This window comes from Nocardia neocaledoniensis (assembly GCF_003182135.1).
Lineage (GTDB): Bacteria > Actinomycetota > Actinomycetes > Mycobacteriales > Mycobacteriaceae > Nocardia > Nocardia neocaledoniensis.
In genome coordinates this window covers 115,343-169,711 of sequence record NZ_QGTL01000002.1, presented here as the reverse complement: position 1 = coordinate 169,711, position 54,369 = coordinate 115,343, and the positions used below count along the sequence as shown (strand labels likewise).

The 54,369-nt window shown below is 69.9% G+C and carries 58 protein-coding genes and 1 tRNA gene (2 of these 59 only partly in view); 35 read left to right on the top strand and 24 right to left on the bottom strand.

The genetic code is table 11. The features are described 5' to 3' along the window. On the top strand, positions 1-17 hold the 3' end of the coding sequence (locus DFR69_RS05115; RefSeq protein ID WP_110036280.1) for a RidA family protein. It extends 391 nt beyond the left edge of the window; only the last 17 of its 408 coding nucleotides appear in the window; the start codon falls outside the window, past its left edge; its stop codon occupies positions 15-17. Between the two features lie 3 nt (positions 18-20). Here the strand turns inward: DFR69_RS05115 and DFR69_RS05110 are convergent, their stop codons facing one another. Next, entirely contained in the window at positions 21-935 is a 915-nt protein-coding gene (locus tag DFR69_RS05110) for an AraC family transcriptional regulator (protein WP_110036279.1), read from the bottom strand. A gap of 117 nt (positions 936-1,052) precedes the next feature. Between DFR69_RS05110 and DFR69_RS05105 the strand changes: the two genes are divergently transcribed. From DFR69_RS05105 to DFR69_RS05070, 8 genes are all read left to right on the top strand, one after another. Beyond that, positions 1,053-2,051, top strand: a complete 999-nt coding sequence (locus tag DFR69_RS05105; protein WP_110036278.1) for a saccharopine dehydrogenase NADP-binding domain-containing protein — start codon at positions 1,053-1,055, stop codon at positions 2,049-2,051. Continuing rightward, positions 2,048-3,283, top strand: a complete 1,236-nt coding sequence (locus DFR69_RS05100) for an SGNH/GDSL hydrolase family protein (protein WP_110036277.1) — start codon at positions 2,048-2,050, stop codon at positions 3,281-3,283. The genes DFR69_RS05105 and DFR69_RS05100 overlap by 4 nt, the downstream gene beginning before the upstream one ends. Before the next feature lie 173 nt (positions 3,284-3,456). After that, positions 3,457-4,848 (top strand): sensor histidine kinase, encoded by a 1,392-nt coding sequence (locus tag DFR69_RS05095; RefSeq protein ID WP_244198098.1) that lies wholly within the window; start codon positions 3,457-3,459, stop codon positions 4,846-4,848. Beyond that, the gene (locus tag DFR69_RS05090; protein ID WP_110036275.1) at positions 4,845-5,255 is read left to right on the top strand and encodes a roadblock/LC7 domain-containing protein; all 411 of its coding nucleotides are present in this window, start codon (positions 4,845-4,847) and stop codon (positions 5,253-5,255) included. The genes DFR69_RS05095 and DFR69_RS05090 overlap by 4 nt, the downstream gene beginning before the upstream one ends. Then, positions 5,252-5,596, top strand: a complete 345-nt coding sequence (locus tag DFR69_RS05085; protein WP_110036274.1) for a DUF742 domain-containing protein — start codon at positions 5,252-5,254, stop codon at positions 5,594-5,596. Before DFR69_RS05090 ends, DFR69_RS05085 begins: the two co-directional genes overlap by 4 nt. Further along, complete coding sequence (locus DFR69_RS05080; RefSeq protein WP_425271595.1) at positions 5,577-6,188, top strand: GTP-binding protein; 612 nt, start codon at positions 5,577-5,579, stop codon at positions 6,186-6,188. Before DFR69_RS05085 ends, DFR69_RS05080 begins: the two co-directional genes overlap by 20 nt. Then, a complete protein-coding gene (locus DFR69_RS05075; protein ID WP_110036272.1) occupies positions 6,188-7,441 on the top strand; it encodes a cytochrome P450 family protein in 1,254 nt (417 codons plus the stop codon). The genes DFR69_RS05080 and DFR69_RS05075 overlap by 1 nt, the downstream gene beginning before the upstream one ends. After that, entirely contained in the window at positions 7,438-8,658 is a 1,221-nt protein-coding gene (locus DFR69_RS05070) for a cytochrome P450 family protein (RefSeq protein ID WP_110036271.1), read from the top strand. The genes DFR69_RS05075 and DFR69_RS05070 overlap by 4 nt, the downstream gene beginning before the upstream one ends. 51 nt (positions 8,659-8,709) lie before the next feature. On the opposite strand, the gene DFR69_RS05065 is transcribed toward DFR69_RS05070, so the two are convergent. The 3 genes from DFR69_RS05065 to DFR69_RS05055 form a co-directional block, all read right to left on the bottom strand. Further along, on the bottom strand, positions 8,710-9,855 hold the full coding sequence (locus DFR69_RS05065) for an acyl-CoA dehydrogenase family protein (protein ID WP_110036270.1): 1,146 nt from the start codon (positions 9,853-9,855) through the stop codon (positions 8,710-8,712). A 17-nt stretch (positions 9,856-9,872) separates the two neighbouring features. Beyond that, a complete protein-coding gene (locus DFR69_RS05060) occupies positions 9,873-10,478 on the bottom strand; it encodes a QsdR family transcriptional regulator (protein WP_110036269.1) in 606 nt (201 codons plus the stop codon). 116 nt (positions 10,479-10,594) lie between these two features. Next, positions 10,595-10,667: transfer RNA gene (locus tag DFR69_RS05055), tRNA-Glu, on the bottom strand. Positions 10,668-10,831: 164 nt separating this feature from the next. On the opposite strand from DFR69_RS05055, the gene DFR69_RS05050 reads away from it, so the two are divergent. The 5 genes from DFR69_RS05050 to DFR69_RS05030 all read left to right on the top strand — a co-directional run bounded on the left by DFR69_RS05050 (position 10,832) and on the right by DFR69_RS05030 (position 15,341). Continuing rightward, positions 10,832-11,503 (top strand): TetR/AcrR family transcriptional regulator, encoded by a 672-nt coding sequence (locus tag DFR69_RS05050; RefSeq protein ID WP_244198097.1) that lies wholly within the window; start codon positions 10,832-10,834, stop codon positions 11,501-11,503. Next, positions 11,469-12,632, top strand: coding sequence for a hemerythrin domain-containing protein (locus DFR69_RS05045; RefSeq protein WP_110036267.1), 1,164 nt, complete (start codon positions 11,469-11,471; stop codon positions 12,630-12,632). Before DFR69_RS05050 ends, DFR69_RS05045 begins: the two co-directional genes overlap by 35 nt. Next, positions 12,629-13,798 carry an LLM class flavin-dependent oxidoreductase gene (locus DFR69_RS05040; RefSeq protein WP_208643911.1) on the top strand — a complete coding sequence of 390 codons (1,170 nt, stop codon included), beginning with the start codon at positions 12,629-12,631 and terminating at the stop codon, positions 13,796-13,798. The genes DFR69_RS05045 and DFR69_RS05040 overlap by 4 nt, the downstream gene beginning before the upstream one ends. Before the next feature lie 148 nt (positions 13,799-13,946). Next, positions 13,947-14,903 (top strand): DNA polymerase domain-containing protein, encoded by a 957-nt coding sequence (locus DFR69_RS05035; RefSeq protein WP_110036266.1) that lies wholly within the window; start codon positions 13,947-13,949, stop codon positions 14,901-14,903. Between the two features lie 159 nt (positions 14,904-15,062). Beyond that, positions 15,063-15,341, top strand: coding sequence for a hypothetical protein (locus DFR69_RS05030; protein ID WP_110036265.1), 279 nt, complete (start codon positions 15,063-15,065; stop codon positions 15,339-15,341). Between the two features lie 64 nt (positions 15,342-15,405). On the opposite strand, the gene DFR69_RS05025 is transcribed toward DFR69_RS05030, so the two are convergent. The 4 genes from DFR69_RS05025 to DFR69_RS05010 form a co-directional block, all read right to left on the bottom strand. After that, positions 15,406-15,810: a DUF302 domain-containing protein gene (locus DFR69_RS05025; RefSeq protein WP_110036264.1), complete on the bottom strand. Its 405-nt coding sequence runs from the start codon at positions 15,808-15,810 to the stop codon at positions 15,406-15,408. Between the two features lie 20 nt (positions 15,811-15,830). Beyond that, a complete protein-coding gene (locus tag DFR69_RS05020) occupies positions 15,831-16,100 on the bottom strand; it encodes a metal-sensitive transcriptional regulator (protein ID WP_110036263.1) in 270 nt (89 codons plus the stop codon). A gap of 64 nt (positions 16,101-16,164) precedes the next feature. After that, entirely contained in the window at positions 16,165-18,303 is a 2,139-nt protein-coding gene (locus DFR69_RS05015) for an MMPL family transporter (protein ID WP_110036262.1), read from the bottom strand. A 158-nt stretch (positions 18,304-18,461) separates the two neighbouring features. Beyond that, on the bottom strand, positions 18,462-19,019 hold the full coding sequence (locus tag DFR69_RS05010; protein WP_110036261.1) for a GlcG/HbpS family heme-binding protein: 558 nt from the start codon (positions 19,017-19,019) through the stop codon (positions 18,462-18,464). Positions 19,020-19,235: 216 nt separating this feature from the next. Here DFR69_RS05010 and DFR69_RS05005 point away from each other — a divergent pair, with 216 nt between their 5' ends. The 3 genes from DFR69_RS05005 to DFR69_RS04995 all read left to right on the top strand — a co-directional run bounded on the left by DFR69_RS05005 (position 19,236) and on the right by DFR69_RS04995 (position 21,401). After that, complete coding sequence (locus DFR69_RS05005) at positions 19,236-20,417, top strand: sensor histidine kinase (RefSeq protein ID WP_110036822.1); 1,182 nt, start codon at positions 19,236-19,238, stop codon at positions 20,415-20,417. Between the two features lie 37 nt (positions 20,418-20,454). Next, positions 20,455-21,087 carry a response regulator gene (locus DFR69_RS05000; protein ID WP_110036260.1) on the top strand — a complete coding sequence of 211 codons (633 nt, stop codon included), beginning with the start codon at positions 20,455-20,457 and terminating at the stop codon, positions 21,085-21,087. 80 nt (positions 21,088-21,167) lie between these two features. After that, a complete protein-coding gene (locus tag DFR69_RS04995) occupies positions 21,168-21,401 on the top strand; it encodes an anti-sigma factor family protein (protein WP_110036259.1) in 234 nt (77 codons plus the stop codon). A 5-nt stretch (positions 21,402-21,406) separates the two neighbouring features. Here DFR69_RS04995 and DFR69_RS04990 read toward each other — a convergent pair whose 3' ends face one another. Then, positions 21,407-21,913 (bottom strand): DM13 domain-containing protein, encoded by a 507-nt coding sequence (locus tag DFR69_RS04990; protein WP_244198096.1) that lies wholly within the window; start codon positions 21,911-21,913, stop codon positions 21,407-21,409. Positions 21,914-22,330: 417 nt separating this feature from the next. Between DFR69_RS04990 and DFR69_RS04985 the strand changes: the two genes are divergently transcribed. Beyond that, the gene (locus tag DFR69_RS04985) at positions 22,331-22,657 is read left to right on the top strand and encodes a transglycosylase family protein (protein WP_110036257.1); all 327 of its coding nucleotides are present in this window, start codon (positions 22,331-22,333) and stop codon (positions 22,655-22,657) included. An 89-nt stretch (positions 22,658-22,746) separates the two neighbouring features. On the opposite strand, the gene DFR69_RS04980 is transcribed toward DFR69_RS04985, so the two are convergent. Next, a complete protein-coding gene (locus DFR69_RS04980) occupies positions 22,747-23,241 on the bottom strand; it encodes a DoxX family protein (protein ID WP_110036256.1) in 495 nt (164 codons plus the stop codon). Between the two features lie 24 nt (positions 23,242-23,265). Then, a complete protein-coding gene (locus DFR69_RS04975) occupies positions 23,266-24,018 on the bottom strand; it encodes a dioxygenase family protein (RefSeq protein WP_186817415.1) in 753 nt (250 codons plus the stop codon). A gap of 104 nt (positions 24,019-24,122) precedes the next feature. On the opposite strand from DFR69_RS04975, the gene DFR69_RS04970 reads away from it, so the two are divergent. Next, positions 24,123-24,575, top strand: a complete 453-nt coding sequence (locus DFR69_RS04970; protein WP_110036820.1) for a MarR family winged helix-turn-helix transcriptional regulator — start codon at positions 24,123-24,125, stop codon at positions 24,573-24,575. On the opposite strand, the gene DFR69_RS04965 is transcribed toward DFR69_RS04970, so the two are convergent. After that, positions 24,572-25,813: a PucR family transcriptional regulator gene (locus DFR69_RS04965; protein WP_110036255.1), complete on the bottom strand. Its 1,242-nt coding sequence runs from the start codon at positions 25,811-25,813 to the stop codon at positions 24,572-24,574. The genes DFR69_RS04970 and DFR69_RS04965 overlap by 4 nt on opposite strands. Before the next feature lie 191 nt (positions 25,814-26,004). Between DFR69_RS04965 and DFR69_RS04960 the strand changes: the two genes are divergently transcribed. Continuing rightward, a complete protein-coding gene (locus tag DFR69_RS04960) occupies positions 26,005-27,165 on the top strand; it encodes an esterase/lipase family protein (protein WP_110036254.1) in 1,161 nt (386 codons plus the stop codon). Next, entirely contained in the window at positions 27,162-28,484 is a 1,323-nt protein-coding gene (locus DFR69_RS04955; protein WP_110036253.1) for a lipase family protein, read from the top strand. The genes DFR69_RS04960 and DFR69_RS04955 overlap by 4 nt, the downstream gene beginning before the upstream one ends. A gap of 471 nt (positions 28,485-28,955) precedes the next feature. On the opposite strand, the gene DFR69_RS04950 is transcribed toward DFR69_RS04955, so the two are convergent. Further along, the gene (locus DFR69_RS04950) at positions 28,956-29,933 is read right to left on the bottom strand and encodes a cation diffusion facilitator family transporter (RefSeq protein ID WP_110036252.1); all 978 of its coding nucleotides are present in this window, start codon (positions 29,931-29,933) and stop codon (positions 28,956-28,958) included. A 186-nt stretch (positions 29,934-30,119) separates the two neighbouring features. Beyond that, the gene (locus tag DFR69_RS04945; RefSeq protein ID WP_110036251.1) at positions 30,120-30,452 is read right to left on the bottom strand and encodes a hypothetical protein; all 333 of its coding nucleotides are present in this window, start codon (positions 30,450-30,452) and stop codon (positions 30,120-30,122) included. A 219-nt stretch (positions 30,453-30,671) separates the two neighbouring features. Between DFR69_RS04945 and DFR69_RS04940 the strand changes: the two genes are divergently transcribed. The 3 genes from DFR69_RS04940 (at position 30,672) to DFR69_RS04930 (ending at position 34,636) form a co-directional block, all read left to right on the top strand. Next, entirely contained in the window at positions 30,672-31,199 is a 528-nt protein-coding gene (locus DFR69_RS04940) for a sigma-70 family RNA polymerase sigma factor (RefSeq protein ID WP_110036250.1), read from the top strand. Positions 31,200-31,375: 176 nt separating this feature from the next. Next, positions 31,376-33,502, top strand: coding sequence for an N-acetylmuramoyl-L-alanine amidase (locus tag DFR69_RS35735; protein ID WP_425271594.1), 2,127 nt, complete (start codon positions 31,376-31,378; stop codon positions 33,500-33,502). A gap of 102 nt (positions 33,503-33,604) precedes the next feature. Beyond that, on the top strand, positions 33,605-34,636 hold the full coding sequence (locus DFR69_RS04930) for a CobW family GTP-binding protein (protein ID WP_110036248.1): 1,032 nt from the start codon (positions 33,605-33,607) through the stop codon (positions 34,634-34,636). Positions 34,637-34,640: 4 nt separating this feature from the next. On the opposite strand, the gene DFR69_RS04925 is transcribed toward DFR69_RS04930, so the two are convergent. Genes DFR69_RS04925 through DFR69_RS04915 form a run of 3 tightly spaced genes read right to left on the bottom strand, consistent with a single transcriptional unit; the run spans position 34,641 to position 37,373 of the window. Continuing rightward, on the bottom strand, positions 34,641-35,072 hold the full coding sequence (locus DFR69_RS04925) for a molybdenum cofactor biosynthesis protein MoaE (protein WP_110036247.1): 432 nt from the start codon (positions 35,070-35,072) through the stop codon (positions 34,641-34,643). Continuing rightward, on the bottom strand, positions 35,065-36,171 hold the full coding sequence (gene moaCB, locus DFR69_RS04920) for a bifunctional molybdenum cofactor biosynthesis protein MoaC/MoaB (protein ID WP_110036246.1): 1,107 nt from the start codon (positions 36,169-36,171) through the stop codon (positions 35,065-35,067). Before moaCB ends, DFR69_RS04925 begins: the two co-directional genes overlap by 8 nt. Then, positions 36,168-37,373, bottom strand: coding sequence for a molybdopterin molybdotransferase MoeA (locus DFR69_RS04915; protein WP_110036245.1), 1,206 nt, complete (start codon positions 37,371-37,373; stop codon positions 36,168-36,170). Before DFR69_RS04915 ends, moaCB begins: the two co-directional genes overlap by 4 nt. Positions 37,374-37,513: 140 nt before the next feature. On the opposite strand from DFR69_RS04915, the gene moaA reads away from it, so the two are divergent. Then, positions 37,514-38,572, top strand: a complete 1,059-nt coding sequence (gene moaA, locus DFR69_RS04910; RefSeq protein WP_110036244.1) for a GTP 3',8-cyclase MoaA — start codon at positions 37,514-37,516, stop codon at positions 38,570-38,572. After that, positions 38,565-38,807, top strand: a complete 243-nt coding sequence (locus DFR69_RS04905; protein ID WP_110036243.1) for a MoaD/ThiS family protein — start codon at positions 38,565-38,567, stop codon at positions 38,805-38,807. The genes moaA and DFR69_RS04905 overlap by 8 nt, the downstream gene beginning before the upstream one ends. 1 nt (position 38,808) lies before the next feature. Here DFR69_RS04905 and nadE read toward each other — a convergent pair whose 3' ends face one another. Together nadE and DFR69_RS04895 are read right to left on the bottom strand one after the other, a co-directional pair. Beyond that, on the bottom strand, positions 38,809-39,633 hold the full coding sequence (gene nadE / locus DFR69_RS04900; protein WP_110036242.1) for an ammonia-dependent NAD(+) synthetase: 825 nt from the start codon (positions 39,631-39,633) through the stop codon (positions 38,809-38,811). Positions 39,634-39,639: 6 nt separating this feature from the next. Continuing rightward, entirely contained in the window at positions 39,640-40,296 is a 657-nt protein-coding gene (locus tag DFR69_RS04895) for a TetR/AcrR family transcriptional regulator (RefSeq protein ID WP_110036241.1), read from the bottom strand. A gap of 86 nt (positions 40,297-40,382) precedes the next feature. Here DFR69_RS04895 and DFR69_RS04890 point away from each other — a divergent pair, with 86 nt between their 5' ends. From DFR69_RS04890 to nrdE, 4 genes are all read left to right on the top strand, one after another. After that, complete coding sequence (locus tag DFR69_RS04890) at positions 40,383-40,952, top strand: NAD(P)H-dependent oxidoreductase (RefSeq protein WP_110036240.1); 570 nt, start codon at positions 40,383-40,385, stop codon at positions 40,950-40,952. Positions 40,953-41,338: 386 nt separating this feature from the next. Beyond that, positions 41,339-41,572, top strand: coding sequence for a glutaredoxin-like protein NrdH (gene nrdH / locus DFR69_RS04885; protein ID WP_110036239.1), 234 nt, complete (start codon positions 41,339-41,341; stop codon positions 41,570-41,572). Positions 41,573-41,594: 22 nt separating this feature from the next. Continuing rightward, positions 41,595-42,065, top strand: a complete 471-nt coding sequence (gene nrdI / locus DFR69_RS04880; protein ID WP_186817447.1) for a class Ib ribonucleoside-diphosphate reductase assembly flavoprotein NrdI — start codon at positions 41,595-41,597, stop codon at positions 42,063-42,065. 59 nt (positions 42,066-42,124) lie between these two features. Beyond that, positions 42,125-44,206: a class 1b ribonucleoside-diphosphate reductase subunit alpha gene (gene nrdE / locus DFR69_RS04875; protein WP_244198151.1), complete on the top strand. Its 2,082-nt coding sequence runs from the start codon at positions 42,125-42,127 to the stop codon at positions 44,204-44,206. A 51-nt stretch (positions 44,207-44,257) separates the two neighbouring features. Here the strand turns inward: nrdE and DFR69_RS04870 are convergent, their stop codons facing one another. After that, positions 44,258-44,710: an RDD family protein gene (locus tag DFR69_RS04870; RefSeq protein WP_110036237.1), complete on the bottom strand. Its 453-nt coding sequence runs from the start codon at positions 44,708-44,710 to the stop codon at positions 44,258-44,260. Between the two features lie 121 nt (positions 44,711-44,831). Between DFR69_RS04870 and pnuC the strand changes: the two genes are divergently transcribed. Together pnuC and DFR69_RS04860 are read left to right on the top strand one after the other, a co-directional pair. Next, positions 44,832-45,467, top strand: coding sequence for a nicotinamide riboside transporter PnuC (gene pnuC / locus DFR69_RS04865; protein ID WP_208643910.1), 636 nt, complete (start codon positions 44,832-44,834; stop codon positions 45,465-45,467). Beyond that, positions 45,464-46,507 carry an AAA family ATPase gene (locus tag DFR69_RS04860; protein ID WP_110036236.1) on the top strand — a complete coding sequence of 348 codons (1,044 nt, stop codon included), beginning with the start codon at positions 45,464-45,466 and terminating at the stop codon, positions 46,505-46,507. The genes pnuC and DFR69_RS04860 overlap by 4 nt, the downstream gene beginning before the upstream one ends. A gap of 51 nt (positions 46,508-46,558) precedes the next feature. On the opposite strand, the gene DFR69_RS04855 is transcribed toward DFR69_RS04860, so the two are convergent. The 3 genes from DFR69_RS04855 to DFR69_RS04845 all read right to left on the bottom strand — a co-directional run bounded on the left by DFR69_RS04855 (position 46,559) and on the right by DFR69_RS04845 (position 50,077). Further along, on the bottom strand, positions 46,559-48,109 hold the full coding sequence (locus DFR69_RS04855) for an endoglycoceramidase I (protein ID WP_110036235.1): 1,551 nt from the start codon (positions 48,107-48,109) through the stop codon (positions 46,559-46,561). A gap of 138 nt (positions 48,110-48,247) precedes the next feature. Further along, positions 48,248-49,240 carry an LLM class F420-dependent oxidoreductase gene (locus DFR69_RS04850; protein ID WP_110036234.1) on the bottom strand — a complete coding sequence of 331 codons (993 nt, stop codon included), beginning with the start codon at positions 49,238-49,240 and terminating at the stop codon, positions 48,248-48,250. A gap of 150 nt (positions 49,241-49,390) precedes the next feature. After that, positions 49,391-50,077, bottom strand: coding sequence for a DUF899 family protein (locus DFR69_RS04845; RefSeq protein WP_110036233.1), 687 nt, complete (start codon positions 50,075-50,077; stop codon positions 49,391-49,393). 80 nt (positions 50,078-50,157) lie between these two features. On the opposite strand from DFR69_RS04845, the gene DFR69_RS04840 reads away from it, so the two are divergent. The 3 genes from DFR69_RS04840 to DFR69_RS04830 all read left to right on the top strand — a co-directional run bounded on the left by DFR69_RS04840 (position 50,158) and on the right by DFR69_RS04830 (position 53,777). Beyond that, entirely contained in the window at positions 50,158-50,739 is a 582-nt protein-coding gene (locus DFR69_RS04840) for a TetR/AcrR family transcriptional regulator (protein ID WP_110036232.1), read from the top strand. Between the two features lie 353 nt (positions 50,740-51,092). Continuing rightward, positions 51,093-52,538, top strand: a complete 1,446-nt coding sequence (gene mgtE / locus DFR69_RS04835; RefSeq protein ID WP_244198095.1) for a magnesium transporter — start codon at positions 51,093-51,095, stop codon at positions 52,536-52,538. Positions 52,539-52,619: 81 nt separating this feature from the next. Beyond that, entirely contained in the window at positions 52,620-53,777 is a 1,158-nt protein-coding gene (locus tag DFR69_RS04830; RefSeq protein WP_110036231.1) for a DUF3089 domain-containing protein, read from the top strand. 9 nt (positions 53,778-53,786) lie between these two features. Here the strand turns inward: DFR69_RS04830 and DFR69_RS04825 are convergent, their stop codons facing one another. After that, a protein-coding gene (locus DFR69_RS04825; RefSeq protein WP_110036816.1) for a peptidase crosses the window boundary here: on the bottom strand, positions 53,787-54,369 show its 3' portion. 389 nt of this gene lie beyond the right edge of the window; 583 of the gene's 972 nt are visible here — the last part of the coding sequence; its start codon lies beyond the right edge, outside the window; its stop codon occupies positions 53,787-53,789.

The window sequence follows — 54,369 nt, the reverse complement described above, 5'->3', positions numbered from 1 at the left end:
CTGCCGTCCTGTCCTGAGCGTCAGCGCGTTCCGGCCAGCAGTACGTCGGCGCCGAGCGCGCGGTATCGGCCCGGCGCCGTGCCGAATTCGCGTTTGAACGCCTTGCTGAAGGCATATTCGGAGCTGTATCCGGTGCGCTCGGCCACGCTGGACAGCGGGCGGTCGGAGTCGCGGAGCAGGCGGGCGGCGGTCAGCATGCGCCAGCGGGTGAGATAGGTGAGCGGGGGTTCCCCGACCAGCGTCGCGAAGCGTTTGGCGAAGGCCGCTCGGCTGAGACCCGCTCGGGTGCCGAGGGATTCGACGGTCCACGGGTGTGCCGGGTCGTCGTGGACGGCGCGCAGCGCGCGGGAGATGTCGGGATCGCCGACGGCCGCCGCCCACCCCGTCGGCTCGTGGTTCTCCGCGAGCCACGCGCGCAGCAGGTAGAGCAGGAGAAGATCCAGCAAGGGAGGGATCGCGGCGTCGGCGCCCGGGTGGGAGTCGGTGAGTTCCTCGGCGAGCAGGCCGACGGCGGCGCGTAACGCCGCGTGGGTGCCGAGCCGGGCCGGAATGTGCACGACCTCCGGCAATTCCGTCAGCAGGGGATGGGTGCGGTCGGTGGCGAGTTGATACGAGCCGCACAGCAGGGTCGATGGCGCTCCCGGTCCTTCGACGAGCCGGATGTCCTCGGGGCCCGCGGTTTCGGTGATCGGGCTGTCCAGCTGGTCGAGCAGGTCGTGGGCGACGCCGCGGGGCATGAACACCGCGTCGCCGGCGCCCAGCGCCACGGGTTCCGCGCCGGCGCGGACCAACCAGCACGAGCCCTGCAGGACCACATGGAATCCGGCGCTCTCGATGCGTGGATACCGGCGCCCCCACGGTGCGTGCCGCACGAACATGCCGGAGGCCGGGCTGCCGGTTCGCGCGGTGGCCAGGACGTCGCTGAGAAGATCCATATCTGTAAACATACCCATGCAGACGATTGGATATCCAGTTGAGACTATGGATGATTTTCTGTCTCCCACATCGCTCCTACGCTGAGTACATCAGCCAGGACGAACAAGGAGTGGGACATGAAGATCGCCGTCTACGGAGCCAGCGGCCACGTCGGGACATTCGCGGTGCGGGAACTGCGCGAGCGCGGCATCGACACGGTGGTGGTCGGCCGCGACGCCGCCCGCCTGGCCGGATTCGACACGGAGATCAGGGTCGCCGCCGCCGACGATCACGCCGCCCTCGTCGCCGCCTTCGGCGATGTCGACGCCGTGATCAGCACGCTGCCCGATTACACCGGCACCGGCGAAGGAGTGCTGCGTGCCGCAATCGCGGCGGGCGCGCACTATGTGGATGTCGCGGGCGAACAGCTCTTCGTGCGCAAGGTGTTCGACGAGTACGGCCCGCTCGCCGAGGCAGCGGGCGTCACCCTCGCCACCGCGACCACCGAGGCCGGCATCTTCGGTGACCTGCTCGCCCATGTCGGCGCGGCGCGGCTCGGCGGCGCCGACGAGATCGTCCTCAGTCATGTGGCACTGCCCGGCGGGGAAGGCTCGCGCGGCAGCATGCGTACCGTGCTCCGCAATCTCGATGTGTTCGCCGGTGGCGGGTTGTCCTGGTCGGAGGATCGCTTCCAGACCGGCCCGACTCCGCGCCGCGGTGAATTCCTGTTGCCCGACGCGACCGAACCCATCGCCGTGCGCAAGTTCCCGCAGCCCTCGGTGGTGACGATTCCGCGGCACACGAGGGCGGCCTCGGTGGAAGGCGTACTGGCCGAATCGATCTTCGAGGTCATCGGCACCATCACGGAGGCCGACCTGGCCGCCGCACCGGAGACGCCGTCGGCGCCCGCCGCCTACTCGATGGTCGTCGACATCCGCCACGACGGACAGCTCCTGCGCGGCATCGGCAGCGGACCCGACGCCTACCGCAACAGCGCCCAGCTGGCCGTGGAGGTCGCCGCCAGGATCGTCGCAGGCGCGGGCACGCCGGGCGCGCAGTCGCCCGCCGAGCTGTTCGAACCGGTCGATTTCCTCGACGCCCTGGCCCGATTCGGCATGTCCTGGACCCTGGCATGAAGATGCTCGCCCGGGCGGCCGCCGTCCTGCTCGCCGCCCTCGCCCTGGTCGCCTGCGGTGACACCGCCGCGACGCGGGAATGGTCAGGGGCGTGGGCGGCCGCCGCCCAGCATCCGGCCACGGCCGTGATGCCGAACTGGTCGATGACGGGGTTCGCCGACCAGACCGTCCGCCAGGTGGTGCGGCTGTCCGAAGGCGGCCCCGCGGTCCGGATCCGGCTGTCCAACCAGTACGGCGCGGCGCCCCTCGCCGTCACGGGCGCGACCCTCGCCCGCAGCGCGGGCGGCGCGGCCGTGGTGGCGGACTCGGTACGTCACCTCGCGTTCGCGGGATCCGGAGCGTTCGAGATCGCCCCGGGCGCCGAGGTTTCCAGCGACGCCGTGGACCTGCCCGTCAGCGCGGGAGAGGCCGTCACCGTGACGCTGTACTTCGCCGGGCCCACCGGCCCGGCCACCCAGCACGCCCAGGCCGCCGCGACGAGCTACCGCGCGCAGGGCGATCGCGCCGCCGATCCGTCCGCCGCGGCCTTCACCGAGACCTCTCAGTCCTGGTACTACCTGACCGGTGTCGACGCGGTCGAGACCGATCGGACCGGCGATGTCGTCGTCGCGTTCGGCGACTCGATCACCGACGGCTATCGCTCCGACGTCGACGCCGACCAGCGCTACCCCGACCACCTCGCGCGCCGCCTCGCCGCGGCGGGCAGAACCGGCGCGGTCGTCAACGCGGGGATCAGTGGCAACCGGTTGCTCACCGATTCGACCGTCCTCGGGGACAGCGCGCTCACCCGCTTCCGGCGCGATGTCCTCACGCAGCCCGGCGTGGACACGGTGGTCGTGCTGATCGGCATCAACGACATCGGGCTCGGTGGAGCGACCGGTCCGGATGGTGTCTTCTCGCCGGAGGTTTCGGCCGAACAGCTCGTCGCCGGATATCGGCACCTGATCGACGCGGCGCACGCTGCCGGGATCCGCGTCGTCGGCGCCACCCTGCTCCCGTTCGCGGGCTCGCCCTATTACTCGGCCGCGAAGGACCGGGTGCGCGAGGAGGTGAACAGCTGGATCCGGACGGCGGGATCGTTCGACGCGGTGGTCGATCTGGCTCGCGCCATGGCGGATCCGGCCGACGGCACGCGGTTGGCTCCCGCCTTCGACAGCGGAGATCACCTGCACCCCAATAACTCCGGTTATGGCGCTATGGCGAGCGTGACAGGCGAGACGCTTTCCGCATAACCGCAGGTGGGGGCTCGCCGCGCATGCCAATTCGGTAACGAATCGCATACGAACAGATGATGAACCCTCGCCGCTCGAGTGGCAGGCGTGGCGAGGGCTCGTTATGCTCCCATCGATATCGAAACGGGCTGCCGTGCTGCGTGTTTGGTTTGACGATTGGTGGTTGGGGGCCTGTGAGTACTGCGGAAGTCGAGCCGATGGCGCAGGCGGCGACGGGCGAGGAGGCCACCGGCGCGACCACGGGTTACGTGGTACTGGGAGCCGGCATCGCCGTGGCCGCCATCGCGGGCGTCACCGCGTTCTTCGCGCCACCCGCCATCGGCATCCCGGTGCTCGCCGCCGCGCTCACGCTGGCCCTGGTCGGCTGTCCCGCGATCTTCGCCGCGTTGCGTCAGCGCGGGAAGGCAAGGGCCGCGCAGGAACTCGCCCGCCGCGCCGAGGAACAGCGCACCGCGACCATCGCCGAGGCGAGTCAGCGGATCGCCCAGGCCGAGGAACACGCCACCCACTACGCGTGGGAAGCCCAGGAGAACAGTCGCCGCGGGGCCGCCGCGCTGGCCGCCTTCGCCGGCGCCGCCGGTCGCATCCAGGCGATGACCACCAGCATGCTGGCCGAACTGCGCGAGATGGAGCACCGGCACGCCGACCCGCGCGTGCTCACCGACCTGCTCCACATCGACCACCGCACCGCCCAGACCGGTCGGCTCGCCGACAGCATCGCGGTTCTCAGCGGGGCGCGGACCGGGCGCCGCTGGGCGAAACCCATCGCGATGGAATCGATTCTGCGTGGCGCGATGGGCCGTGTCGCCGGCTATCAGCGGGTGCGTCTGCGCGCGGTGGCCGAGGTCGGCGTCGCCGGGCACGCCGCCGAAGGCGTCATGCACGCGCTGGCCGAACTCCTCGACAACGCCTGCAACTTCTCCCCGCCCACCACCGAGGTGCACGTCTACGCCGCGGAAGTGCCCGCGGGCGTGGTGATCACGATCGAGGACAGCGGCCTGGTGATGAGCGAATCGGCGCTGCGCCGCGCCGAGGCGGCCGTGAGCGGACGCGACCACAAGGGCAAAGGCAGCGACCTGACCTCGCTCTCGGGCACCCGGCTCGGCCTCGCGGTCGTCGGGCACCTGGCCCGCAAGCACGAGCTCACCGTCTCCTACCGGCCGTCGGCGATCGGCGGCACCGCCGTCGTCGTGGTGATCCCGCGGGAGCTCACCGCCCGCGCCGAGCGCCGCAGCCGGGGGACCACCCAGGTGCAGGCACCGACACCGCGACCCACCGAACCCCAGCTCACGACGCTCGAGCAGTTCGATTCGCTGAGCCAGTTCGACGCGCCGACCCCGCGTCCGCAACACGCCAGGACCTCGGACATGCCCACGGTGTCCACCTCACCCGCGCTGCCCAAGCGACGCAGGGGCGACACCCTGGCCAAAGTCCACCCCGACGGCCTGGCGAGCACGCCGGTCGCCGACACCCCACCGGCCAAGCCCGCCGCCCTCGGCGCGTTCCAGCGGTCGGCGCCGGGCCGCGCGGCCGCCCCCGCTCCCGACCACATGGAGGACCGATGACCACCACCGCCTCGACGAACCTCGGCTGGCTGCTCGAGAAGCTGCTCGCCCGCACCCCGCGCACCCGCCACGCCCTGCTGCTCTCCGGCGACGGCCTGAAGATCTGCCACACACCGGAACTCGACGTCGACCGCGCCGACCAGCTCGCCGCGATCGCCGCCGGATTCCAGAGCCTGTCGCACGGGGCCTCCGTCGAGTTCGGTGACGGGCGCGGCGGCGTACGCCAGTCGATGACCGAGTTCTACGGCGGCATCCTGTTCGTGGTCGAGGCGGGGCGCGGCGCGCACCTGGCGGTGGTCGCCGCCGAGGACGCCGACGCCGGCCTGGTCGGGCACACGATGCACGAGCTGGTCGAACAGCTCGGCGAGCATATGTCCGCCCATCCCCGACGCGGAGTGCCGAATTGAACAGGCCCGGCCGCGACGACGATCCCGACCGGTTCTACACGCTGACCGGCGGACGGGCCCCGGCCACCGAGGATTTCGACCTGGTCACCCTGATCGTCACCGAGTCCGGGCCGTCGGCGGGCATGTCGTCGGAGCAGGTCGCGATCCTGGAGATGTGCCGCGCGCCCACGGCGGTCGTCGAGGTGGCGGCCGAGCTGCGGCTGCCGGTGGGCGTCGCCACTGTGCTGCTGGCCGACCTGCTGCACGCGGGCAAGATCACGATCCGTCCGCCGCTGTCCGCGGCGATGACGCTGGATGCCTCCACCCTCGAGAAGGTGCTCGTTGGACTTCGCAAGCTCTGAGACCGCCCCCGAGCGGTCGCTGGCCCCGCTGCACAGCACGGCCATGCACGGGTTGAAGATCGTGGTCATCGGCGGATTCGGGGTCGGCAAGACGACGCTGGTGCGTTCGGTGAGCGAGATCAGGCCGCTGGACACCGAGGCCACCATGACCGATGTCTCCGAGGGTGTCGACGACGCCACGGCCGTGCCCGGAAAGTCCACCACCACCGTGGCTTTCGACTTCGGCCGGATCACCCTCGACAACGAGCACGTGCTGTATCTGTTCGGCGCGCCGGGGCAGCAGCGGTTCTGGTTCCTGTGGGACCGGCTGTTCACCGGCGCGCTGGGTGCCATCGTGCTGGTGGACCAGCGCCGGATCAGCGACTCCTGGTACGCGATCGACCGGCTCGAACACCAGGGCACACCGTTCGTGGTGGCCTGCAACGACTTCGGCGACTCACACGGCCCCGAGGTGGTGCGCGACGCGCTCGACCTCGACCCCACGGTCCCGCTGCTGATGTGTGACGCGCGCTCGCGCGAATCCAGCAAGCAGGTGCTGATCGCGCTGGTCGAACACCTGTATTCCGCTGTTCCGCAAGGGGAGACCGTCTGATGAGCACACCCACCGGCGCCTGCCCGGTCACCGGCGCGGTGCCGCTGAGCGGTCCCGAGTTCCACATCGAACCGCACGAGGTCTACCGCAGGATGCGTCGCGACCACGGCCCGGTGGTCGCGGTGGAACTGCCCGGCGGGTTCCCGGCCTGGCTGATCATCGGCTACCGCGAACTGCACCAGGTGACCAGCGATCCGCTGCTGTTCCCGCGCGATGTGTCGCTGTGGAACCAGTGGGGCCGGGTGCCCGAGGACTGGCCGCTGCTGCCGATGGTCGGCAGGCCGATGCCCTCGATCTATTTCACCGCCGGCGCCGAACACCGCAGGCACCTGGCCATGGTGGAGCCCGCGCTCGACGCCGTCGACCACTACGAATTGCGCCGTGCCTGTGAGGAACTCGCCGACGGGCTGATCGACCGGTTCTGCGGACGCGGCAGCGCCGACCTGGTCGCCGAGTTCGCCGAGCCGCTGCCGGTGCTCGCGCTCGGCCGCATCCTCGGCCTGCCCGACAGCGAGGCCGCCGACCTCGCGCTGACGATGAAGCAGCTCGCCGACGGCGGCGCCGACGCCCAGGCCGGGCACATGCGCTTCGCCGAACACATGGCACGGCTCGTAGCGGCCAAGAAGGCAAGGCCCGCAGGCGATCTGGTGTCGCTGATGCTGGCCGACCCGGAACCGTTCACCGACGAGGAGTACATGAACGACCTGATGGCGATCACCGCCGCGGGTCACCTCACCACCGCCGACTGGCTCGGCAGCTCCATGCGGCTGATGCTCGTCGACGACCGGTTCGCGGCCGCGCTCGGCGGCGGCAGGCGCAGCGTCGGTCAGGCCATGAGCGAGGTCCTCTGGGAAGAGGGCCCGACCTCGATCCTGGCGGGTCGGTGGGCCGCGCGCGACACCCGCCTGGCCGATCAGACCATCCGGGCGGGCGACATGCTGCTGCTCGGCCTGGCCGCCGCCAATCTGGACCCGCACATCCGGCAGTCGTTCACCGACGGCGACACCGTACCGACCGGCAACAACGCCCATTTCGCGTTCAGCTACGGCGAATACCGCTGCCCGTTCCCGGCGCAGCAGATCGCCGAGATCATCGCCAGGACCGGGATCGAGGTGCTGCTCGACCGGCTCCCCGATGTCGACCTGGCCGTCCCCGCCGACCAACTCACCCGGCGACCTTCGGCTTTCCTTCGGGGCATGACCGCACTGCCCGTTCGTTTCACACCTGTTCGACCCGTCGGAGGTTCTTCGTGAGTTCGCAATGCCCCTTCTCCATCGACCCGATGGTCGGTGACCTCGACGGAGAGACCGCCCGACTCCGCGCCCAAGGCCCGATCACCAAGATCGACCTGCTCGGCGTCACCGCCTGGACCGTCACCGACCACGCTGTCGCACGCCAGCTGACCACCGACACCCGCCTGGTCAAGGACATCCACGCGTGGAAGCCGTGGACCGACGGGGTGGTCACCAACCAGTGGCCGCTCATCGGCATGGTCGACGTGGACCGCTCGATGTTCAACGTCGACGGCGTCGAGCACCGCAGGCTGCGGCTCAAGACCGCGCAGGCCCTCGCGCCGCGCCGGCTCGAGGAACTGCGCCCGGTGATCGAACAGCTCACCCTCGAACTGCTCGACGACCTCGCGGCCGCGGGCGCCGACGGCACGCCGGTCGACCTCAAGGAGGTCTTCGCCTACCCGCTGCCGATGCGCGTGGTCGGTGACCTGATGGGCGTCGCCCGCGAGGACCACGCCCAACTGCTCGACTGGTACAAGAAGTTCTTCTCGGTGATGACCCCGCAGGACGAGCGCCTGCGCGTGATCGGCGAGCTCGATGTGTACTTCACCGAGCAGGTGCGCCAGAAGATCGCGAACCCGGGTGACGATCTCACCTCCGCGTTCATCGTCGCCGACGAGGGCGGCGAGCCGCTCACCGAGGAGGAGGCGATCGGCAACATCAAGGCCCTCGTCGCCGCTGGGCACGAGACCACCGTCAGCCTCATCGTCAACACCGTGCGCGCCCTGCTCAACGAACCGGAGCAGCTGGCGAAAGTGCTTGCCGGGGACGTGGAGTGGAAGCAGGTGATCGAGGAGTCGCTGCGCTGGGACGGCCCGGTCTCGCACCTGCTGATGCGCTTCGCCACCGAGGACATCACCGTCGGCGACACCGTGATCGCCAAGGGCGACGGCGTGGTGATGTCCTACCGCGCCATCGGCCGCGACACCGCCGTGCACGGCGACACCGCCGACGACTTCGACGTGACCCGCGCGACCGCCAACCGCCACCTGGCCTTCGGGTACGGCCCGCACATCTGCCCCGGCGCCGCCCTGTCCCGGCTCGAGGCCGCGATCGCGCTGCCCGCGCTGTTCGCCCGCTTCCCGAATCTGCGGCTGGCCGTGCCCGACAGCGAGCTCGGCAACCTGCCGGTGCTGACGCAGAACGATCTGGCCGCGCTGCCGATCATCCTGAACTGACCGGCGTCGCGTCGCGCCCGGTGGTCTTTCGCCGGGCGCGACGCACTGCTTTCAGAGCCCGAGGTCGCGCCCGATGAGTTCCTTCATGATCTCGTTCGAGCCCGCCCAGATCTTGGTGACCCTGGCGTCCATCCACGCCCGCGCCACCCGGTACTCGCGCATGTAGCCGTAGCCGCCGTGCAACTGCACGCACGCGTCGAGGATCTCGTTCTGCACCTGCGCCGACCACCACTTGGCCTTGGCCGCGTCCACCGCGGAGAGCTTGCCCTCGGCGTGCGCGGCGATGCCCTGATCGACGAACGCCTGCGTCACTTCGAGTTTCGTGACGAGCTCGGCGAAGAGGAACTTGTTGTACTGGAAGCTGCCGATCTGCTGACCGAAGGCCTTGCGCTCCTTGGCGTAGGCGAGGGTCTCCTCTAGGATCGCCGCGGCGTGGGCGGTGTTGGAGATCGCGGCGCCGATGCGCTCCTGCGGCAGGCGCTCCATCATCGCGATGAAGCCGCGGTCGACCTCACCGATCCGGTTGGCGTCCGGGACGCGGACATTGTCGAAGAACAGCTCGGCGGTGTCGGATTCGGGCTGCCCCACCTTGTCGAGCTTGCGGCCGCGGGTGAAACCCTCCATGCCGTTCTCGACCGCGAACAGGGTGATGCCCTTGGCCTTCTTCTCCGGGCTGGTGCGGGCGGCCACGATCACCAGATCGGCGTTGAAACCGTTGGTGATGAACGTCTTCGAGCCGTTGACGATCCAGTCGTCGCCGTCGCGGACCGCGGTGGTCTTGAGCGCGGCCAGGTCCGAGCCGCCAGAGGGTTCGGTCATGCCGATCGCGGTGACGATCTCGCCCGTGCAGAACTTGGGTAGCCAGCGCCGCTTCTGCTCGTCGGTGGTGAGCTCCACCAGGTAGGGCGCGCACACGTCGTAGTGGATGCCGAACGAGGACGACAGCGCCGCGCTCGCCTTGGCCAGTTCCTCGCCGAGCACCGCGGCGAACCGGTAGTCGCCGGCGTCGCTGCCGCCGAACTCCTCCGGCACGCCGAGTCCGAGGTAGCCGAGTTCGCCTGCCGCCAGCCAGGTCTCGCGGTCGATGGCGCGCTCCTCGGCGAACCGCTCGGCGTTCGGCTCGATCGAGCGCTTGACGAATTCGGCGACCGAGGCGCGGAAGGCCTCGTGGTCCTCGGAGTAGATGGTGCGCTGCATGGGTTTCCTTTCGGTTCCTACTGTTCGGGCCGTTCGCCCAGCAGAACCAGCGACGCCTGGACGACCTTGGCCGCGTCGGGTTCCTCGCCGCTGATCACATCGGCGTAGATGAAGGTCTCGGTGATCCGGGCCAGCAACAGGGCCGCTTCCGGCACCGGCAGCGGCGGATCGACGGTGCCCGCCGCGATCTCGGTGGTGAGCAGGTCGGCGATGAACGCCACGAAGCGGCGCTGCATCGAGCCGGCCTGGGTGGTGAGCAGGCGCAGCGCGCGTTCGGGTTCGCGGCGCAGGAACTGGCGGAAGGCATCGGAGGTGTTGACCGCCTGCGCGAAATCGCCGAGGACCCCGGCGATCCGGCGCGCGCCGTGGCCGGTGTTCGCGGCGACGGCGCGCCGCAACGTGGGTTCGGCGACCGACCAGATCACCTCGGCCAGGAGTTCGTCGCGGCCGCCGACCCAGCGGAACAGGGTCGCGCGATTCACGCCGAGCTCGTCGGCGAGTTCCTTCATCTCCAGCCTGCGGCCCGCCAGGAACCCGGAGCGGGCGGCCTTGAAGGCGGTGATGGCGTCGGGACGTGCGGCGAGGTCGTCGAGGCGTTGGCCCAGTGCGGTCTGCTCGGTCACGTCACCTCCTGGTGCAACATTTCCCTCAGTGTATGGGCCATGCAACATCTGTCAATATGTCGCACGAGGCCGGACATGAAAAAACTCCCCGGTCACGAAGACCGGGGAGTTCTCGGTAGCCCCGACGGGATTTGAACCCGCGCTACCGCCTTGAGAGGGCGGCGTCCTAGGCCGCTAGACGACGGGGCCAGAACAACGATTCACCTGCGTGAACCGCGCGGATCATACGATAGCCGACGACCGGGCAATCGACCAAAACGGCTGGTCGGCCACTCGTGCGCCGGGTTCGCGCGGGAAGATTAGCGATGGCAAACAAGCTTGTATTCAATACATGCTGGTTCCATACTGGACCGGTGAGTGCTGCTGTTTCCCGTCGATACGACTCCACCCTGCGTCAGGACATGGCGGCCCGGACGCGCGCCGCGGTGTTCGAGGCGGCGGGCCGGATCTTCGTCGAGCGCGGGTGGGAGGGCACCGCCATGCGCGACATCGCCCGCGCGGCCGGGTGCTCGGTGGAAACGGTGTACTCCAAGGTCGGCAACAAGGCGGCGCTGCTGAAGGCGCTGCTCGACGTGGCGGTGGTCGGTGACGACGCCGCGGTGTCGCTGGCCGATCGGCCGTGGTTCGGCGTGGACGGCGATCGCCCGCTCGACGAGCGCGCCGCCGAACTCGCGGCGCTCGTGGCGGCGATCTACCGGCGCACCGCTCCGCTGCGCCGCGTCCTCGACATCGCGGCCGAGAGCAATGCCGAACTGCGCGAACTGGACGCGAAATGCCGCCGGGACGAGCGGATTTCACGGACCGCGATCGTGTCCGCCTTCGCGGGCCGACCGCTCACCGAGGTGGAGGCCGACGGGATCCAGGGCGTGTTCAGCAACGAGATGTACCTGTTGCTGACGCGCCGATCCGGCTGGACCCACGAGCAGTACCAGGACTGGGCGGCGGCGACGGTGGTGCGGCTGCTCGATCTTCGCGAGAAGAGGGACCATCATGAAAGTCCACACCGATCCGGCGGGCCCGGCTGACACCAGGGTCATGGGCATCGTGCACGCCGCGCTGCGACGCGATCTCGGACGTGCCCACGCGGTGCTGGCCGAATGGCCGTACCCGTTCGACGACCAACGCCACGCGGTGGCCGACCATCTCGTCTGGATGATGGAGTTCCTGCACCATCACCACGAATCCGAGGACGAGCACCTCTATCCGATCGTCCGTTCCCGCAACCCGGCCGCCCGGCCGCTGCTGGACCGGATGGACACCGACCATCGGTCCATCCTGCCCGCGATGGCGGCGGTGACCGCGGCGGCCACCGAATACCGGCGCTCCGCCGACGCCCGCGAAACGCTGATCGCGGCACTGGAAGACCTACGGGCTCTGCTCTTTCCACATCTCGAGCGGGAAGAGGAGCAGATGATGCCGATCGTGTCGGAGACGATCACCGAGGCCGAATGGCGAGAGTGGGACGACCGCTACAACGTGAAACCGCTTGGCCCGCTGGAACTCTCCGACCAGGGCCTGTTCATCCTCGACGGACTCGACGGCGCCGATCGCGCGGCCATCACCGAACTGGTGCCCGCGATCCCACGCTGGATCATTCTGCACCTGATGATCCGCCGCTATCGGCGACAGGCGTTCCGCCGGTGGCGAAGCCGCGAATTCTCTTCGCTGCGAACGACATTGCGTGGCAGACAGGAAGCGGTGACCACGGCGTCGCCCGATGCCGTCTGGGACGTGCTCGCCGATGTCACCCGGGTCGGCGAATGGAGTCACGAGTGCCGGGGCGCGCGCTGGCTCGACGGCGCCACCGGCGCGGTGGTCGGTGCGCGCTTCCTCGGTTCGAGCAGGTCCGGAGTCATGCGCTGGCGCCGGGCGTGCACGATCACCGTCGCGCGACCCGGCCGTGAGCTGGCGTGGATCACCCACGGCGGCATCTATGGCGACCACACGGAATGGCGGTACACCCTCGAACCCACCACCGCGGGCACCCGCATCGCGCAGGCCTACCGGGTCCTGGCCATGCCGCTGTGGTTCGACCGGCTCGCGTGGCTGAGCACCCCCGCCCACCACGACCGCCGCGACGCCCTGCACGGCGACCTCACCCGCCTGGCTCGGCTCGCGGAAGCGGCCGACCACACCAGAGCCGGGCTGCCGTGAAGACGGCACCGACGCGCCGGCGTCCCCAGGTCGAGGTGGGGGTCGTCGACCCGAGCCTGCACTGCCGGTTCGTGCCCGACTTCACCCAGCGCAACGCGCGCTACCTCGCGGCGGCCACGGGCGCCGATTCGCTGTGGACCATCGATCATCTGATCGGCTTGTTCCCCTCGTCGGTGTGGAAGCCCGAGAACGTCGGCGGTGCTCGCATCGCGCCACACGCCGACGCGTACTACGACCCCTGGACCCTGCTCGGCCACGCCGCCGCGCGGACCCGGTGGCGCCGACTCCGGCTCGGTGTCGGCGTCACCGACGCGGGTCGCAGGCATCCCGCGGTCACCGCGCAGGCGGCGGCGACGCTGCACCATCTCAGCGGTGGCCGGGCGATTCTCGGGATCGGGCCGGGGGAGCGCGAGAACAACGAGCCCTACGGCGTCGACTGGAGCAGGCCGGTGGCCCGGTTCGAGGAGGCGGTCGCGACGATCCGGGCGTTGTGGGAGTCGCGCGGCGAGCCGATCTCCCGCGACTCGCGGTTCTTTCCGCTGCGCGACGCCGTCTTCGCGCTGCCGCCCCATCGCGGCACCTGGCCCGAGATCTGGATGGGGGCGCACGGGCCGCGGATGTTGCGCGCCGCAGGCAGATTCGCGGACGCCTGGCTGCCCGCCTTCCCGAGCAGCCCGGCCGAGTATCGCGACAAGCTGACCACGATCCGGTCCGCCGCCGCCGACGCCGGTCGCGATCCCGCCGCGATCCGCGCCGCGGGGTGGATGTTCGTCGTCACGGCCAGGTCGGCGGCGATCGTCGACGAACTCCTCGGCTCGCCCGTGATCCGGGCATACGCGCTCGCCGCGTCGGCACAGGCGTGGGCGCGGCACGGCGTCGAACATCCGTTGGGCCCCACGTTCTCCGGCGCGCAGGACATCCTCCCGCAGACCATCGACGAGGCCACCGCCCTCGACTACGGCCGCCAGGTGCCCGACGCCGTCATTCGCGACTGGTTGCTGGTCGGGACGCCGGCCGAGGTCCTCGATCAGCTCGCCGAACGGCGCGATCACGGGCTGACCTACGCCGTTCTGATCGACCTCGGCGCCTGTCATCCCCGCCTCGGTTCTGGACTGCGCACGGCGGCGTCGTTCGCGAAGGTGGTCCGCGGTGTGCGTCGGTTGTGACCCGCGACAGGCGGGTCAGCCGCTATGTTGATCGTCGGTGCCGATGTCGGTTCGCGGTGGCTGCGTGGTGCGCGGGGCCGGACGCGCTACCGACCTTCGCGCGCGGGAGACGGTTGACGGCGGGTCGGTGGGCGGGGACTGTAGAGCGATGGCTGGAGGCGAGCTGCGTCACGGGGTCGAACTGTCCAATCTCGATCAGCCGTTGTTCGACGGGGCCGAGGCGACCAAGCGGGATCTGATCGACTATCTGGAGTTCGCCGGGGAGCGGTTGCTCCGGGTGCTCCGGGACCGGCCGCTGTCGGTGGTGCGGGTGCGGCCGGGGCAGGAGCCGTTCATGCAGAAGAACCTGCCGAAGTACACGCCGGAATGGGTGCCGCGGACGACGGTGTGGGCGGAGAGCTCACGGCGTGAGATCACCTACGCGCTGGGTGGGGATCTGCGGACGTTGATCTGGTTCGGCAATCAGCGCGCGGTCGAATACCACGCGACCCTGTTCCTCGCCGAGTCCGCGCCCGAACCCACCCACCTGGTGCTCGATCTCGATCCCTCGCCCGGTCAGAGCTTCGCCGACGCGGTCGCTGGCGCGCGATTGATCCGGGAGGCCCTGAAAGCCGACGGGCTGGCGGGCGCGGTGAAGACGAGTGGTTCCAAAGGGCTCCACGTCTTCGTCCCGCTGGCGGCCGGCGTGGATGTGGAAGACGCGGCCGCGGCGACACGGGCGGTGGCGGCGCGGGCCGAGCGGATCGACCCGGCGGTGGGGACGACGGCCTTCATCCGGGAGGATCGCCACGGCAAGGTGTTCCTCGACGCCACGCGTGCGGGCGGCGCCACGGTGGCCGCGGCCTACAGTCCGCGGATCCGGCCCGGCGTCACGGTGTCGTTCCCGCTGCGCTGGAGTGATCTGGACGACGTCACCCCGGCCGACTTCACCGTCCGCACCGTCCATGGTCTCCTCGGCGACAGCGATCCCTGGCAGTCGGAAATGCCCGAGCCGCAACAGCTTCCGGCCGATCTGGTCGAGGAGGGGCACACTGTTCCGGTGGCCCGGGTGCAGGCGATGCACGAGGGCAAACGGCGCGCACGGGCCCGGCGGGACTCGAACTAGCCCCTGGGCGGCGAGTACCGGGTTTTCGACAGCGGGGGTGGTGGGTAGTCAGGTCAGGGCAGTCGCCCGCTGTGATCGGTCGGGCCGCGCTGCCGTGGTGCCGATGGCCCTCCCGCTGCTCGGTGCCGGACACTCGTCGAAACAATCGCCAGGAGAATCATGCGTTCTGTCACAGTCGGTGCCGTCGCGGTCGCAGTCGCCGCCACCCTCGCCTGCCTCGCCGGACCAGCCACCGCCGCTGACAACCCCGCCGAGCCGAACGAGATCATCACCATCGACCTCAATGTGCTCGGGTGCTCCATCGGCGCCGGGCTCGGTGGCGAACTCGCCGCCGCGTTCACCGGAACCACGACCGGCTCCGCGTCCGGATCGAGCAGCAGCGTCGACACCGGCCTCGCGTCCCGCCTGCGTGCCGCCGGCTGCCTGCCCTGGAAATAGCCCGGACGCACACTCCGCGCCGAGCCACCGGGAGCACTCCCGGTGGCTCGGCGCGTTCGTGCGCTCAGTCGGCGCCGAGCGCGTCGATCGCCGCCTGGAGTTTCGTAGCGGCCTCCGAGGCGACGGGTTTCAGCGCGGGATCGGCGCTGACCTGCACCATGAGTTCGGGATTCATCGCTTCGACGATGACCTCGCCCGCGGCGTCGCGGGAGCGGCGAACGACCACGTTGCAGGGCAGCAGCAGGCCGATCTGCCGGTCGACCTCGACGGCGCGGTGCGCCAGGGGCGGATTGCAGGCGCCGAGGATGCGGTAGTCCTCCATGTCGTGGCCGAGCTTGGCATGCAGGGTGGCGCGCAGGTCGATCTCGGTGAGCACGCCGAAGCCCTGGGCGGCCAGTGCCGCTCTGGTGCGCTCGACGGCGTCGTCGAAGTCGGTGGTCAGGGTGGTCGCCAGGGCGAGGTCGGTCATGGTCGGTCCTCCGGGTGGTTTCAGGCCAGGGAGAGGAACAGCTTCTCCAGTTCCTCGACGGTCATCGGGTCGGTGCGGGCGTTGTCGGGGTCGGCCAGGCATTCGCGCAGGCCGGTCGCCACGATCTTGAAGCCGGCGCGGTCTAGGGCACGCGAGACCGCGGCGAGCTGCGTGACGACGTCCTTGCAGTCGCGTCCCTGTTCGACCATCGCGATCACGCCCGCGAGCTGTCCGTGCGCCCGCCGCAGCCGGTTGAGCACCGCGGCGGTGCTGTTCTCGTCGCCGACCATCTGTGTCTCCTTCTCGATCCGTCCCGGCCCAGAATACCCCACGGGGTATTTCGGGCCGGAGCGCTCAGTGATGCGCGAAGCTGATGTCGGGCAGCACCCGGCGCAGCCACCGCGGCGCCCACCAGGCGGCGTGCCCGGTCAACCGCAGCAACACCGGCAGCAGCACCAGGCGCACGACGGCGGCGTCCAGCAGCACCGCCACGCCGAGGATGACGCCCATCTCCTTGGGCGGGAGCGGGTCGGCCAGCGCGAAAGTGAAGAACACCGCGACCATCACCGCCGCCGCGGCGAAGATCACCCGGCCCGCGTTGGCCATGCCGTCGACCTGCGCGGTCCGCGGATCGCCGGTGCGCTCGTAGTGCTCCTTGGCGGTGGCCAACAGGAACACGGTGTAGTCCATCGCGATCGCGAAGATCATGGCGAAGAAGAACACCGGACCCCAGCCGTCGAGGAAGCCCTGCGGAGTGAAGCCGAGCAGTCCGGCGCCGTGCCCGTCCTGGAAGATCAGCTTCGCCACCCCGAACGCCGCGGCGGTGGACAACAGGCTCACCAGGGTGCCCAGCGCCGCGATCAACGGGGCCCGCAGCGCGACCAGCAGCAGTAGGAAGCCGAGCGACAGGATCACGCCGACGACGATCGGCAGGTAGTCGTCCAGTGCCCGCTGCAGGTCCAGATTCTCCGCGGGCGCGCCGCCGACCAGCGCCGACTCCGGGAGCCGCGCCCGCAATCGCTCGAGGGTGTCCGCCAGTCGCGCATCGGACGGGTCGACCGAAGGCAGGGCCTGCATGAGGACCAATCCCTCCCCACCAGCCTGGGCGGGGGTGAGCATCGCGACGCCGTCGACCGCGGCGGCGATCCGCGCGGTCTCGGCCGCGTCGGCGGCGGGCGCGACGATCTGCAGAGCTCCCGGCGCCCCGGCCCCGAGCTGACGTTGCACCAGCTCATAACCCTGCCGGACGGGGGCGTCGGCCGGGACGACCTCGATCGACGGCATCGCCACCCGCAATCCGAGCACGGGGATCGCCAGGCCGACCAGCACCGCCACCGCGGCGATCGCGAACGGCCACGGCCGGGCGTCCAGCCGCGCGGCCCACCGGCCGAACAGCGGCGACCGGGGCCGGGTCCGGGTGGTGAACGGGACGGCGCCCGCGTCGACACGGCGGCCGAGCGCGCCCAGCGCGGCGGGGAGCAGGGTCGTCGTGGCCACCAGGACGAAGATCACGGCGAGCATGATCCCCACCGCCATGGTCCGCACGGCGGGCGCGGGCACCAGCAGGACCGCCGACAGGCTGACCAGGACGGTCAGTCCCGAGAGCACGACCGCCTTGCCCGCGGTGTCCATGGTCTCGGCGACGGCCGCGCGTGCATCGCCGGTCTTCGCGATCGCCTCGCGGAAGCGGGCCACCAGGAACAGCGCGTAGTCGATGCCGAGGGCCAGCGCGAACATCATCGCGAAATTCATGGCCCACACCGAGATCGGCGTGACCTGGTTGAGCAACACCAGCCCACCCGCCGATGCCACCAGTCCCGCGACCGTCAGCAGCAGCGGCAGGCCCGCCGCGACCAGCGAGCCGAAGGCCAGCACCATGATGGCCAGGGTGACCGGCCAGCTGAACAGTTCGGCCTTGATCATCGCGTCGTGATTGGCCTTGTTGAAGTCGCTCCACAGGGCCGACGCGCCGGTCGGATACACCTCGATCCCGTCGCGGGACAGCGCCGTCAGCGCCTGCTTGTGGTCGTCGACCGCGCGGACCATGTCGTCGGGGGAGCCGGCGGCGCCCGCGACGACGATCCCGGTGTGGCCGTCGGGGCTGATCGTCATCCCAGGCTGCGGGGGGAGGACGGCGCCGAAGCGGTCGTCGCCCGCCAGTTCCGCGGTGACCGCGTCGAGCGTGCCGGCGACCGCGGGGCTGTCGATGGTGTCGGCGCCGGAATGCACGACCACCTGCAGTGCGGTCGAGGAATTGCCGCCGAAATGCTGCTGGGCGAGCTCGCGCACCCGCACGGACTCCGATCCGTTCGCCTGCCAGCCCGCCCCGGCGAGCGAGCTGAACACGCTCGGTGCGGCGGCGCCGAGCGTGACCAGGACCACCAGCCACACCCCGAAGACCCAGCGCGCCCGATCGGTCATCGTGGCGCCGAGCCGGGCCATCGGGCCGCCTGTCACCGGCGGCGCGGTCGTGGTGCGCCGCTGTGCGGGCATCGTCTCCGTCACTGTCCTACCTCCGCGTCGGATATACCCCAGGGGGTATCTTTTTGCGGACCAACATACCCCAGGGGGTATCAGGCGGGCGAACAGAGGTCGCCGATACGACGACGGCCCGATGACCGGGCAGGTCATCGGGCCGTGCGGGGGAGTGCCTACTTGCCGAGGGCGGCCACGCCGGCCTGGGCGAACTTCTCGTCCAGGTCGCCGCTGGGAGCGCCGGCCACGCCGATGCCCGCGATCGGGGCGTTGTTCGCCTTCACCGGGGCGCCGCCGCCGAGGAAGAGGGTGCCGTCGATGTCGGCCAGGTGGGGGGCGGATTCGAGGCGCTTGGCCAGTTCGGTGGTCGGGGCGTTCCAGGAGACGGCGGTGAAGGCCTTCTGCTGGGCGGCGTCGTAGGACTGCGGGCCGGCGCCGTCGCCGCGCAGGGTGACGATGACATTGCCGTTGCGGTCCACGACCGCGACGCTCACCCGCTGGTTCTCCTTGGCCGCGGCGTCGAGCGCGGTCTGCGCGGCCTTGGTGGCGGCGGCGATCGACAGGTGGGTCGACTGGGTCAGGTTGGCGTCGGCGGCGTCGGCCACGACCGGGGTGCGGGTGGCCGGATCCTGATCCTGGGCCTGCACGGTCACGACGCCGACCACACCGGCGGCGACGACACCAGCGGTCGCGCCGGCGATGATGAGGCGGTTGCGGGTGGTGGACTTGCTCATGGCTGCTCCTGTGGGGATCTCGGCCGGTCCGGCGGGTCGCCGTGGCCTGTTGACATTCATCCTGTTCGCCCGGCGGCCCCGGCGAATCGGCGTAGTGGCTGCACTCCGCGGCCGGATCGGTCGACACCCGGGTCAACCGATCGGATGACCCCCGCGTGGCGGTCGCGGGGCGAGAATGGGAGTTCGCCCAGGACGCGACGACAGGGAGGAGTGGCGATGGCGCAGGCGGCCGGTCAGGAGCGCGACGACACGCGCCTGCTCGCTGTCATCGTGCACAGTGCCTTCTACGTCCTGCTCGCCGCGTCGCTGATGCGCTGGCTGATCCGGCACAGCGAGACCAGGTCGACGCCGGTGATCGTCATCCTGTCGGTGACGATCGCGGTGCTGTACGCGCTGAGCGAGTTGCGGCAGTCGGGTCGGCTGGTGTGGTTCGCCTCGCTGGTGCTCACCTGGTCGGTGCTGGTGGTCCTGGCGCCCAGTTTCGCCTGGTGCGCGGTGCCGCTGGTGTACACGGGCCTGCGGATTCTGTCGGAGCGGGTGGCCGTGATCCTGGTCGTCGTGCTCACGGCCCTGGTGGTGACGAGTCAGGTGCGCATCGCCGGCTGGCTCGACCCGAATCTGGTACTCGCCCCGCCCGCCGTGGCCGCGGTGACGACGGCGTTGTTCGTCGGCATGCGCCGCCAGGCAGAACGGCAGGCCGCGCTCATCGACGACCTCGTCCGGACCAGGCGCGAACTGGCCGCCACCGAACGCAGGGAAGGGACCCTCGCCGAACGCCAACGCCTGGCGATGGAGATCCACGACACCCTCGCCCAGGGCCTGTCGAGCCAGCGCATGCTGCTGCAAGCCGCCGACCTGGTGTGGGACAGCGATCCCGACCTCGCGCACACCCATCTGCGCTCGGCCGCCACCATCGCCGAACGCGATCTGGCCGAGGCGCGCCGGTTCGTCCACGACCTGGCGCCCGCCGACCTCGCCGCGGGCGGGTCGCTGCCCGCGGCGCTGACCGCGCTGGCCGAGCGCGAGAGCACCGACACCCTGACCGTGCGCTGTCATCTGGAGGGCACGCCGGGCCCGCTACCTCAGCGCGTCGAGGCCACGCTGCTGCGGATCGCCCAGGGCGCGCTGGCCAATGTGCGCGAGCACGCGGCGGCCACCACCGCCACCATCACGCTGACCAGCCTCGACGACCAGATCGTCCTCGACATCGCCGACGACGGTCGCGGCTTCGATCCCGACGCGCTGACCGATCCGGACGAGCATCGAGGGCACGGGCTGCCCGCGATCCGCGCGCGGGTGCGTCAGCTCGGCGGTACCTGCACCGTGGAGTCCGCGCCGGGCGACGGCACCGTGCTCTCGGCCGCCATTCCGCTCGTCGTCGCGGGGGCGGACAACTGACGATCGGCGGCGCGTGCGCGCACTAGCATCGGCAGCTGTGACCACCACCGTGCGCCTGCTGCTCTGCGACGATCACGCCGTCGTCCGCGCCGGACTGCGCGCCCTGCTGTCGAGCGCGCCCGATATCGAGGTCATCGGCGAGGCGGCCGACGGTGCCGCCGCGGTCGCGCTCGCCGCGAGCCTGCGGCCCCAGGTGGTCCTGATGGATCTGCAACTGGGCGCCGACATGGACGGCGTCGAGGCGACCCGGCGGATCACCGCCCAGCCCGCCCCGGCGCCGCACGTCCTGGTGCTCACCACCTACGACACCGACGCCGACATCACCAGGGCGATCGAGGCGGGCGCCACCGGCTACCTGCTCAAGGCCGAGCGCCCCGAGGAACTCTTCGCCGCCATCCACGCCGCCGCGAGCGGGCAGACGACGCTGTCGGCGCCGGTCGCGGCCAAGGTGATGGCCAAGATGCGCAATCCGGGCCCGACGCTCACCGCCAGGGAACGCGACATCCTCGGGCAGCTCGCCCAGGGCCTCGGCAATCGCGAGATCGCCAAGGCGCTGCACATCAGCGAGGCCACGGTGAAGACCCACCTCGGCCGCATCTACGACAAACTCGGCGTCGACACCAGGGCCGCGGCGGTCGCGGTCGCGACCGAGCGGCGGCTGCTGGCCTGACTGTAACGATCCGGTGGCCTCGGGGCTCTGAACAAGGTCACGGATATGCTTCGCCGAGCGAAGGAGAGGAGCTTCTCGGCATGGACTGCGACGAATTCGTCGAGCTGGTCACCCGATTCCTCGACGGCGCTCTCGACGCCGACACCGAGCGGCGCTTCCACGACCACCTCGCCGTCTGCGAGGGCTGCGAGATCTACCTCGCGCAGATCCGCCGCACCGTCCGCGAGGTGGGCGCACTCGCGCCCGAACAGCTCTCCGGGCAGGCACGCGCCACGTTGCTCACCGCGTTCCGCGACTGGCACGAGCGCGGCTGAGCCGGTCAGGCCGGGGTGAGGGCGGCCGCGCCGAACGACACGTGGAAGCGCGCGCACCAGATGCTCACCGATTTCAGCGTCGACAGGTCGGTGCCCGCGGGCAGCTCGTAGTTCTGATTGCCCTCGTTGCCCTTGAGCGCGCCCAGATCCACGTGCGCGCCGTCGTCGAAGTTGTGCCAGTCGTCGGCGATCACCGGCTGATCGGTCAGCCACACCCGCAGCGCGGGCCCGTCGGAGGTGCGCAGGTCGCTGATCCGCAGCACCAGGGTGCCCTCGGGCGTGCGCTGGATCTGCGCGGTACCGGACGTCCCGTGCTCGTGGGACAGGAAAGTGCCGGTCACGAGCACGGGGGCGGGCCCACCGTCCACGGCCGTCGCGACCGGCGCCTCGTCGACGGTCGTCGTGGTGAACAGCCGCCACGGCTGGAACAGGTACAGCCCGACCACGACGGCGGCCACCACCCCCGTCGCCAGCAGGCCGAGCACGATCCGGCGGGTACGACGCGGTGCCATGGTTGTCTCCTTCGATCCCATGCACGCACTGTTCCCCGACCCCGCCGCGGCGTTACACGGGCGCGGGTTGCCGGATTTGCCGGGAACGAAACGTGACCGGGGTCTCTATATCGCGGTGATCCCGGTCACATAACGAGGCTATAACGACACCGTTGTCATTACGGATTTGTAACGGCAGACCTGGGCGGAACAGTGTTCTTTTGGACAAAGGTCGCTACAGAACGGCTCGTGATCATGACGTGATCTCAGCTGGCATCCCGGCTACATTCGGTCACGGCTTGAACAACAACCCGAGCCGAATCGAATCGCAGAACACCGGAAAGCCTGCCCCGCGATTCGAGGATCCCCGACATTCCTGAGGGGCAGGGACGCGGAAGATTCGATTCCCGTGCCGGTGGGCGCAGGCAGGAAAAGCGTATGTCTTTCAACCGCAAGTTCACCCGTACCCTCGGTTTCGCCGCTGTCGCCGGCGCCATGATCGCCGTTCCGGCCGGTCTGACCACCGCGACCGCCTCCGCGAACAACTGGGACGCCGTGGCGCAGTGCGAGAGCAGCGGCAACTGGAACATCAACACCGGTAACGGCTACTACGGCGGCCTGCAGTTCTCGCAGAGCACCTGGGAGGCCTACGGCGGCACCGGCACGGCCGACAACGCCAGCCGCGAAGAGCAGATCCGCGTCGCCGAGAACGTGCTGGCGGCCCAGGGCCCCGGCGCCTGGCCGACCTGCAGCGCCTACCTGTAAAGCGCGCTGAGTAAGACTTTCCTTTGTCGGGAAACGAATGACCCGCTATTCGAAGCACACGTCGAATAGCGGGTTTTTTCGTTGTCTTTTCAATTACGGATGAGCAGCGTCACACCGGCCGCGACAAAGGCCAGAACAATGGCGCCGACACCGTAGGCGAGCTTGTAGTCGCGCAGGCCGGGGACGAAGCGGTCGAGCGCGAAACCGCCTGCGCCGGTGAGGGCCAGGCTCGCCGCGGCCACCGCGAGAATCATCTCGAATTCGACACCCTTCGGCGCGAAGAACCCGCCCCATTTCACCGAGATCGCGTTGAGCATCGTGCCCAGGATCGCCGCCGCGGCCAGGGGCGTGAGCAGTCCGAGGATCAGGCCGATACCGCCGAGGGTCTCGCTCAGCGCGGCGAGCACCGGGAAGAACTTCCCGGCTGGATAGCCGCTCGCGGTGAAGAAGCGGTCGGTGCCGTCGAGGCCGCCGCCGTCGAACCAGCCGAACAGTTTCTGCGTGCCGTGCGCGGCCATCGTCGCGCCGACGCCGACGCGCAGGACCAGGAGACCCGCGTCGGTGGGAGTGGTCGTTGTGGTCATGGCGATTCCTTTCGTTGGTCCCGGTCAGCCGATCTGAACCGAGCGTCGTGCCATTCCGAACCAGTAGCCGTCGATGACGGTGCGCAGGGAGTCGAGGTCGTCGGCGCCCGCGCCGAGGGCGAGGAACAGCGGGGCGAAGTGCTCGGTGCGTGGGTGGGCCAGCCGCGGCGCGGGGGCGGTGTGCTCGAAGTCGAGCAGCGCGTCGATGTCGCGGTCGTCGATCGCCCGGCGGCCCCAGTCGTCGAACTCGGCGGTGAACGAGTGGACGGTGTGGTCGTCGGCGGTGATCGCACGCAGGTTGTGGGTGAAGAACCCGCTGCCGACGATGAGGACGCCCTCGGCGCGCAGCGGGGCGAGTGAGCGGCCGAGCTTCATCAGGTCCCGTGGATCCAGTGTAGGGATCGACAGTTGCAGCACCGGGATGTCGGCCGCCGGGAACATCTGGCTGAGCGGCACGTACGCGCCGTGGTCGAGGCCGCGTTCCGGGGCGTCGGCGACCGCGCCGCCGAGCAGGTCACGCACCCTGGCGGCCAGTTCGGGCGCGCCGGGCGCCGGGTAGCGCTGCTCGTAGTAGTGGGGCGCGAAGCCGGTGAAGTCGTAGACCAGGGGCACGGTGCTGGTCGCGCCGAGGGTGATCGGTGCGGATTCCCAGTGTGCGGAGACGATCAGGATCGCGCGCGGTCGTGGCAGCTCGGCCGACCACGCGGCCAGTTCGGCGGGCCAGGTGGCGTGGTCGATCAGCGGCGGGGCGCCGTGGGAGAGGTAGAGCACCGGCATCGCGGTCACGGTCAGCTCCTTCGGATCGCGTGAACAGTAGTTGTTCAAATTTGAACGATACCGGATGAGCGGCTATTCCACCCGCGATGATTAGGGTGCTGCGCATGGGAGAACCGAGGTGGCTCGATGCCGAGGAGATGCGGACGTGGATGGGGTTCCTGGCCGCTGGCGCACTGGTCGACCGCGCGGTGGACCAGCATCTGAAGGAGGAGGGCCTCACCCACACCCAGTACGAGGTGCTGGTCCGGCTCGCCGAGGCGCCCGGGTCGGCCATGCGGATGACCGACCTCGCCGCCGCGCTCTACACCTCCAAGAGCGGCCTGACCTATCAGGTCGGCAAGCTCGAGCGGGCCGGGCTGGTGCGCCGGGTCGACGATGACGCCGACGTCCGCGGCGTCAACGCGGTACTCACCGACGCGGGCCGCGCCCGGCTGGCCGCCGTGGCGCCGGGCCACGTCGACGTCGTGCGGCGGGTGTTCCTCGATGTGCTCGACCCGGCCCAGCGCACCGCCATCGCCGACGGCTTGGGCGCGGTGGCCGAGCGGCTGACGCGCTAGCCCTGCTCCTCGGGCCTGCCCGCCGAATCGAGCCGGTGCACGGTGAGGGCGGCGGCCAGCATCCGGGAATCCGTCGGATCGGCCGGATCGAGTCCGGTGAGCTCGGCGATCCGGCGCAGCCGATAGGTGAAGGTGTTGGGGTGCACGTGGATTCGCCGTGCCGCGGTCTTGCGGTCCGCGCCGTGACGCAGGTGCGCCTCCAGCGCCTCGACCAGATGCGGGCTGCCGAGCAGCGGAATCACGCGCTGCGCCAACCGTTCCCGGGCGGGGCCGGGCCGGGTGAGCTGGTACTCGAGCAGCAGATCGTCGAGGCGGTAGCAGCCGCCCGGCCTGCCGCGCAGCCGCGCCAGCTCGGTCAGTTCGGTGGCGTCCTTCGCCGTGGCCGGGATGTTGTCGCGGCTGACACCGGAGAACTCCGCGAGATACACCGTCACCCCGAATTGCTCGGTCAACCGGGCGGCGAGGTCGTCGAAGCGCCGCGCGTCGACGATGTCGGTCTCGGAGCTGCTGCTCAGCAACGCGATGCCGTTCGCGCCGTCGAAGGTCGCGGGTGTGGTGGTGCCGGTGAGTTCGTCGAGTGCGCGCTGTAGGACCCGGATCCGGCGCCGGGTCACGAGATTGGCGGCGCTGCCGGTGCGCGCGGGCTCGCTGAGGTGGATCGCGAGCACCGTGTACTGGTCGGCGAGGACGGTGTCGGCACGCGCCGCGAGCTCTTCGGCTGGCAGCCCGCGCACCAGCGCGGAACACAGTTCCCGCCTGGCCTCGCGCTCGGCGTGGTAGATCGACTGTTCGACCTCGGTGTAGGTCTCCACGACCGTCATGTTGATGTGTCGCAGCAGGTCGAGCAGTCTGCTGCCGACCAGGACCAGATCGCTCATCTCCGAGGGATCGGTGAGCTCGAACGCTTCGGTCAGCACCGACTGGGCCGAGCCGTGGATCGCGCCGATCAACATCGGCAGCGGCAACCGGTCCTCGGCGTGCCGCTCGGCGACCGGCGCGACGAACGCCGCCACCTCGGCCTGGGTGAACTCGCGATCGGCGCCGATCGCCTCGAGGACGGCCCGCCCGCACGCGTAGATCGTCGGCAGGACCTCGGCGGTGAAGTGGCCCGGCGGCAGTTCGGCGGGTGCGGTGGCGCCGAGGCCGTCGGCGAGCATGCGTTCGGCGATCTGGGGCCAGCGCGTCAGCAAGCGAGCGGTCAGAGCGGATCGTGCGGGAGCGGGGTGTTCGGCGAGCATGACCCGATTGTGTCCGAGGACAGGGCGATGTGGGTCGGTCCCGTCGAGAACGGACAGAACTTGGCTCGGGCGCCAACTGTTCCCGGGTTTTCTCGGTGCACGGTGCAGTGACAGCACTGTGGCGCCGGTCATAGATTCGCAGAGCGCGTCCGGGCCACCGCTCGTCGACGCGGTTCTACGGAAGTGAATTGATGACTGCAACGACGCATTCCCTTCGCCGTGCCCTGTGTGGCCTCGGCATCGCCGCGAGCCTGGCCTCGGCATCGGTCCTCGGCAGCGGTCCCGCCGTCGCGGAGCCCCCGCTCGAACCGACGGTCGAGTCGCTGGCCGCCTACCTCGACGCCACCGTCACCACGACGCCGGACGGCCGCCGCCCGACCGCGATCGCCGACACCGGCAGCGCCTCGGGCAGCAGCTCGGGTTCGGCGGGCAGCCGTTCCTCCGACGCGGTCGGCGAAGGCCCCGAGATGTCAGCCTACCTGCCCGCTTTCGCCTACGGCCTGCTCCATCCCGACGCGGCCCCGCCCGGCGCCAATCGCTGGAACTGCAAGCCCACCGCCGAGCATCCGCGCCCGGTCGTGCTGCTGCACGGCACCTGGCTCAACGCCTACGACACCTTCTCCTATCTCTCCCCGCGTCTGGCGAAGGCCGGGCACTGCGTGTTCACCCTGAACTTCGGCAAGTCCGGGCTGCTCGAGGGCGGCGGGCTCGGCGCGGTGCTGCCCGGTCGCTACGGGGTGGGGCCGATGGCCGACTCCTCGCGCCAGGTGGCCGCGTTCATCGAGCGGGTCCGGGCCGCGACCGGCGCCGAGCAGGTCGACATCGTCGGCCACTCCCAGGGCGGCACCATCGCCAACCACTTCCTCAAGTTCGAGGGCGGGCAGAGCAAGGTCGGCAAGCTGGTCACCTTCGGCGCCACCCATCACGGCACCTCGCTGATGGGCATCGCCAGCCTCGGCCGGCTGATCAACAACGCGGGCATCGACATTCTCGGCTTCTACCGGCCGATCATCGGGGTGTCCAATGTCGAGCAGGCCGTGGGCTCGGCGTTCTACGCCACCCTCAACGCCGCGGGCGACACCGTGCCCGGCGTCGACTACACCGTCGTCGGGTCCCGCTACGACGAGGTGATGAACCCGCTCGACTGGACCTTCCTGCGGGCCGGGCCCGACGCGACCGTCGACAACATCACCCTGCAGGACGGCTGCGAACAGGACGTCTCCGACCACCTGACGATGATGTACTCCCCGCGCGCGGCCTCGCTCGCGCTGCGCGCCCTCGACCCGACGGGCAGTCCCGAGCTGACGTGCACGTTCAACCCCTGGTTCTTCGGCGGTGGCGGCAGCCTATGACTCTCACCGCCCCGGCGTTGACGCAGTGGAGCCACGCCCCGCTGCTCCCGCCCGACGACCCGTTCTACCTCGCCCCGCCCGACCTCACCTGCCTCGCCCCCGGCGCGGTGGTACGCACCCGGCCGGTGGAGCTCGCGCTGTTCGGCCTCGTGCCGCAACGGATCTCCGCGTGGCAGCTGCTCTACCGCACCTGCGACCTGGACGGTGAGCCGGAGGTCTCGGTCACCACGGTGCTGCTGCCGTGGGACGCCGATCCGGCCGTGTCCCGGCCGCTGGTGTCGTTCCAATGCGCCATCGACGCCGTCGCGCCCCAGTGCTTTCCGTCCTACGCGCTGCGCCGCGGCGCGCGGACAGTGGGCTCGATCGCGCCGCTGGAGTTGCCGATCATCGCGATGGCGCTGCGGCAGGGGTGGGCGGTGTCGGTGCCCGACCACGAGGGGCTCGGCGGCCGGTTCGGCGCGGCGCGCGAACCGGGGTACCGGGCGCTGGACGGGATCAGGGCGGCGGTGGGGTTCGCGCCGCTGGGCCTGAGTCCGGCGGATCCCGTCGCGCTGTGGGGGTACTCGGGCGGGGGACTGGCGACGGCGTGGGCCGCGGAACTGGCGGCCGAGTACGCGCCGGAACTGAACATCGTCGGGGCGGCGGCGGGATCGCCGGTCGGGGACCCGGCCGCGGCCTTCGTCCGGCTCAACGGCGGGTGGTTCGCCGGCTTTCCCGCCGCGTTCGTCGCCGGGCTGCGCCGCGCCTATCCCGACCTCGACGCGGTGCTGGACGAGCACGTCGACGCGGCCTACCGCGCCCTGCTCGGCGAGGCCGAGAAGCGCCCCACCTTCGAACTGCTGGTGCGGTTCGCCCGCCGCGACGTCACCCGGCATCTGCGCGACGGGGTGGCCGGGCTGCTCGCCGAACCGGCGCTGCGCCGCATCCTGGCCGACATCGAGCCGGGCACCCGGGCTCCCGCCGCCCCGATGCTGGTGGTGCAGGGCGTGCGGGACGAGGTGATCGCGGTCGCCGACGTAGACGGCCACGTCGCCCGCTACCGGGCGGCCGGCGCCACCGTGGAGTACCTACGGGTGCGGCGCGGCTCGCATCTGCCGCTGGAGTTCCTCGTCGTCCCGGTGGTCCTGTCTTGGCTGACCGACCGCTTCGCGGGCCGTCCGGTGCGGTCGGGCACCAGCACCGTGGTGTCGGTGGCGCGTGGTCTGACGGCGCTGCGCGGCCATCTGGACTTCCTCGTCCTGGTGGCCACGATGCTGGGCGGGCAGCCGGTCCGCGGCGCGAAAGTAGGTGAGACCGTAAGTCTCATTATCAATCCGTGATTGGTGCCCCTATTTCTTGTGGCATCGGAAATTCGGACTTATCGGATGCCGCAACACGACTCTCAAAGAATTCTCATATTCCCCTCAGAAAGATGAGGTATCCGGACATAACCGCAGGTAGTGATAGGTTTACTCATCAACCTGTTAGCGCGGTCACTAATTCGGGAATTCCGTAACTCGCGGCGTTCGAGCGTCGATACGCCCTCTGTAAGCCAGCTGCGGCTGGGACTGAAGAGAACAGAGGAATTATTATGATCCCCGTTATCATCGACACCGGTAGCGCCGCTCTGAACGGCCTCTTCGACACCCTGGGCGCCGCCCTCCACGGCCTGGTCGACACCCTGTGGACCGGTTCCTTCGGCGGCTGAACAAGCCCCCTCGGTCGATGGACGGCCGGGTCCGCCCTCTGGCGTGACCGATGAGAAGGGCCCCGCACCTGTTCAGGTGTGGGGCCCTTCCGTCGTTCCGGGGTCAGTGCGAGTGCGCGGCCTTGCCGCTCGGCACGTGCCGCGGCCCGTGCGCCTCGCCGCAGTGGCTGTCGCTGTCGTCGGCGCCGATGCCGATCACCGACGGGCGCGCGTGGTCGACCTGCAGGGTGACGTGCTCGATGTGGTGCTCGTGGTCGAGCATGTGCGCGATGTCCTCGCGCACGGCGTGGCAATCGTGGCCCGGCTCCACCAGCACGTGCGCCGAGAGTGCGGGGGAGCCGGAGGTGATCTCCCAGATGTGCAGGTCGTGCACCTCGGTGACGCCGTCCCTGGCGGCCATGTCGCGGCCGACCCGCTGCGGATCGAGGTAGTCCGGCGCGGCCTCGAGGAAGATGCGGCTCGACGCGCGGATCAGCCCGATGCCCGCCTTGATCATCAGCGCCACCACGATCAGGGTGGCGATCACGTCGGCCTGCACCCAGCCGGTGAGGATGATGATCAGGCCCGCGACGGCCGTGGCGATGAAGGCGAACAGGTCGTTGAGGATGTGCTGATAGGCGCCCTCGACATTGAGGCTGGACCGGTCGGCCCTGCTGATCATCCAGGTGGCCAGCACGTTCACGGCGACACCGACGAGCGCGGTGACCAGCACCAGCGTGCCGTGCACCTCGGGCGGTTCGAACAGGCGGCGGATCGCCTCGTAGCCGAGCCAGGCCGCCAGCAGGAGCAGGGTCAGGCCGTTGGCCTGGGCCGACAGGATCTCCACGCGCTTCCAGCCGAACGTCATCCGGCCGGTCGCCGGCCGCGCCGCGAGCCGGATCGCCAGCAGCGCCAGCACGATGGAGGCGGCATCGGTGGTCATGTGCGCCGCGTCGGACAGCAGGGCCAGCGAATCGGCCACGATGCCGACGATCACCTCGCCGATGAGGAAGGTGACGATCACCGCCAGCGCGCCCGCCAGCCAGCGTCGATCGCTGTCGGCCGAGACCTTGTGGTGGTCGTGCCCGTGTCCTGCGCCCATCGCGTCATCCCTCCGTGCGGTTCGATCGGTCGCAATCATATGCACACATCGCTATGTGTGCAATTCGTTCTTGATCTGTCCGTGTCAGAGAGGGATCGTTGCTGGTCAACGGCATGCGGCTGCCTGCTGGTCCCGCTCGGGTTCCAGCCTAGATGTGCGTGGGGTCCGGTGGGGAAGCTCGTCGGGTCACGATCGGTCGTCCTGCTCCGGCCACTCGTCCTCGACGATCAACCGGCCCGTCGCGTAGAGCGGCGCGATCAGCTCGTACGGGTAGGTGGGCCAGTACGACACCGCGCCGGTCTCCTTGTCGATGACGTGCACCGAACCGCCCACCGGCCGTGATCGTCCGGCGGGCGTGGCGATCGGCCATACGGCGAGGACGATGAATCCGTCGTCGAATTCCGCGACGTGTCGCTCGGTGCCGGGCTCCGGCGCCGGGAGCCGGGTCTCCGCGATGCGGGTGGCCTCGGCCTGGTCGACCGGCGTCCTGGCGTCGGTCGGGTATGCATGGATGTCCACGTTTCTCGCTCCCCTCGCCGCGATTGTCGTCCTCGACCCCGGGTTGTGTCGCGGGATTCGGCCGGATGTGGAAAAAGAACGAGCCCGATGGCCCTGCTCCCCCCTCCTGGAGCAGGCCCGGCCCGGGCTCGCGAAACGAGTCTCGCGTGGCGGGCCAGCAGGATCCTGAAGAGTCGCTTAAGGCGTTGTCATCGCCGCCGCTCGCCGCGATAACCGGATATGACCGACGAACCCTGCGGTGCCCACTGCGCACGACTGTGTACCTCCGAGGGCTTGGCCGAGGTGCTGGCCGCCGACCGCGGGCTCCTGCACTGGCGGGCGCTGCGCGGATTGGGCGATCCGGGTCTGGCCGAGCATGCCGTACAGGAGACGCTGTTGCGCGGGTGGCGCGCGTGTCGCGACTTCGACGCGAGCAAGGGGAGCGTGCGGACCTGGCTGCTGGCGATCGAGCGCAATGTCGTCGTCGACATCGTGCGGGCGCGCGCCGCCCGGCCCGGCGATGTGGGCTGGGACGACGTCACCGACGTGGCCTGTCGCGATTTCGCCGACGGGCTCGTCGACGGACTGCTGGTCGACCAGCTCCTCGCGCACCTGCCCGAGCCACAGCGCGCGGCGGTCGTCGAGGTGATCCTGCGCGATCGCGGGTACCGGGAGGTGGCCGCGGATCTCGGCATTCCGGTCGGCACCGTCAAGACACGCGTGCACTACGCGTTGCGTTCGCTGCGCCAGCTGCCCGACGTCGCCTGATCGCCCCGTCGGGGCCGGTTTTGGGCGTCTGACCAGCGCTGATCTGGGCATTCCCGCCTGTCACATTTCGGTAACGGTGCTTGCTCTGCGGTTGCTCGTGTTGCAAGAGTGAACCACTGGGTTTGGTGTTACCTATGGGAAGGGAGGGGTGCTCCGTTCCGGGGTGCCGACCGAACATGCAACCAAACATCATGAAGGCCGGTCTCTGCTCCACTGTGTCCGCCGCGGTCGTGGTCTCGCTGACCGGGCTGGTGCCCGTGCAGGCCAACGCGACGCCCGAACCGGCGGTGAGCGATCAGCTCGCCGGCAAGACGATCTTCCTCGACCCGGGTCATCAGGGGTCCGCGCATTCGGAGAATCTGTCCCGCCAGGTCGACAACGGCCGCGGCGGCACCAAGGATTGCCAGACCACCGGCATGACCAGCCTCAACGGCGTCCCCGAGCACACCATCAACTGGCAGGTCGCCCAGCTGGTCCAGGCCTCGCTCGAGGCCCTCGGCGCCGACGTCGTGCTCAGTCGCGCCGACGACACCGGCTGGGGCGGTTGCGTCGACGATCGCGCCCGCGCCGCCAATGCCTCCGGCGCGGAGGTCGCTGTCAGCATCCACGCCGACAGCGCCCCCGCCGACCAGCGCGGCTTCCATCTGATCGTGCCCGCGTTGCCGATCCCGAATCCGGCCGCCGACCAGGCGCAGTCCGGGCCGGGCCGCGCCGTCTCGACGGTCGTGCGCGACGCCTATCTCGCCTCCGGTTTTCCCGCCGCCACCTACGCCGGCGTCGACAACGGGCTGCAGACCAGGGACGACATCGCCGGTCCGGCCCTGACCCAGGTGCCGATGGTGTTCGTGGAGATGGGCAACGGGGCCAACCCCGAGGACGCCGCGCTCCTCGAATCCCGCGAGGGTCAGCTGAAGCATGCCGTCGCCATCGCCACCGGCGTGGTCGGCTACCTGCTGGACAAGCCGGTCACCGCGACCCCCGCCGCCTTCAGCCCGGCGCCCGGCCGCGTCCCGGTCTCGACAACGGCCGAACCGAGCGCGACCACCACACCGAGCAAACCCGCCGCCGCCGTCGACCCGGACGGCGCCGCCGCCCCGGCTGACTCGACGGGACCGTCGGCGAGCGGCACCACCACGAAGAGCGTGCCGGCCGAGGACGAGTCCTCCGGCACGCCGACGACGAAGAGCGCACCCGCCGACGACGAGTCCGCGGGCACGCCGACGACGACGGCGAGCGCGCCCGCCGACGCGGCGGACCCGAACGCGCCGTCCGACACGGTGACGACGACGCGAAGCGCGCCGGCGCCTGCCGATTCGGGCTCCGCGTCCGACCGTCCCGCGGCCTACTTCCCCGCGCGGGTCCCGGTCTCGACCGGCGTCCCCACCACGACTCCGTCCGAGGCCGCCGACCCGTCCGCCACCGTCACGACCACCAAGAGCGCTCCGGCTCCGGCTGATTCCGGATCTGCCGCCGACCGCCCCGAGGCCGCCGCGCCCGCGCTGGTGCCGACCTCGACACCGAGCAAGCCCGCCGACGCCGCGGAGCCGACCGGCACCGCGACACCCACCCCCGCGAACTCGGCGAGCGGCACCACCACGAAGAGCGCCCCGGCCGACGACGCCGAGCCGTCGGGCGCGCCGACGACGACCACCGCACCGGCTGCCGCCGGCCAGGCCGGATCGACGCCGGGCGCGGACTCCACGGAAGCCGAGCCCACGGACTCGGAGGCGAACTCGACACCGCTCCCCGAGGAACCCGCACAGGACGGATCCGCGTCGACCACGACCCCGGCCCCGACCAGCACGCGGGCTCCGGCCGAGGAGCCCGCCTCGGACGCGGGCCAACCGCAGTCCACCAGCACGGTGCCGACGACGACCGCCGCCGCTCCGGCGCGCCCGGTCTCGGCGGCCCCGAAGCCGCCCGCCGGCTCCAGCGGTCACTTCCAGGTCCCCGGTGGCAACGAGGGCAGGCCGCCGAGCGGGTCCGGCGGACAGCTGGCGGTGCCGCCGAGCCCGGAGCCCGCTCGCGCAGGCACCGGCACCCACGTGCGCACCGCGGCCCCCGGTGAACCCGCCGCCCCTGCCGCGCCGAGCCCCCGGAAGCGGGAAACCACGCCGAAGCCCCAGGCGACCCCCGACGAGGAACTGCCCGACCTGAGCTCCCTCGGCGGCCCGATCCTGAAGGTCATGGACATGCTGATGCCGCTCGCCCAGTCCCTGGGCATGGACAACACCATGATCACCAACCAGCTGATCAACCTGGCCTACACCCTGGTCGGCATGGTCTTCGGTCCCACCAAGTAGCACCGGACACCGCGGCAGCCGCCGTCCCGCTCGTCCGGGACGGCGGCTGCCGCGCATCTGTCGTGAGGGGGCCGTGCCGCCGTGTCGGACCGGCGAGGCAAGATGAGAACAGTGATTCCTGTTGTGATCGTCGCGGGGTTCCTGGGCTCGGGGAAGACGACCCTGCTGAACTATCTGTTGCGCAACAACCGGGGTACCCGGATCGGCGTGGTGGTCAACGACTTCGGCGCGGTGAACATCGACGCGATGCTGGTCGCGGGCCAGGTCGACGCCATGGTGTCGCTGGGGAACGGCTGCGTGTGCTGCGCCGTCGACGTCTCCGAACTCGACGACCTCTTCGGTCGCCTGGCGCAGCCGCGCAGCGCGGTCGACGTGATCGTCGTCGAGGCGAGCGGACTGGCCGAGCCGCGCAACCTGATCCGGATGGTGATCGCCAACCCGAACCCGCGGATCGCCTACGGCGGCCTGGTCGAGGTCGTCGACGCCGAACTGTTCGACACCACCAGCGCCCAGCACCCGGAACTGGTGACCCATCTGCGGCTGGCTGATCTGGTGCTGGTCAACAAGGCCGACCGTGTCGCGCCCGACGCGCTGGCGGCGCTGCGCGCCCGGATCACCGAGTGGGTGGGCCAGGTGCCGGTCTACGCGACGACGCACGGGCGCGTCGACCCCGGTCTGCTGTTCGACGAGCGGGCGCGCGAGGAACCGAAAGTGGCGCAGCAGTTGAGTTTCGACGCCCTGCTCGACGACCACGACCACGACGATCCCGACCATCGGCACCTGCACGACGACTACGTCTCGGCGTCGTTCACCAGCAAGCGGGCGCTGGATCCGCGCGCCCTGGTCGCCTTCCTGGAGGATCCGCCGCCCGGCCTGTTCCGCGCGAAGGGCTGTGTCGCGTTCGCGGTGGCGGGGGAGCGGCGCAAGTTCGAGCTGCACGTGGTCGGCAGGCACGTCGTGTTCACGCCGGGCGCCTGGGCGCGCGGTGAGGAGCGGGTGTCGAACCTCGTGCTGATCGGCGCCGGGCTGGACACGGAGGCGGCCCTGGATCGCTTGCACGCCACCGTGTTCGACGGGGACGAGCCGCTCGACGAGCAGACGATGCTCGGCGTCTGGCGCTATACCCCGCGCTAGCGGTTCAGCCGCAGGCGTTGACCCATTCCGACATCCCGTCGGCGAACAGCTGCCGCTTCCAGATCGGCACCTCGTGCTTGATCCGGTCGACCAGTTCGGCGCACACGGTGAACGCCTCGGCCCGGTGCGGTGCGGCGACCGCGACGACGATCGCCAGATCGCCGATGGTGAGCGACCCGATCCGGTGTGTCGCGGCCACCGGAAGTCCGTGCGCGGCGGCGACTTCGGCGCAGATCGTGTGCAGGAACCGCTCGGCCTGTGGATGCGCCGAGTACTCCAGCGCCGTGACGGCCTGCCCGCCGTCGTGGTTGCGGACCTTGCCGGTGAACACCACGACGGCGCCGAATTCCGGTCCGTCGACGGCCTTTTCGACGGCGACGGGGTCGAGGTCCTGGTCGCTGATCCCGGTCAGCCGGACCGTGCCGTGGTCATTCATGAGCGCCGCCTCCGGCTACTTGCGCGAGCAGGTGATCGAGCAGTGGTTCCAGGACGGCGATCCCGTCCTTCACCCCGCCGGGCGACCCAGGCAGGTTGACCACCACGGTGTGTCCGGCCAGCCCAGCCACCCCGCGGCTGAGCGCGGCCAGCGGGAACTTCGCGGTGCCGCGCTGCCGGATCGCGTCGGCGACGCCGGGCAGCTCGCGGTCGAGCACGGCCCGGGTGGCCTCGGGGGTGGCGTCGGTGGGGGAGGCGCCGGTGCCGCCGGTGGTGATCACCAGCGCGGGTCCGCCGAGCAGGGCATCGTTCAGGGCCGCCTCGATGTCGGCGTCGGCGTACACCAGGGGGCCGCGCACCGAGAAGCCCCGGGCCGTCAGCCATTCGGCGAGCACGGGTCCGGTGGTGTCCACGCGCGTGCCCGCGTCGGCGCCGGTGGAGGCGACCACGACGACCGCGCGACGCGAAACATCCTGGGCGGCAGGGGTGTCGGGTGCTGTGCGGCCGGTGTCCTTCGCGACGTGCGCACCGATCGGCGGTCCACCGTCCGGCGCCTGCGCGCCGGTCGTTTCCGTGGGGACCACGCCGGGCGCGCCTGGCGCCGATGCCTCGGCGTCGGGCGAATCCGTCTCCGGCCGCACCCAATGTCCGTGCTTCCCACCCTCTTTGGTGAGCAGCCGCACATTCGTCAGCACCGCGGCCGGGTCGACGGCCTTCACCATGTCGTGCAGCGTGAGCCCGGCGACGGCGACGGCGGTGAGCGCCTCCATCTCCACCCCGGTCGGCCCGGTCGTCTTGGCGCTGGCCTCGATGGTGATGGCGTCGTCGGTGAACCCGAACTCCACCTTCACCGACGACAACGCCAGCTGATGGCACAGCGGGATCAGCTCCGAGGTCTTCTTGGCGCCGGAGATCCCCGCCAGCCGCGCCGTCGACAGCACATCGGCCTTGGGCATGTCGTCGGCTCGCACCAGCGCGAGCACCTCGGGCGTCGTGCGCAACTCACCCGCGGCGACCGCGATCCTGGTGGTGTCGGCCTTGGCGCTGACATCCACCATGCGCGCCCGACCCTCCCGGTCGACATGCGACAGTTCGCTCATAGCTTCAAGATTCGCACAGTACTGCCCGCGGGCAGCGAGGTGACCTCGGCGGGCACATCGACGAGCACATCGGCCCAGGCCATGCCGGCGATGAGGTGGGAACCGGGTCCGGAGACCACCTCCACCCCGTCACCGGTGAGCAGCCCGCGCAGGTACTGCCGCCTGCCCGCGGGGGAGCGCACCGGGGTGAGCAACGTGGTCTCGGCGGTGACGGCCGGGGGCAGTCCGCCCAGCGCGCGCACGACGTCGCGGGCGAAGACCACATAGGAGACCGTGGTGCTCACCGGATTTCCCGGGAAACTCAGCACCGGGACGCCGTCGACCACGGTGTACCCCTGCGGCCCGCCCGGCTGCACGGCGACGGACCCGAACACCCCGCCCAGCGGCCGCAACACCTCCTTGACGACCTCGAAGTCGCCCTTGGACACCCCGCCGGAGGTGCAGACCAGATCGGCGGAGGCCACCGCCGCGCGCAGCACGGCGGTGAACTCGGCCGCGTCGTCGGAGCTGTGCGCCACCTCGAGCACGTCGACCTCGTCGGCCCGCAGGGCCGCGGCCAGGGCGATCCCGTTCGAGTTGTAGATCTGTCCCGGCGCCAGCTCCGTCCCGGCGGGCCGGAGTTCGTCCCCGGTGGTGATACAGACCGCGCGCAGACGGCGCAGCACCGGCACACTCGGCAGCCCGACCGCCGCCAGTGCGGCGATATGGCGGGGCGCGAGCACGGTCCCGGCGCGGGCCACCAGCTCACCGGCGCGCACATCGGTGCCCGCTTCGCGCACGAACTCGCCCTGGCCGCGGCCACGCTCGACCACGATCCGGTCGCCGTCGGACCGCACGTCCTCGACGGGCACCACACAGTCCGCGCCGGGCGGGATCGGCGCGCCGGTCATCACCTTCAGCGCCGCGCCGTCCGGCAGCGGCGTCGTCCCCGGCTTGCCCGCCGCGACCACACCGGCCACCGGCAGGGTGACGGGCGTGACGGCCACGTCGGCGGCGCGCACCGCGTACCCGTCCATCGCGGAATTGCGGAACACCGGCAGATCGATCGGGGACAGCACATCGGCCGACAACACCCGGCCGAGCGCGTCGGGCACCGGCACCGTTTCGTCGCGGCGGTCGGCGAGCGGGGCCAGCAGCGCGGCGACGGTGTCGCGGTACTCGTCGACGCTGCGCGCCGACGCGGTGGCGGGCCGGGAAGTCATGCTGCCAGCCTAATCGCCCCGGGAGCGGCGCGAACGTGCCGGATGGCTCACAGCGACGGCCCCGATCCCGTGAGCGACGAGATCGTGACGGATCGGCGCTCCGGGCCGATCCGCCCGCCCCCACGGGGCATACTGAAGGCATGACGCTGGTCCAGATGGGGATACCCGCTGTGCGATCGGAGCGGCCTTCCCTGGACGGCCGGCCCGAGACGCCGCTCCTCGTCGACCGCTTCGGCCGGGTCGCGCGCGACCTGCGCGTCTCCATCACCGAGAAGTGCTCGCTGCGCTGCACCTACTGCATGCCCGAGGAGGGTCTGCCGCCGATCCCGCGCGAGGAACTGCTCAGCGCCGACGAGATCATCCGGTTGGTCAGCCTCGCGGTGCGGGAGCTGGGCGTGCGCGAGGTGCGCTTCACCGGCGGTGAACCGCTGATGCGGCGGGAGCTCGAGGAGATCATCGCGGGCTGTCACGCCGCGGTGCCCGAGACGCCGCTGGCGATGACGACCAACGGCGTCGGCCTCGAACACCGGGCGCGCGCCCTGGCGCAGGCCGGGCTGAGCCGGGTGAATGTCTCCCTCGATACGGTCGACCGGCAGGATTTCGCCCGCCTGACCCGCCGCGACCGGCTCGACTCGGTGCTCAACGGCATCCGCGCCGCCCGCGACGCGGGCCTGGCCCCGGTGAAGGTGAACTCGGTGCTGATGCGCCAGAACCTGGCCGGTGCGGCGGACCTGCTCGCGTGGTGTCTGGCCGAGGAGTGCGAACTGCGGTTCATCGAGGAGATGCCGCTCGACGCCGACCACGAATGGGCACGCACCGACATGGTGACGGCCGCCGATCTGCTCGAGGTGCTCGGCGAGCGGTTCGCCCTCACCGAGGCGGGCCGGTCCGATCCGTCGGCGCCCGCCGAGAAGTGGCTGGTCGACGGCGGTCCGGCCACGGTCGGCATCATCGCGACCGTCACCCGCAAGTTCTGCGACAGCTGCGACCGCACCCGCCTCACCGCCGACGGCATGCTGCGCTCGTGCCTGTTCAGCGACCAGGAGTTCGACGTGCGCACGGCGTTGCGCGCGGGCGCGGACGACGACGAGGTCGCCGAGCTGTGGCGCGGTGCGATGTGGCAGAAATGGGCCGGTCACGGCATCGACGCCGCGGGTTTCGTCCCCCCGGAACGCACGATGGGAGCCATCGGTGGTTGAGGTCCGCTACTTCGCCGCGATCGCCGACGCGGTCGGCAAGAACACCGAATCACTCGACCTGCCTTCGGGCGCGACGGTCGCCGACCTGCGTGCCACCCTCGCCGCCACCTACGGCTCCGAGGTCGACACCCTCGTCGGCGTCTGCGCCTTCCTGATCGGCGACGAACTCACCCGCGACCCGGCCGCCATGCTGCGCGACCGCGTCGACGTGCTCCCCCCGTTCGCGGGCGGCTAGCTCAGCGCCACCAGGTGTCGTGCGGGGTCACCGGGACCGTGCGCTTGTGGCGGGTGTTGGTGAAGATCGACTCGAGGCGGGTGGCGACCTCGTCGGTGACGTCCTTGCCCTCGAGGTAGTCGTCGATCTCGGCGTAGCGCAGGCCGAGGGCCTCCTCGTCGGGCAGCGCGGGGCGGTCGTCCTCGAGGTCGGCGGTGGGGACCTTGGACCAGACGCTCGACGGTGCGCCGAGTTCCTGCAGCAGGGCCGCGCCCTGGCGCTTGGTGAGGCCGGTCAGCGGGGTCAGGTCGACGCCGCCGTCGCCGAACTTGGTGAAGAACCCGGTGACCGCCTCGGCCGCGTGATCGGTGCCGACCACGAGCAGGTTCTCCTGCCCGGCCAGGGCGTACTGGGCGACCATCCGTTCGCGCGCCTTGATGTTGCCGCGCACGAAATCGCGCAGTCGCTCGTGATCGAGCGCACCGGCCACCTCGACCGCGACCGCGTCGACGCTGGGCCGCACGTTCACCACGACCGTCCGATCGGGGTCGACGAAGTTCAGGGCGACCTGCGCGTCGTGCTCGTCGGCCTGCACGCCGTAGGGCAGCCGCACGGCGAGGAAGGTCGCCTCGGCGCCCTCGGCGCGCAGTTCCTCGACGGCGAGCTGGCACAGCCTGCCCGCCAGCGAGCTGTCCTGGCCGCCGCTGATGCCGAGTACGAAGCCCTTGGCCGGGGTGGTGCGCAGGTAGTCCTTCAGGAAGTCGACGCGACGGCGGACCTCCTGCTTCGGCTCGATCTCCGGCAGCACGCCCAACTCGGCGATGATCTGTTCACGCAGTGTCCCCATGCCGTCTCACTCTACTTGCGCGGCAGGGGAAACGACCCGGCGAACGAGCCATTCCCAGTTGTCGCCGATCTGAGCGGGCGAGTAGCCGAGGATGTCGATCTGGTGAATGACCAGTGCCGCCGACAGGGTCGCCATGAGCGTGTCCGCGATCAGCGACACGTCGCCGTCGACCTCGGCGCCGCGCAGCAACAGCATGATGTGCGCCTTGTGCAGGGCGTACGGTCCGGCCCCGAAGCGGCCCTTCTCCTCGGCCGCGCGGTGCAGGTCGCCCTCGACCTCGATGTCGAGCAGCCGGGTGCGCCCGAAGGCGATCAACCGCTCGACCGGGCTCGCCTCGGGACCGAGCGGGGCCGGTCCGAACATGAACGCCGCTTGGAACTTCTGTTCGGAGTGGTCGAGCAGCGCCAGCATCAGCCCCGTGCGATTGCCGAAGCGGCGGAAGACCGTACCCTTGCCGACGCCGGCGCGCTTGGCGACCGCGTCCATGGTCAGCCCGCCCGCGCCGTGTTCACGCACGAGCTGCTGGGCGGCGTCGAGCAGCAGGGCCCGGTTGCGGGCGGCGTCGGCCCGTTCGCTCGGTTCGGCGACCGCGGGCTGCGTCGGCCCGATGCGCAGCAGCGGCGCGCCGTCCGGCCGGGGTGTGCTGTAGCTCACGCTGCTCACTCGTCCTCCGCGGGAAGTAATCGGACTGCGGTCCGGTTATGGTGATTGAACTTCGATCATTCCATTGAACACACAAGGAGTCGATAATGGCCGAGACCCGCATCCTCACCCTGGTCGGCAGCCTGCGCGCGGGCTCGATCAACCGCCAGCTGGCCGAGACCGCCGTGAAAACCGCCCCCGCCGGCGTCGACATCAGCATCTACGAGGGTCTCGGCGAGATCCCCTTCTACAACGAGGACCTGGATGTCCCCGGCTCGGTGCCCGCGCAGGCCGAGGCGCTGCGCGCCGCCGTCGCCGCGGCCGACGCCGTCCTCTTGGTCACCCCCGAGTACAACGGCACCCTGCCCGCCGTGCTGAAGAACGCCATCGACTGGGCCTCGCGCCCGTACGGCGCCGGCGCGATCAAGGGCAAGCCGGTCGCGGTCGTGAGCGCCTCCATCAGCCCCCGCGCGGCCGAGTGGGCCCACGGTGACGCGGTGAAGTCCGTCGGTGTCGCCGGCGGCGTCGTCGTCGAGGCGGCGCACGCGCGCTTCGGCACCATCGGCGAGCGGTTCGGCCAGACCCACCCGACCGAGGACGCCGAGGCGCTGACCCAGCTCGGCGCCACCGTGCACGAGCTCGTCGCCGCCGCTGACGGCAAGCTCGTCACGGCGTAAGCTGTCTCCTCGACCAGGGGCGTCGCATCCTTCGCGGGTGCGACGCCCCTGTGCTGTCCGTGGAGTTTGCTGAAGACTCGCCGGGATGCAAAATCGTGATCTGGACCACTGTTTCCCCAGCGTGTCGATGGCGCGTCCTGGGACTTACCGCGTCGGAATTACATCTGTGCGACTCGCAACACCTTGTGTTGTTCCAATCTGTCGGCCACTAGGTGTAGTGTCTTCGGTACTGGAAGACGGTGTCGAGCCACCACTGATCGGGCCCAAGGGAAGGGGTTACGAGCAGGGCTTTCTTCGCCAGATCCAGGAGTTTGCGCAGCATCACCGTTCGTGCATTGCATACGGATCACAGGCTGTGGATCAGGCATAGGAGAGAGGGACTTCAGATGACCATCACCGTGTACACCAAGCCCGCTTGCGTCCAGTGCAACGCCACCTACAAGGCGCTCGACAAGGCCGGGGTGGATTACGACGTCATCGACATCTCCGAGAACGACGAGGCGCGCGACTACGTCATGGCCCTCGGCTACCTGCAGGCGCCGGTCGTCGTCGCCGGTGACGATCACTGGTCGGGCTTCCGTCCCGATCGCATCAAGTCGCTCGCGGTCGCGGCCGCCTAGGACTTCGCCGGAAGGAGGCGTCGTGCCCGAGCGGATCACTCCGGGCGGGCTGGTCTACTTCTCCAGCGCTTCGGAGAACACTCGTCGTTTCGTCGAGAAGCTGGGTCTCCCGGCCACTCGGCTACCACTGCACACCGCTGATTCGCTGCGCGTCGACGAACCCTACGTGCTGATCACCCCCACCTACGGGGGTGGTCGGCACGTCATGGGGGGACAACGGTCCGACAAGGACCTCGTACCGCGGCAGGTCGCCAAGTTCCTCAACGACCCGCACAACCGCGCCCTGCTGCGCGGTGTGATCGCGGCCGGCAACACGAACTTCGGCGATACCTATTGCGCTGCGGGCGACATCATCTCGCGCAAATGCGGGGTGCCGTACCTGTATCGCTTCGAACTCATGGGAACCGCTGAGGACGTCGCGCGCGTCCGAGAGGGATTGGGATTGTTTTGGCAACAGCAACCACAGCACCGGCAGGCAAGACAGCCCGCCTAGAGCAGTCCGCCGCCCGCAGCGAGGCGGGCGAGGTTCTGGACTACCACGCTCTCAACGCGATGCTGAACCTGTACGGCCCGAACGGCGAGATCCAGTTCGACAAGGACCGCGAGGCCGCGCACCAGTACTTCCTGCAGCACGTCAACCAGAACACGGTCTTCTTCCACAATCTCGACGAGAAGCTGGACTACCTGGTCAAGGAGAACTACTACGAGACCGAGGTGCTCGACCAGTACTCCCGCGAGTACATCAAGGCCCTGTTCCAGCAGGCCTACGCCAAGAAGTTCCGGTTCCCGACCTTCCTCGGCGCGTTCAAGTACTACACCTCGTACACGCTCAAGACCTTCGACGGCAAGCGCTACCTGGAGCGGTTCGAGGACCGCGTCGTCATGGTCGCGCTGACGCTGGCCGCGGGCGACGAGACGCTGGCGAGCAAGCTGGTCGACGAGATCATCGACGGCCGCTTCCAGCCCGCCACCCCCACCTTCCTCAACTCCGGCAAGAAGCAGCGCGGCGAGCCCGTGTCCTGCTTCCTGCTGCGCATCGAGGACAACATGGAGTCCATCGGGCGCTCCATCAACTCCGCGCTGCAGCTGTCCAAGCGCGGCGGCGGTGTCGCGTTGCTGCTGAGCAACATTCGTGAGCACGGCGCGCCGATCAAGAAGATCGAGAACCAGAGCTCGGGCGTCATCCCGATCATGAAGCTGCTCGAGGACTCGTTCTCCTACGCCAATCAGCTCGGCGCGCGCCAGGGCGCGGGCGCGGTGTACCTGCACGCGCACCACCCCGACATCTACCGCTTCCTCGACACCAAGCGCGAGAACGCGGACGAGAAGATCCGCATCAAGACGCTCTCGCTGGGCGTGGTGATTCCTGACATCACCTTCGAGCTGGCGAAGAAGAACGAGGACATGTACCTGTTCTCGCCGTATGACGTCGAGCGCATCTACGGCAAGCCGTTCGCCGATGTCGACGTCACCGAGAAGTACTACGAGATGGTCGACGACAAGCGCATCCGCAAGTCGAAGATCAAGGCGCGCGAGTTCTTCCAGACCATCGCCGAGCTGCAGTTCGAGTCGGGCTACCCGTACATCATGTTCGAGGACACGGTGAACCGGGCCAACCCGATCAAGGGCAAGATCACCCACTCGAACCTGTGCTCGGAGATCCTGCAGGTCTCCACCCCGTCGGAGTTCAACGACGACCTCTCGTACTCCAAGGTCGGCAAGGACATCTCCTGCAACCTGGGTTCGCTCAACATCGCCAAGGCGATGGACTCCCCGGACTTCGGCCAGACCATCGAGACCTCGATCCGCGCGCTCACCGCGGTGTCGGACCAGACGCACATCTACTCGGTGCCCTCGATCGAGCAGGGCAACAACGAGTCCCACGCCATCGGCCTCGGTCAGATGAACCTGCACGGGTACCTGGCGCGCGAGCGGGTGCACTACGGGTCCGAAGAGGGCATCGACTTCACCAACATGTACTTCTACACCGTGGTCTACCACGCGATCCGGGCTTCGAACCTGATCGCCAAGGAGCGCGGCACCGCGTTCGGTGGCTTCGCCGAGTCGAAGTACGCCAGCGGCGAATACTTCGACAAGTACACCGAGCAGGTATGGGAGCCCAAGACCGACAAGGTGCGTCAGCTCTTCGCCGACGCCGGTGTACACATCCCCACCCAGGACGACTGGCGTGAGCTGAAGGCGAAGGTGCAGGAGTTCGGTATCTACAACCAGAACCTGCAGGCCGTCCCGCCGACCGGCTCGATCTCCTACATCAACCACTCCACCAGCTCGATCCACCCGGTGGCGTCGAAGATCGAGATCCGCAAGGAAGGCAAGATCGGCCGCGTCTACTACCCGGCCCCGTATCTCACCAACGACAACCTCGAGTACTACGAGGATGCCTACGAGATCGGCTACGAGAAGATCATCGACACCTACGCCGCGGCCACCCAGCACGTGGACCAGGGCCTGTCGCTGACCCTGTTCTTCAAGGACACCGTCACCACCCGCGACCTGAACAAGGCCCAGATCTACGCCTGGCGCAAGGGCATCAAGACCCTGTACTACATCCGCCTGCGCCAGATGGCCCTGGAAGGCACCGAGGTCGAGGGCTGCGTCTCCTGCATGCTGTGAGCTGAGCACGTGACAAAAAGGGCGGCCTCCGTTGGGAGGCCGCCCTTTTTGTCAGCTGAAGGTGCCGAAGACGTCGAAGCAGGCCCAGCCGCCGCGGAACCACTGGGCGATGAGCTGCCAGAGGGAGGGGTAGGTGCCGTCGGAGTTGCGCAGGCGCAGGCCGAAGGAGCACTTGCCGATGGTGGTTCGGGTGAGGCGCTGGACGATCGTGCGGTGCAGGAACGAGGCGGTGAGCCAGGCGAGGATGCCGTAGATGACGGCGATCGGGCCCGCGGCGAGATGCCAGACCGTGGCGCCGATCGCGGCGTGCAGGGCCATGTCGATGAGGAAGGCGGGGATGACGCCGGTCTCGGCACCGTCGGAAGTGGTTCCGGTGCGGACGAATTCGTCCTTCGGCGGGGCGGGCTCGGCGGGCTCGGCGGCGACGTACCTCAGGTGGCCTTCGGCGTCGCGCTCGTAGGCGCCGGTCCTCGTCGCGCGTCGGGGCGGTGCTGCGTAGGTCATGGTGCCGAGCGTGCGCCACGCCGCTTAACGAACACCCGGCGGAGACCTTGCCGCGATCGCTTGCGCCGCAACGGCGCCTGGGTTATTGTCGATCCGACCAATAGCGACGTGGGGGAACGCCGTGCTCGATCTGATCGCTGCTCTGCAGCAGCCGCTGTTCACGGTGCTCGGCACCCCGGTGAGCTGGACCGAGGTGCTCGGCTTCGGCAGCGGTGCGCTGTGCGTCTGGCTGGTTGCCCGGCAGCACATCGCCAACTGGCCCATCGTCATCGCGAACAATCTGTTCTTCATCCTGCTGTTCACCCAGGCCGGCCTGTTCGCCGACGCCGGATTGCAGGTGGTCTTCATCGCCCTCGCCGCCTACGGATGGTGGACGTGGACGCACGGCCCCCGCGTGGCCGACAAGGTGCCGGTGCGCCGGACCACGCGCACCGAGTGGGCACTGCTGATCACCGCCGGCGTACTCGGCACCGCCGTGATCACCGTGTTGCTCGACACCGCGACCGAATCCACGGTCCCGTTCTGGGACGCGCTGACCACGGCCTTGTCGCTGATGGCCACCTACGGACAGTGCCGCAAGCGGCTCGAGTCGTGGTGGTTGTGGATCGCGGCCGACCTCGTCTACATCCCGCTCTACGCCTACAAGGGACTCTTCCTGACCGCCCTGCTGTACCTCGGTTTCCTCGCGCTGTGCGTGCGCGGACTGATCGCGTGGCGGCGCGATGTGGTCGAGTCGCCGGTGATGGTCGCGGCATGAGTTGGTACGGCCACGGTCTGGTGCTCGGCAAGTTCTATCCGCCGCACCCGGGTCACCACCACCTGGTGCGCACCGCCGCGGCCCGGTGCGACCGGCTCACCGTGCTGGTGTGCGCGTCCTCGGTGGAATCCATCCCCCTCGCCGACCGTGTCGACTGGATGCGGGAAGTCCACGCGGAGAAGCACATTCACGTCGTCGGCACGGTCGACGACATTCCGATGGATCTGACCGACCCGGACGTGTGGGACGCGCACATGGCGGTCTTCCGCGCGGCGGTACCCGAAGCGGTCGACGCGGTCTTCACCTCGGAGGTGTACGGCCCCGAACTGGGCAGGCGCTTCGGCGCGGACGCGATCGACGTGGACTCGGCACGGACGCGATATCCCGTGTCGGCGACCGCTGTTCGGGCCGACCCCGCGGCCGAGTGGCGGTATCTCGCCGCCCCCGTGCGCGCCGCACTCGCGCGGCGGGTGGTCGTGCTCGGCGCCGAATCGACGGGCACCACCACGCTGGCGAACGCGCTGGCCGAGCACTACGGCGCCCGATACGTTCCCGAGTACGGCCGCGAGTACAGCGCGCGCAAACTCGCCGCCCTCGGCCCCGGTGCGCACTGGTCGCAGGTCGAGTTCGCGTCGGCGGAGTTCCCGCGCATCGCGGCGCGCCAGCAGGCGATCGAGGATCTCGCCGCCCGCGACGGGGGCCCCGTGCTCGTCTGCGACACCGACGCGTTCGCCACCTCGATCTGGCACGAGCGCTACCTCGGCTACGCCCATCCCGGCCTCGCCGCGGACGCGCGGCAGCACCTCTGGCTGCTCACCGATCACGTCGGTGTGCCGTTCGAGGATGACGGCCTGCGCGACGGCGAACACCTGCGCCCGTGGATGACTCAGCGCTTCCGCGACGAACTTGCCCGGACCGGAAGGAGATTCGTCGTGCTGTCGGGCCCGCATCGGCGACGCCTCGCCGATGCGGTGGCAGCCGTCGACGACCTCCTCGGAGAGGGCTGGGGTTTCGCCGACCCGCTACCGGAGAAGCGATGACGTGACCGCGGGCCGACCATTCCACCTGCCCGGAGACGGACGGCGCTTCTCTCAGCCCGCCGAGCCGGTCGACCAGGGGAATCCGGAGGCTGATCCACTCCCGCCGGAACCGCTCCCGCCGCCGCTCGGCAGCTCGGCGCCCGATGAACCCGGGCGGTGGATCCGGACGGTGACCGGCCCGGTGCCGTCGGCCTCCACGGTGACGATCCGCGCGCCCGCCGCCGAGGTGACCCGGCCGCCGGTAACCCGCACCTCGTAGCCCTCGGGATGCGCCAGGTCGGAGACGTAGATCTCGGTCGGGGCCGAGGCGGCGCGGGGCCGGTACCGGTACGCGAAATCGCCGGTGCCGGAATCGAACACCATCGCTTCGGGCGTGCCCGCCGTGGCTCGCGGATAGGTGCGAACCAGCTCCCGGCCGAGGTCCCCGCGGAACGGATCGCCCTCGCCGGCGCTGTAGTGCCAGTAGTGCCAGCCGACGAAGCGCTCGTCGGCGCGGGCGGTGGTGTTGCGCAGTACGGTCGGATCGCCGTCACCGAATTCGGTGACGAGGGTGGGGATGTCGGTGCGCCCGGTGAACGCGTCGATATTGGCCCAGGTCTTGTCCTGCTGCACCGAGCACACCGCCCGCAGCTCCTCGGGCAGGCCGAGGTAGATGGCGAGCTGACTCGGAATGCAGTAATCGTGCGGCGAGAACACGATATTCGGGCTGGTGATCGGTGGATTCTTGCCGAGATGGCTCGGCATCGTCTCGTTCCAGGTGACATTCGGTTCCCAGAACACCGGCACCGCGGCATTGCGCGCCCGTACCGCGTCGGTCAGCTTCTGCAGTGCGCTTTGGTATTTCGTGTCGAAGTCGGGGCAGCCGTTGGGGAAGCAGGTGAGGAACGGCGAGCCGGGCCACGGCTCGTTCAGCAATTCGATCCCGAGCACGCTCGCGCGCCCGTTCATCCGCTCGGCGAGCGCGCCCAGCGCGTTCCCGAGGTGATCGAGCACCCCGTAGGTGTTGTTCCACACCTCGTCCCAGCCCGCGTTCATGCTCGGCATCAGGTAGTACAGCGGGAATCCGGGGTTCGGCTCACCGTCGGTGGGTCGTGCGCGCAGGGCCCACTCGGGGAATCCGTTGCCTCCCCAGATCTCCGACAAACCGTCCTGATGATTGTCGAGCAGGGTGTAGATCCCGTGCGCCGCGAGCGTGTCCACCACGTTCTCGACCCGGTCCAGGTACGCGGTGTCGACCACCCCTTCGGTCGGCATCAGCCCGTCGAACGACACGCCCAACCGCACCGTGTTGAACCCGTGCCGGGCCAGCACCGCCGCAGAGGAATCGGTGAGGGTGAACCCGTCACCGGGCATCAGATACGGCGCGTCCTTGTCGACGTTGTTCACCCCGTGCAGGAGCACCGTTCGCCCGAACCCGTCGACCAGCGCCGCGCCCTGCGCTCGAAGGGGCGACAACTCCGCGCCCGTCTCCGCGCCCGCTTGTCCGCCCCCGGTCGCCGCTATTCCCGCGACCAGCGTCGCCGCCACCGACCATCGCGTCAGCCGGCTGCGCCATGGCGATCGCCCTTGCCGAATCAGCCGCCGAATCGCCGTGCTGGCCATGTACTTCCCTCGATCCTCAGGTGGACAATCGTCCATTTGAACGAGTGTCCAGCTCTGTTGGCGAGAGACCATAGCCGTCCCGTGCACATGTGGTCAAGGCCACAAACGGGGCCGTGATTCGGGTTCCGCGCGGTCGGGTCAGCGCAGCGCCGGGATGACCTCGCGTTCGAAGAGCTCGATGCCGGAGGTGTCGTAGGCGGCTTCGGGGAAGTTGAGGATGGCGTAGGCGAGGCCGAGATCCTTGACGGCGCTGAGGCGTTCGACGATCTGCTCGGGCGTGCCGACGGCGGCACTGTTGTCGAACAGTTCGTGCACGCGCAGCTTGGCCTCGTCGGCGCCGAGGAACGGGGTGTAGCGGTCGATCACCGTCGAGAGTCGTTCCTGGACTTCGGATTCGGTGCTGCCGACGATGGCGTTGAAGTTGGAGCTGCGGGTGATGGCGGCGAAGTCGGTGCCGACCTCGGCGCAGTGGGCGCGCAGGATGTCGGACTTGCGGGTGAACTCCGCCGGCTCGCCGGAGAAGTTGGTGTAGTCGGCGTAGGTCGCGGCGATGCGCAGCGTCTTCTTCTCGCCGCCGCCCGCGATCCAGATCGGGATGCCGTTCTCCTGCAGCGGCTTCGGATGCACGATGGCGTCGTCGACCTGGTAGTACTTGCCGTTCAGGGTGGCCCGGCCGGTCGACCACGCCTGCCGGAAGATCTGCACGCCCTCGTCGAGCCGGCCCAGCCGCTCACCGGCGGAGGGGAAGCCGTAACCGTAGGCGCGCCACTCGTGTTCGTACCAGCCGCCACCGATGCCCATCTCCACCCGGCCACCGGAGATCAGGTCGACGGTGGCGGCCACCTTGGCCAGGTAGGCGGGGTTGCGGTAGCTCATGGCGGTACACATCTGGCCGAGCCGAACCCGGGAGGTGCTGGCCGCGAAAGCCGACATGAGGGTCCACGCCTCGTGGGTGGCCTCGTTCGTCGGCACCGGCACCGTGTGGAAATGGTCGTACACCCAGATCGATTCCCAGTCCGAGCCCGCGTCGAAGCGCTGCGCCAACTCACGCATCACCGCCCACTGGTCCGCCGGTTCGATGCCGACCAGGTCGAGCCGCCAACCCTGGGGGACGAAGATGCCGAAGCGCACGAGTTTCTCCTCGGTGTGTGGATCTGACGTGAACTGCCCCGCCCACTTTTCCCACCGTGGGGCACCCGCGCAACTATTGAACGCGCGCCGCGCCGAATCCTGGACCGGCCGTTATCCGGTCGGCATGCCGGAATTCGGGCTCCGCGCGGATCAGGCGTTCGGGTCGCCGTAGGAGGCGGCGATGTCCTTGGAGCTGGGCCAGCGGCTGTAGGTCGGCGACTGCGGCCAGCCCTCGGGGCTGTCCTGCCATTCCTCCTGCCTGCCGTAGGGCAGCGCGTCGACGAGGCCGAAGGTGTAGGCGAGCTGTTCGGTGCCGCGGCCGTCGGTGTGCCAGCTGCGGTAGACGGTGTCGCCGTCGCGCAGGAAGGTGTTCACCGCGAAGCCCGCGCCCGGTCCGGCACCCATGTCGGCGCCGAACGGGCTGTCGTGGGTCGAATACCAGGTCATCGTGTTGCCCACCCGGTGCTTGTAGGCCAGTACCTCCTCGATCGGCCCCTGCGTGACGATCACGAAGCGCGCGTCGTAGGCGGCGAGGAAGTCCAGCCGCGCGTACTGCGCGGTCAGGCCGGTGCAGCCGGGGCACTGCCAGGTGTTCCCGTCGGTCCACATGTGGTGGTAGGTGATCAGCTGAGAGTGCCCGTCGAAGACCTCGGCGAGCGTGACATCGCTGCCGTCCTCGGCTTTCAGCGTGTACGGCGGCAGCTCGACGGCGGGCAGGCGGCGCCGCTGCGCCGCGACGGCGTCGAGTTCGCGGGTCGCGGCCTTCTCGCGCACGCGGAGCTTGTCGAGCTCGGCCTGCCAGGTGTCGTGGTCGACGATCGTCGGCAATGCGGTCATGGGGATCACCCTTCAATGTCTACGGCGTGCACATTTGATATGTTCACACCGTAGACTTCGCCGGAGAGGAGCGTCAAGGGTTGGCCTATCATCACGGCGATCTCGCCGCCGCCCTGGTCGACGCGGGTCTGGAGCTCACCAGGTCGGGCGGACCCGAGGCGCTCACGATCCGTGCGGCCACTCGGCGCGTCGGGGTCACGCCCAATGCCGCCTACCGGCACTTTCCCGATCGGCAGGCGCTGCTGCGCGCGGTGTCGGCCGCGATCGAGGCCGCGATGGCCGTCGGCATGGCCGCGGAGCAGGTGCCCGACAGCCCGCGCGCCCGGCTGCGCGCGGTCGGGCTCGGCTACATCGGGTTCGCGCTCGCCGAGCCGGGGTGGTTCGCCGTGGCCTTCTTCGGCGCGGGGGACACCTCGCCCGAATCCGTCCGGGACTCGCCGGCTTACCTCGCCCTGACCGACGCGCTGGACATGATGGTCCACATCGGCGATCTCGATCCCGCCGCCCGCGCCGCCGCCACGTGGAGCTGCTGGTCGACGGTGCACGGCTTCGCCGAACTCGCCCTGCGTGGCCCGCTGCGCCATCTGGATCGGGCCGAACTGTGGCCGCTGGCCGAGCGGGCGGTCGACACGGTCATCGCAGGTCTGCCGCAATCGGTGTGATGTGGATCACTGTGACCAGTGGTACGCCCGGTGAAGATGAAACGTGCGACCCTCGCATGTATTCTGCAGGTGGAAGGGTGTGCCCGGGTGGGTACTCCAAGCGATCTGCATCGGCGATGGCCTGCAGCGACGGCGAGGAGGTGGTGTTGCGATGCGCAGCGAACCCCCCAGTCGAAGGCCGCGCGGCGTCGCCCCTTCGTCCTCGCACTGATTCCCGGCCGGTGAGATCGGCTGTGCGACACGGTCGTGGTGGTCGACGCCCGCGGTGTGCCACACCGTTTCCCGATCCACTCTCGTAGCATTCCCGCGGCCTCGTCGTGGGTGTGCGCGCATTCGCACCAGAGGACTCTCCCATGTCGCAGATCGATCTCATCGAAGCACGTCACGTCACCCCCGACGCGGATTCGCCGCGCCCCGAGCCGACTCCTGTTGTCGCCGAAGACCATTCGGTGACCGAAGCGCTGGAGATCCTGTCGGAGTCGGTGCGCGACATCGTCGAGACCCACCGGGTCGACGGCGCCATGGACTGGCTCGACAACCGCCCGCCGCACGTCATCGCCGACGCGCTCGCCCGCATGGACGCCGTGCAGGCAGGCGTCGTGTTCCGGCTGCTCGACAAGGACCGTGCCATCACCGTCTTCGAGGAGCTCGAGCCGGTCGACCAGCAGCAGATCCTGCAGGGCCTGCGGGAGAAGAGCTTCCGCGATCTCGTCGAGGCGATGGACCCCGACGACCGCGCCCGCATGCTGCACGAGGCGCCGGCGAAGGTCGCCAAGAAGGTCCTTGCCGGGCTCAGCCCGCGCGAGCGCCGGATGACCGCCGCGCTGCTCGGCTACCCCGAGGGCTCGGTCGGGCAGTACATGACGCCGGAAGTCGTCGCGCTGCCGGACAATCTCACCGTCGCCCAGGCGCTGAGCTGGGTACGCGCCAAGGGCGCCAACGCCGAGACGGTGTACACGCTGCCCGTGGTCGACTGCGGTCGCAAGCTCACCGGCATCGTCGAGCTGCGCGAGCTGGTGCTGCACGCCCCCGAGGCCATGGTCTCCGAATTGGTGGTCACCGAACCGGCTTTCGTGCGCGCCACCGATTCCGCCGAGAAGGCCGCGCGCCTGATGAGCTCGACCAACGACATCAACCTGGTCGTTGTCGACAGCGAGGACCGGGTCGTCGGCCTGCTCACCATCGACGACGCGATGGAGGTGCTCGAGGCCGCCGACAGCGAGGACGTGGCCAAGCAGGCCGGTTCGGCGCCGTGGGAGGGCCACTACATGGCCGCCAAGGTGTTCCAGCTGGCGCGCTACCGGGCCCTGTGGCTGATGTTGCTGCTGTTCGCGGCCACGCTGACGGTGAGCGTCACCGACGTGTTCTCCACGACCCTCGAGCAGGCGGCGAGCCTGGCCCTGTTCATCCCGTTGCTGATCGGCGCCGGCGGCAACGCGGGCGCGCAGGCCGCGACCGCGTGTGTGCGCGCCCTGGCCGTGGGCGAGGTGCGGGTCTCGGACCTGTTCAAGGTGATCTGGCGGGAGTGCCGCGTCGGGCTGGTGCTCGGCAGCATGCTCGCCGCGGCGGGGCTGCTGATCGGCACCCTGTTCGTCGGCCCGAAGATCGCGGTCGTCGTGGCGATCACCCTGGTGCTCATCTGCGGCTGGGCGGCCACCATCGGCGGCACGATGCCGTTGCTGGCCAAGAAGTTCCGCATCGACCCCGCCGTGGTCTCGGCGCCCATGGTGACCACCCTGGTCGACGCGACCGGGCTGATCATCTACTTCACGACGGCGAAGCTGGTTCTGGGCATCTGACCCGAATCCGGTCCGCACCGCCCGATCCGGCGGTACTGTCCGTGCCGGGTCTGGACCGGTGCGAGTGGTGAAGAGGGTGCGGTGACCGTGGTGCGGTTGTTCGGCGCGGGTGTTGTCGTCGTCGCGGCGGTTGCCGCCTGCGTACTGCCCGCCGCGCCGGCGGGTGCGCTGCCAGAGACAGCCGGTGCCACCACGTGGCTGTGTCATCCGGCGGCGCAAGGCGATCCGTGCGATCTGCCGCTCGACACCACCGACCTCGGCACCGGCGAGGTGAGCTCGCCCGCGCCGGTCGCCGAGGCCGACAAACCGGTCGACTGTTTCTATCTCTATCCCACCGTCAGCAACCAGGTCGCGCTGAACCAGGATCCGGTGGCCCAGCCGGAGGTGCGGTCGATCGCGACGTACCAGGCGGCGCGGTTCTCGAACCTGTGCCGGGTGTTCGCGCCGGTCTACCGCCAGGTCACGCTGCCCGCGCTGCCACTGGGTCTGGCGACCGGCGTTGACCTCACCCAGGTCGGCTACCGCGACATCGAGAACGCGTGGAACGAGTACCTGGCGACCGAGAACCGTGGCCGCGGGGTGATCTTCATCAGTCACTCGCAGGGCACGCTGATGGCGCGCAGGCTGATCCGGGAACACATCGATCCGGACCCGGCCCTTCGATCCCGGCTCGTCGGGGCATTCCTCATGGGTGGCAACGTCACCACGGCACGTGGCAGCACCACCGGCGGCGACTTCGCGCGGATTCCCGTGTGCACGCGGCGCGGGGAGTTCGGATGCGTCGTCGCCTACTCGGTGGCTCAGCAGGATCCGTTGCTGTCGTTGTTCGGCAACGCGGACCTGAGCCTGATCTCGCTGCGGTGGGGTCTGCCACTCGGGCCCGGCTATCAGGTGGCCTGTACCGATCCCGGTGCGCTCAGCGGGGACGACAGCCCGCAGCCGGTCACCGTGCCGTCCGCGCCGTACGCGTTCGGCATCATCTCGATCCTGTTGGGCTACACGACCTTTCCCGCAGCGCCACCGCACTCTGAATCTTCGTGGACCTCGACCGCCGCTCGGGGCAGGGGGCAGTGCGAGGAACATGGCGGGTACAACTTCTACAACGTCGAGATCACCGGCCCGGACCGGATGAACGAGATTCCGCTGTTCGAATCCCACCTCGTCGACATCAACTTCGGCTACGACCGGCTGGTCGCCATCGCCGCGGAGCAGGCTCGCACCTGGACCGCGGCGAAGTAGGCCGGTGGGTCAGCTCTGGGGGAACAGGGTGAGGACGCGCGTCATCACGTCCCTGGCGACGTCGTCGGTGCTCGCGACCACCTCGACGATGGGGATCCGGCGACCGAACGCGGTCGATTCGGCCGGGAGTTCGGGGCCGACGGCGGCCGTGTAGATCGGAATCCTGCTGTCGTACACCGAGACCGAGCGGTGCACGGTGCGGCCGTCGAGGTGCTCCTCGGTACTGTTCGCGGCCAGGTAGGCGGGAACGCGGTACTCGTAGCCGACGGTGATCTTCTCGCCGCGGTAGCCGAACAGGCACTGGGTCAGGCGCTGCTCGTCGCTGGGCGTGGTGCCCGCCAGATTCGCGCGCACCGCGCACGGGTCGGCGCCGAGCAGCACGGTGGCGACGGTATCGGGGGAAGTGCCTTGTGGCGGGGCGGCCCGCCAGCGGTCGAGCATGCCGGGCAGCAAGCCGTCGGCGACCGCGCACGGGTCCTGGCCGGGTGGGGTGGTCAGGCCGAGGTAGAAGGCGGCGCCCGCCGGGAAGTGGGCGGTGGCGCCGCAGGAGCGCGGCATCGCGTCGTCGCGGTCGGGGACCAGGCGGATCTGC

Excerpts from the sequence above, each read along its gene's own strand:
- DFR69_RS05110 (WP_110036279.1), bottom strand. The coding sequence starts at position 935 with ATGGATCTTCTCAGCGACGTCCTGGCCACCGCGCGAACCGGCAGCCCG.
- DFR69_RS05105 (WP_110036278.1), top strand. The coding sequence starts at position 1,053 with ATGAAGATCGCCGTCTACGGAGCCAGCGGCCACGTCGGGACATTCGCG.
- DFR69_RS05100 (WP_110036277.1), top strand. The coding sequence starts at position 2,048 with ATGAAGATGCTCGCCCGGGCGGCCGCCGTCCTGCTCGCCGCCCTCGCC.
- DFR69_RS05090 (WP_110036275.1), top strand. The coding sequence starts at position 4,845 with ATGACCACCACCGCCTCGACGAACCTCGGCTGGCTGCTCGAGAAGCTG.
- DFR69_RS05075 (WP_110036272.1), top strand. The coding sequence starts at position 6,188 with ATGAGCACACCCACCGGCGCCTGCCCGGTCACCGGCGCGGTGCCGCTG.
- DFR69_RS05065 (WP_110036270.1), bottom strand. The coding sequence starts at position 9,855 with ATGCAGCGCACCATCTACTCCGAGGACCACGAGGCCTTCCGCGCCTCG.
- DFR69_RS05045 (WP_110036267.1), top strand. The coding sequence starts at position 11,469 with ATGAAAGTCCACACCGATCCGGCGGGCCCGGCTGACACCAGGGTCATG.
- DFR69_RS05035 (WP_110036266.1), top strand. The coding sequence starts at position 13,947 with ATGGCTGGAGGCGAGCTGCGTCACGGGGTCGAACTGTCCAATCTCGAT.
- DFR69_RS05030 (WP_110036265.1), top strand. The coding sequence starts at position 15,063 with ATGCGTTCTGTCACAGTCGGTGCCGTCGCGGTCGCAGTCGCCGCCACC.
- DFR69_RS05025 (WP_110036264.1), bottom strand. The coding sequence starts at position 15,810 with ATGACCGACCTCGCCCTGGCGACCACCCTGACCACCGACTTCGACGAC.
- DFR69_RS05020 (WP_110036263.1), bottom strand. The coding sequence starts at position 16,100 with ATGGTCGGCGACGAGAACAGCACCGCCGCGGTGCTCAACCGGCTGCGG.
- DFR69_RS05015 (WP_110036262.1), bottom strand. The coding sequence starts at position 18,303 with ATGCCCGCACAGCGGCGCACCACGACCGCGCCGCCGGTGACAGGCGGC.
- DFR69_RS05010 (WP_110036261.1), bottom strand. The coding sequence starts at position 19,019 with ATGAGCAAGTCCACCACCCGCAACCGCCTCATCATCGCCGGCGCGACC.
- DFR69_RS05005 (WP_110036822.1), top strand. The coding sequence starts at position 19,236 with ATGGCGCAGGCGGCCGGTCAGGAGCGCGACGACACGCGCCTGCTCGCT.
- DFR69_RS04995 (WP_110036259.1), top strand. The coding sequence starts at position 21,168 with ATGGACTGCGACGAATTCGTCGAGCTGGTCACCCGATTCCTCGACGGC.
- DFR69_RS04990 (WP_244198096.1), bottom strand. The coding sequence starts at position 21,913 with ATGGCACCGCGTCGTACCCGCCGGATCGTGCTCGGCCTGCTGGCGACG.
- DFR69_RS04985 (WP_110036257.1), top strand. The coding sequence starts at position 22,331 with ATGTCTTTCAACCGCAAGTTCACCCGTACCCTCGGTTTCGCCGCTGTC.
- DFR69_RS04980 (WP_110036256.1), bottom strand. The coding sequence starts at position 23,241 with ATGACCACAACGACCACTCCCACCGACGCGGGTCTCCTGGTCCTGCGC.
- DFR69_RS04975 (WP_186817415.1), bottom strand. The coding sequence starts at position 24,018 with ATGCCGGTGCTCTACCTCTCCCACGGCGCCCCGCCGCTGATCGACCAC.
- DFR69_RS04970 (WP_110036820.1), top strand. The coding sequence starts at position 24,123 with ATGGGAGAACCGAGGTGGCTCGATGCCGAGGAGATGCGGACGTGGATG.
- DFR69_RS04965 (WP_110036255.1), bottom strand. The coding sequence starts at position 25,813 with ATGCTCGCCGAACACCCCGCTCCCGCACGATCCGCTCTGACCGCTCGC.
- DFR69_RS04960 (WP_110036254.1), top strand. The coding sequence starts at position 26,005 with ATGACTGCAACGACGCATTCCCTTCGCCGTGCCCTGTGTGGCCTCGGC.
- DFR69_RS04955 (WP_110036253.1), top strand. The coding sequence starts at position 27,162 with ATGACTCTCACCGCCCCGGCGTTGACGCAGTGGAGCCACGCCCCGCTG.
- DFR69_RS04950 (WP_110036252.1), bottom strand. The coding sequence starts at position 29,933 with ATGGGCGCAGGACACGGGCACGACCACCACAAGGTCTCGGCCGACAGC.
- DFR69_RS04940 (WP_110036250.1), top strand. The coding sequence starts at position 30,672 with ATGACCGACGAACCCTGCGGTGCCCACTGCGCACGACTGTGTACCTCC.
- DFR69_RS35735 (WP_425271594.1), top strand. The coding sequence starts at position 31,376 with ATGCAACCAAACATCATGAAGGCCGGTCTCTGCTCCACTGTGTCCGCC.
- DFR69_RS04930 (WP_110036248.1), top strand. The coding sequence starts at position 33,605 with ATGAGAACAGTGATTCCTGTTGTGATCGTCGCGGGGTTCCTGGGCTCG.
- DFR69_RS04925 (WP_110036247.1), bottom strand. The coding sequence starts at position 35,072 with ATGAATGACCACGGCACGGTCCGGCTGACCGGGATCAGCGACCAGGAC.
- moaCB (WP_110036246.1), bottom strand. The coding sequence starts at position 36,171 with ATGAGCGAACTGTCGCATGTCGACCGGGAGGGTCGGGCGCGCATGGTG.
- DFR69_RS04915 (WP_110036245.1), bottom strand. The coding sequence starts at position 37,373 with ATGACTTCCCGGCCCGCCACCGCGTCGGCGCGCAGCGTCGACGAGTAC.
- moaA (WP_110036244.1), top strand. The coding sequence starts at position 37,514 with ATGACGCTGGTCCAGATGGGGATACCCGCTGTGCGATCGGAGCGGCCT.
- nadE (WP_110036242.1), bottom strand. The coding sequence starts at position 39,633 with ATGGGGACACTGCGTGAACAGATCATCGCCGAGTTGGGCGTGCTGCCG.
- DFR69_RS04890 (WP_110036240.1), top strand. The coding sequence starts at position 40,383 with ATGGCCGAGACCCGCATCCTCACCCTGGTCGGCAGCCTGCGCGCGGGC.
- nrdH (WP_110036239.1), top strand. The coding sequence starts at position 41,339 with ATGACCATCACCGTGTACACCAAGCCCGCTTGCGTCCAGTGCAACGCC.
- nrdE (WP_244198151.1), top strand. The coding sequence starts at position 42,125 with ATGCTGAACCTGTACGGCCCGAACGGCGAGATCCAGTTCGACAAGGAC.
- DFR69_RS04870 (WP_110036237.1), bottom strand. The coding sequence starts at position 44,710 with ATGACCTACGCAGCACCGCCCCGACGCGCGACGAGGACCGGCGCCTAC.
- DFR69_RS04860 (WP_110036236.1), top strand. The coding sequence starts at position 45,464 with ATGAGTTGGTACGGCCACGGTCTGGTGCTCGGCAAGTTCTATCCGCCG.
- DFR69_RS04855 (WP_110036235.1), bottom strand. The coding sequence starts at position 48,109 with ATGGCCAGCACGGCGATTCGGCGGCTGATTCGGCAAGGGCGATCGCCA.
- DFR69_RS04845 (WP_110036233.1), bottom strand. The coding sequence starts at position 50,077 with ATGACCGCATTGCCGACGATCGTCGACCACGACACCTGGCAGGCCGAG.
- mgtE (WP_244198095.1), top strand. The coding sequence starts at position 51,093 with ATGTCGCAGATCGATCTCATCGAAGCACGTCACGTCACCCCCGACGCG.